The organism is Enterobacter sp. GER_MD16_1505_Eko_090 (assembly GCF_003331015.1).
In the GTDB taxonomy this organism is placed as follows: Bacteria; Pseudomonadota; Gammaproteobacteria; order Enterobacterales; family Enterobacteriaceae; genus Enterobacter; species Enterobacter roggenkampii.
Genome location: NZ_PUQF01000002.1, coordinates 173014 through 230684 on the forward strand (window position 1 = coordinate 173014; position 57671 = coordinate 230684).

The window sequence follows — 57671 nt, forward strand, 5'->3', positions numbered from 1 at the left end:
TACGCCGGAAGATCGCGGTCAGTTAGAGTTGGGCGTCACCGGCAACCTGAACGAAACCACGACGCTCTCCCTGCGCGCCAGCGGCGAGTGGGGTGAGAACAGCTATGCTGCTTATGGCGGTCATATCCTGCTGAACCACCGCTGGTAATCGTTCCTGAAAGACTAAAAGCCGTGGCAAACGCCACGGCTTTTTTTATTAGTTATCCAGCTCGCCCATTGATTTCACCTGATCGCGGTTGATCTGCTCGGTCTGACCCGTTTCCGCATTTTTATACGACACCAGACCGGTATCGTCATCGACCTGTGGTTTTCCGTCGGTGACAATGGTTTTGCCATCGGTGGTTTTCACTGCCTGGTTAGAGGAACAGCCCGCGACGGTAAACGTTGCAGTGGCGGCAAGAAGGGTGGCGATCAGTAATTTATTTTGCATGGTGTTTTCCCCTGCTCTCAGTTGAATTTCGTTATCGACCTAACAATTTTAGGCTAACTGACTGAAAGAGGATGAAAAACCAGAAGGTTCTGAAGATGGGGTGAATGCCCGGCACCCGAACGGCACCGGGCATTTTTACTTACTTGCTAATCTGCGCGTGCATTTCCTGAACCGAAATCACCTTCTCGGTAGCATCCGCATTCAGCGCCATGGCCGTTGCGAAACCGCCGTTCAGGGTGGTGTCGTAGTGCACTTTGTACTGCAGCGCGCTGCGGCGAATCAGCTTGGAGTCTTCAATCGCCTGGCGGCCTGCGGTGGTGTTGATGATGTAGGTGTATTCGCCATTCTTGATACGATCCTGAATGTGCGGACGACCTTCATGCACCTTGTTCACCAGACGCGGGTTGATACCCGCTTCGCCCAGCACAATTGCCGTACCGTGGGTCGCGTCCAGCTCAAAGCCCTGCTTCAGCAGCTTGGCTGCCAGGTCAACCACGCGCTCTTTATCGCCTTCGCGAACGGAGAGCAGCGCACGGCCCGATTTTCTCATGGTAGAGCTGCTGCCCAGCTGCGCCTTGGCAAACGCTTCTGCGAAGGTGCGACCCACGCCCATCACTTCCCCGGTTGAGCGCATTTCTGGCCCTAACAGCGGGTCAACGCCCGGGAATTTGTTGAACGGCAGCACCACTTCTTTCACCGAGTAGTACGGTGGAATGATCTCTTTGGTCACGCCCTGCTGTGCCAGCGTCTGGCCTGCCATCACGCGCGCCGCCACTTTCGCCAGCGGAATACCGGTGGCTTTAGAGACGAACGGTACGGTACGTGCCGCACGCGGGTTGACTTCAATCAGGTAGACTTCGTTATCTTTCACCGCAAACTGGACGTTCATCAGGCCGCGAACCTGCAGCTCGAAGGCCAGCTTCTGTACCTGCTGGCGCATCACGTCCTGAATCTCCTGGCTCAGGGTGTACGCTGGCAGAGAACAGGCGGAGTCGCCGGAGTGTACGCCCGCCTGCTCAATATGTTCCATGATGCCGCCAATCAGCACCATTTCGCCGTCGCAGATGGCGTCAACGTCCACTTCTACCGCATCGTCGAGGAAGCGGTCAAGCAGTACTGGCGCATCGTTGGAGACGCTCACCGCCGTCTGGAAGTAGCGACGCAGGTCGGCTTCGTCGTAGACGATTTCCATCGCGCGGCCGCCCAGCACATAAGAAGGACGCACCACCAGCGGGTAGCCAATCTCTTTCGCCTTCTCTACGGCCTGTTCGATGGCCGTCACCGTGGCGTTCGCCGGCTGTTTCAGCTTCAGACGGTCAACCGCCTGCTGGAAACGCTCGCGGTCTTCCGCGCGGTCAATCGCATCCGGGCTGGTCCCGATAACCGGTACGCCTGCCGCTTCCAGCGCGCGCGCCAGCTTCAGCGGCGTCTGGCCACCGTACTGCACGATAACGCCTTTTGGCTTCTCGATGCGCACGATTTCCAGCACGTCTTCCAGCGTCACCGGCTCGAAGTAGAGGCGGTCAGAGGTGTCGTAGTCGGTGGAGACGGTTTCCGGGTTACAGTTGACCATGATGGTCTCGTAACCGTCTTCACGCAGCGCCAGCGAGGCGTGTACGCAGCAGTAGTCGAACTCGATGCCCTGGCCGATACGGTTTGGACCGCCGCCCAGCACCATAATCTTGTCGCGGCCAACTGACGGATTCGCTTCGCACTCGTCTTCATAGGTGGAGTACATGTACGCGGTGTCGGTAGAAAACTCTGCCGCACAGGTGTCGACGCGCTTGTAAACCGGGTGCAGGTCATACTGGTCGCGCAGCTTGCGGATCTCCGCTTCGCGCACGCCCGCCAGCTTAGCCAGACGCGCGTCGGCGAAGCCTTTACGCTTCAGCATGCGCAGGAAGTCTGCGTCCAGGCCGTTGATGCCCAGCTCAGCCACTTTCTCTTCCAGACGCACCAGCTCTTCAATCTGTACCAGGAACCAGCGGTCGATGTTGGTCAGGTTGAACACGCCGTCGACGGACAGGCCCGCGCGGAAGGCATCGGCGATGTACCAGATGCGCTCCGCACCCGCGTCTTTCAGCTCGCGGCGGATTTTGGTCAGCGCTTCCGGGTCGTCCAGGCTCACTTTCGGGTCAAAGCCGGTCGCGCCCACTTCGAGGCCGCGCAGCGCTTTCTGCAGGGATTCCTGCTGCGTGCGGCCAATCGCCATCACTTCACCGACGGATTTCATCTGGGTGGTCAGACGGTCGTTCGCGCCAGCGAATTTCTCAAAGTTAAAGCGTGGAATTTTGGTCACAACGTAGTCGATGGACGGCTCGAAGGACGCAGGGGTGCGGCCACCGGTGATGTCGTTCATCAGCTCGTCGAGGGTATAACCCACCGCCAGTTTCGCCGCCACTTTCGCAATCGGGAAGCCGGTCGCTTTAGAGGCCAGCGCGGAGGAACGGGACACGCGCGGGTTCATTTCGATAACAATCAGACGGCCGGTTTTCGGATTCACGGAGAACTGCACGTTAGAACCGCCGGTTTCCACGCCGATTTCACGCAGTACCGCCATCGAGGCGTTACGCATGATTTGGTACTCTTTGTCGGTCAGCGTCTGGGCTGGCGCAACGGTGATGGAATCGCCGGTGTGGATACCCATCGCATCGAAGTTTTCGATGGAGCAGACGATGATGCAGTTGTCGTTTTTATCACGCACCACTTCCATCTCGTACTCTTTCCAGCCAATCAGCGATTCATCAATCAGCAGCTCTTTGGTTGGGGAAAGATCCAGACCGCGTTCGCAAATTTCTTCGAACTCTTCGCGGTTGTAGGCAATACCGCCGCCGGTGCCGCCCATGGTGAACGATGGACGGATGATGCACGGATAGCCCACGTCAGCCGCAACGGCCAGCGCTTCTTCCATGTTGTGTGCGATACCGGAGCGCGCGGTGTCGAGGCCGATTTTCTTCATCGCCACGTCGAAGCGGCGACGGTCTTCGGCTTTATCAATCGCGTCGGCGGTCGCGCCAATCATGGTCACGCCGAACTCGGCCAGCACGCCCTGACGCTCCAGCTCCAGCGCGCAGTTCAGCGCCGTCTGGCCGCCCATGGTTGGCAGCACCGCGTCCGGGCGCTCTTTTTCGATGATTTTACGCACCACTTCCCAGTGAATCGGCTCGATGTAGGTTGCATCAGCCATTTCCGGGTCGGTCATGATGGTCGCCGGGTTAGAGTTCACCAGGATGACGCGGTAGCCCTCTTCACGCAGGGCTTTACACGCCTGCGCGCCGGAGTAGTCGAATTCGCAGGCCTGGCCGATGACGATCGGGCCAGCGCCAAGGATCAGGATGCTTTTTATGTCTGTACGTTTTGGCATTGTCTTCTCGGCTCCTGATTATTTAGCGGTCTTACGGTATTGCTCGATAAGTTCGATGAAGTGATCGAACAGCGGCGCGGCGTCGTGTGGGCCCGGGCTCGCTTCCGGGTGGCCCTGGAAGCTGAACGCTGGCTTATCGGTGCGATGAATCCCCTGCAGGGTGCCATCGAACAGCGACTTATGGGTCACGCGCAGGTTAGCCGGCATTGAGGCTTCATCGACGGCAAAGCCGTGGTTCTGCGCGGTGATCATCACCGTGTTGTTATCGATGTCTTTCACCGGGTGGTTACCACCGTGGTGGCCGAACTTCATCTTGACGGTGTTCGCACCGCTCGCCAGCGCCAGCAGCTGATGGCCGAGGCAGATGCCGAATACCGGGATATCGGTTTCCAGGAAGGACTTGATGGCGGCGATGGCGTAATCGCACGGCGCCGGGTCACCAGGACCGTTGGACAGGAAAATACCGTCCGGATTCATCTTCAATACGTCTTCGGCAGACGTTTGTGCAGGCACTACCGTCAGGCGGCAGCCGCGGTCAACCAGCATGCGCAGGATGTTGCGCTTGGCGCCAAAATCGTAGGCCACCACGTGGAACGGCAGCTCGCTCTCTTTTTTCGCTTCCGGCAGGTCGCCTTCCAGCGTCCAGCTACCCTGAGTCCAGCTGTAGGCTTCAGCGGTAGTCACTTCTTTCGCCAGGTCCATGCCGTTCAGGCCCGGGAAAGCTTTCGCTTTTTCCAGCGCCAGCGTCGCATCGAGGTTATCACCTGCGATGATGCAGCCGTTCTGTGCACCCTTCTCGCGCAGCAGACGCGTTAACTTACGGGTATCGATATCGGCAATCGCCACGATGTTATGGCGCTTCAGGTAAGAAGAGAGATCTTCAGTGTTGCGGAAGTTGCTGGCAATCAGCGGCAGGTCACGAATGACAAGGCCTTGCGCATGTACCTGAGAGGATTCTTCGTCAGCCGCATTGGTGCCGACATTGCCGATATGAGGATAAGTAAGAGTAACGATTTGGCGAGAATAGGAAGGATCAGTGAGGATTTCTTGATAACCGGTCATTGAAGTATTGAAAACGACTTCCCCAACCGCCGAACCCGTTGCCCCTATGGCCCGACCGATAAACTGGGTTCCGTCTTCCAGAACCAATAGCGCTGACTTAATCAAAACACCCTCCAGAGAATATTCACTCACTTTATTTGCATATTAATTCATAACCATGTCATGGATCAATGCAAATGTGTTGCCAGCGGATTTTTGGCAAACGGCGGCATTCTGGAGATTTGGTGGGTAAAAGTCAACTTAAAACCGATATTTTGTTTAGTCTTTTGCGTATCTGGCGAGGCGAGTGAAGCTTAAGCGACAAAAAGATCAGGTAAATCACTGCGGAAAACGCTTGCGCGCCGGGTTTAATGAAAAATGAGTGGACGCAGCATCAAAAAGTGGACCAAATGGTCAAAATTTACATTTCCATAACGAGAATCAAGAGGAATAGCTATACTTTCAAGGCTAAATGCACAAAATAATCACGAAACAGATAAAATAAAAGGGCAATAAATTATTGCCCTATGCAATCAAATAATTACGACTGCAATAACCACATCACGATGGGTAATAATGCTTACAAATTGTTGAGATCCAGCACATCTCTCATATCAAAAAGACCATTTTTCTTCTCTTTCAGCCACAAAGCGGATCGAACGGCACCATTGGCAAACGTCATTCGGCTGGACGCTTTATGCGTAATTTCGACGCGCTCGCCAATATCGGCGAACATCGCGGTATGTTCGCCGACGATGTCACCCGCCCGGACGGTTGCAAAACCAATGGTGCCCGGCACGCGTTCCCCGGTGTGGCCTTCGCGGGCATAGACCGCACAGTCTTTTAAATCTTTATCAAGTGCATGAGCAATCGCTTCGCCCATCGCCAGCGCCGTGCCGGATGGCGCATCAACCTTATAGCGGTGGTGAGCTTCAACAATCTCAATATCGGTGTAGTTGCCCATCACCTTCGCGGCCTTCTCCAGCAGCTTCAGCATGACGTTAACGCCCACGCTAAAGTTTGCGGCGAAGACAATCGCAATCTCTTTGGATGCATCCTGGATAGCCTGCTTGCCCGCATCGTCAAAACCGGTGGTGCCGATCACCATCCCCTTGCCGTGCTGGCGGCAAAATGCCAGATGCGCGAGCGTCCCTTCCGGGCGGGTAAAATCGATGAAGACATCGAAGTCCTCTTTAACCGCATCCAGGCTGCTTTGCACGGTGACGCCGGTCTTTCCCGCGCCCGCCAGCTCACCAGCATCGGTCCCCAGAAGTGATGAACCGTCACGCTCCAGCGCCGCGCCAAGTGCTACGCCATCCATCTGAAGTGCCGCCTGAATCAGCTGACGGCCCATACGTCCACCCGCGCCCGCAATGGCGACACGGATCTGTGCATCATGCATAGTTATTCTCTTACGTTAAAATGATGTAAACCGTTTTCAGATTAACCAGCCTTTCTGAGCACTGCCAACTGAAAACACCAATAATTAGAATTTAACGTGAAACCGACTTAAATATCAGTAAAAGACATGATTTTGTCGTCACGATAAAGTAACGGGTAAAAAAAAGGCCAGCACAGGAGGTGCTGGCCTTTCATCAGAAAAGGGACTATTCGACTTCGCGGGCGTCGATTCTCAGTTCTTTCGGCACTTCGAAAACAATGTTCTCTTCACGTCCTTCCAGCGGCACCGCTTCGCCGCCGCCCAGCTCCTGCAGACGGGAAATGACGTTTTGTACCAGAATATCCGGCGCGGACGCCCCGGCCGTCACGCCAACGCAGGCCGCGTCTTTAACCCACGCTTCCTGAATATCCGTGGCATCGTCGATCAGGAACGCCGCTTTGCCCATTCGCTGTGCCAGTTCAGCCAGACGGTTGGAGTTGGAGGAGTTCTTAGAGCCGACCACCAGCACCACGTCCGCCTGTTCAGCCAGTGCGCGCACCGCTTCCTGACGATTGGTGGTGGCGTAGCAGATGTCATCCTTGCGCGGCCCGACGATTTTCGGGAAGCGCTGACGCAGGGCGTCAATCACGTCTGAGGTATCGTCGACGGAGAGCGTCGTCTGGGTCATAAACGACAGACGGGATTCGTTCTTCACGTTCAGCGTCAGGACATCTTCCGGCGACTCCACCAGATACATTCCCCCTTCCGGGTTGCTGTACTGGCCCATAGTGCCCTCGACTTCCGGATGACCGGCATGGCCAATCAGGATCGACTCTTCACCACGACGGCTGGCGCGCGCCACTTCCATATGCACCTTGGTTACCAGCGGACAGGTCGCATCAAAGACGGTCAGATCGCGACTTTTCGCTTCGTTACGGACCGCCTGAGAGACGCCGTGCGCGGAGAAAATCAGGATCGCACCGTCAGGCACTTCGCTGATCTGCTCGATAAAGATGGCACCGCGATCGCGCAGGCTGTCGACCACGTAGCGGTTATGCACCACTTCGTGACGCACATAAATCGGCGCGCCGTAAATCTCCAGCGCGTTTTCAACAATGCTGATAGCGCGGTCTACACCGGCGCAAAAGCCGCGCGGGTTAGCCAACAGGATCTGCATTTCAGGCCTCCAGTACCGGATCGATTTCCAGCACTTCAACATCAAAATGAACGGTACGCCCGGCAAGCGGATGGTTGAAGTCAACGGTAATCGAGTCGCCGTTGATTTCGCGGATCACGCCAGGCATTTCGCTGCCGTCCATAGCGGTAAAGAGCATAATTGCCCCGATCTCCGGTTCACCCGCGTCCATAAACTCACGACGGGAGAAGTACTGGATCAGATCCGGGCTTGGCACGCCAAACGCGGCATCCGGCTCCAGCGAAAAGGCTTTTTTCTCACCCTCTTTCAGACCCAGAAGTTGCTGCTCAAGACCTTCAGACAGGGAGGTATCGCCAAGACGAAACAGGGCCGGTTTGCCGTTGTTGCGGGTGGATTCGGCCGTTGAGCCGTCATCCAGCTTCAGCGTAAAGTGAACGAGAACCGCGCTGTTGCTCTGTACGGATTTAGACATGCAAATTGCTCGCTTGTTTTGGGTCACCTGTTGCCCGGTGGCGCTACGCTTACCGGGCCTACGGGAAGCCACAAATTCTGTAGGCCGGGTAAGCGTAGCGCCACCCGGCATTGATGCTTACGCCTGCTCTTTCGCAGCGGGTTTAGGCAAGAAGCCTTCCAGCACGATTAACGCCGCACCGATGCAAATGGCGCTATCAGCGAGGTTAAAGGTCGCGAAGTGCCAGTCGCCGACGTAGAAGTCGATCATATCGACCACAAAGCCGTGCCACAGGCGATCAAACAGGTTGCCCAGCGCGCCGCCAATGATCAGCGCGTAGGCGATGTTATTCAGCTTTTGCGTTGCCTTCGAGCGGTACATCAGCACCGCCAGGATCACGCAGATACCGAGAGCGATACCCGCAAAGAACCAGCGCTGCCAGCCACCGCTGTCGGCAAGGAAACTGAACGCCGCACCGTAGTTGCGCGCGTAGTGCAGGTTAAGCGACGGGAACAGCGGCACCGTCTCCCCCAGAGCGAAATTCTGGAGGATCAGGAACTTGCTGCCCAGATCGATAATCAGCACCACCACAACCAGCCACAGCCAGCGCAGTCCTGTTGAACAGAGAGTTTTACTCATCAGGCAAACTTACGTTTTTCGCCGTCACCGGCGACGTTGCTTACACAGCGTCCGCAGATGTCTGCGTGTTCCGCCACCTGACCGACATCGGTGGTGTAATGCCAGCAACGCGGGCATTTCTCACCGTCGGCTTTGCTCAGCGCGACTTTCAGTCCTTTGAGCAGTTCGCTCTGCTGAGCATCAGCAGACGCGTCAGCATAATCCGCAACTTTCGCACCGGAGGTCAACAGGACAAATCGTAATTCATCGCCCAGCGCCGTCAGCTTCGCCGCCAGCTCTGGCTCCGCGTACAGGGTCACCGCCGCTTCCAGAGAGCCACCGACTTTCTTGTCAGCACGCGCCTGCTCGATAACCTTGTTCACTTCGCCACGCACTTTCAGCAGCTCGTCCCAGAAGGCATCGTTCATCGCTTCGGTGCTGGAGAGATCGAACAGACCTTCGTACCACTCGCCCGTGAAGACATACTTCTCACGATCGCCCGGCAGGTAACCCCAGATTTCATCCGCGGTGAAGGACATGATCGGCGCCATCCAGCGTACCAGCGCTTCTGCGATATGGAACAGCGCGGTCTGGCAGCTGCGACGCGCCACGCTGTCCGCTTTCGCGGTGTACTGGCGGTCTTTGATGATGTCGAGGTAGAACGAGCCCATCTCGATGGAGCAGAAGCGCATCAGGCGCTGCACCACTTCGTGGAAGTCATAAGACTCATAGGCCTTCAGGATATCTTCCTGCGCCGCTTTCGCGCAGCCTACCGCCCAGCGGTCCAGCACCACCATCTCTTCCGGTTTCACCATGTCTTTTGCCGGATCAAACCCGTTCAGGTTCGCCAGCAGGAAGCGCGCGGTGTTACGGATACGACGATAGCTGTCGGCAGCGCGTTTCAGGATCTCGTCAGACACCGCCATTTCGCCGGTGTAGTCGGTCGAGGCCACCCACAGACGCAGAATGTCTGCGCCCAGCTTGTTCATCACATCCTGCGGAGAAACGGTATTACCGATAGATTTAGACATCTTACGGCCCTGACCATCCACGGTGAAGCCGTGAGTCAGTACCTGACGGTAAGGCGCTTTACCCTTCATGGCGGTAGAGATCATCAGAGATGACATGAACCAGCCGCGGTGTTGGTCAGACCCTTCCAGATACATATCGGCAGCGTGACCGGCAAACTCCGGACGCACGTCAACCACGGAGGAGTGGGTAGACCCGGAATCGAACCATACGTCCAGGGTATCCGGCACTTTCTCGTAGCTGTCCGCATCAGCGCCCAGGATGTCACGGGCGTCGAGATCCCACCACGCCTGGATGCCGTCAACTTCGACGCGCTTCGCCACTTCTTCCATCAGTTCCAGGGTGTTCGGGTGCAGCTCATGCGTCTCTTTATGCACGAACAGCGACATCGGCACGCCCCAGGTACGCTGACGGGAGATACACCAGTCAGGACGGTTAGCCACCATGGATTCGATACGCGCCTGGCCCCAGTCCGGGATCCACTGCACGCCTTTGATCTCTTTCAGAGACTGCTCGCGCAGGCCTTTCTGATCCATGCTAACGAACCACTGCGGGGTCGCACGGAAGATGATTGGCGTCTTGTGACGCCAGCAGCACGGATAGCTGTGCTGCATTTTCTCAACGTGCAGCAGCGCGCCGCTGGTGCGCAGCATGTCAACGATAATGTCGTTCGCTTTGAAGACGTTGATGCCGTCCAGCGCCGGGTAGGTGCCAGGCAGGTAAGAACCGTCCGGGCCAACCGGATTGGCGATTTCAAGACCGTACTTCAGGCTGATGTTGTAGTCGTCAGGACCGTGGCCACCGGCGGTATGTACCGCACCGGTACCCGCGTCCAGCGTTACGTGGTCGCCCAGGATCGCCGGAACGTCGAAGTCCAGGAACGGGTGTTTGAAGCGCATCAGCTCCAGCGCGTCGCCTTTAACTGTGCCCAGCACGGTGTAATCGGCGATGTTCGCGCGCTTCAGCACGCTTTCAACCAGATCTTTCGCCAGGATAACCGCCTGGCCGTCAATCTGCACCAGCGCGTATTCGAATTCACCGGACAGGGAGATCGCGCGGTTGGCTGGCAGGGTCCACGGGGTGGTGGTCCAGATCACCAGCGAGATCGGGCCGTTAACGGACGACACGCCAAATTTGGCTTTCACCGCATCCTGATCGACAGCATGGAAGGCTACGTCGATAGACGGAGAGGTTTTGTCGTAATACTCCACTTCCGCTTCTGCCAGCGCAGAACGGCAGTCCACGCACCAGTGCACCGGCTTCGCGCCTTTGTGCAGGTGGCCGTTACCGATGATTTTGCCCAGCGCACGGATGATGTTGGCTTCGGTTTTGAAGTCCATGGTCAGGTACGGATGCGACCAGTCGCCCAGTACGCCCAGACGGATGAAGTCAGCGCGCTGACCGTCAACCTGGGTGGCTGCGTATTCGCGGCACTTCGCACGGAACTCAGCGGCGGTGAATTTCTCACCAGGCTTGCCAAATTCCTGCTCAACTTTCAGCTCGATTGGCAGGCCGTGGCAGTCCCAGCCCGGAACGTAAGGCGAGTCATATCCCGCGAGTCCTTTGGACTTCACGATAATGTCTTTCAGAATCTTGTTTACAGAGTGACCAATATGAATGCTGCCATTCGCATAGGGAGGGCCATCATGCAGAATGAAGGTTTTTTTGCCTTTTTTGGCTGCACGAATGATGCCGTACAGGTCATCATCGGTCCAACGCGCCAGCATTCCCGGTTCACGCTTGGCGAGATCGCCGCGCATCGGGAACCCTGTTTCCGGCAAATTCAGGGTTGATTTATAGTCACTCATCAGATTCTCGGTTCCGTATTTATCACGTAGGCAGTTAAGCCGGGTTCAAAGCCCAAAAAACTCGCGGGCTGTTAATTCATCTCGCGCAATTTGCGCTTTGAGTTCATCCAGCGAACCAAATCGCTGCTCGTTGCGTATTTTTTTACGCAGTATCACATCTATATGGCGACCATACAGGTCCATTACAACGTCCAGCAGGTGCACTTCTAGCTGTTGACGCACACCGGCAACGGTCGGACGCGTGCCAATATTGGCGACGCCGTAGAACGGCTTATCGCCCAGTCCTGCCACTTCTACCGCATAGACCCCTTTAACCGGGGAAACCTGACGACGCAGCGGTATATTCGCCGTCGGGAAACCTATCGTGCGGCCCAGCGCATCGCCATGGACCACGCGACCAGAGATGGTGAACGGATGTCCCAGCAGGTTTTCTGCCGTATCCAGTTCATCGTTGGCCAGCGCCTGCCGCACTGCCGTGCTGCTGACGCGCACGCCGCCTTCACAGAAGGTCATCGCGCTGGTGACGTCAAAACCGTACTCCAGACCAGCCTTCTGTAATAGCAAGAAATCACCCTGACGACCAGCGCCAAAGCGGAAATCATCGCCCACGGCAAGAAACTGCACGCCAAGACGCTTCACCAGCAGGTCGCTGACGAAATTTTGTGCTGTCAGCGCGGCAAAGCGGCGATCGAAACGTACGCACAATACATAGTCCACACCGGACTCAGCCAGATAGCGCAACTTCTCGCGCAGGCGTGTAAGACGTGCGGGAGATTTGTCGCCCGCGAACAGCTCCAGCGGCTGCGGTTCGAAAATCATCACTACTACGGGCAGGCCGCGAGCCTCCCCTTCTTTACGCAATCCCTGCAACAGCGCCTGATGACCACGATGCACGCCGTCGAAATTACCAATGGTCAGCACGCACCCGTGCGGGGCTCTGCTGAGATTATGTATGCCGCGTATCAGCTTCATGTCTGGCTCAAAACAGTGAAAATCGCCAAAGTATACCTTGTACAGCGGTTAAGGTTAACCGGCGATTGTTCGTGCAAAACAGAAAGCCGTAATGATTTCATCAGGCTGACCTTTCGCAGCGAAAAAATCTGCTCGCGAACTGCGATTTTTATGCCGAAAAGCTGTATTCACGGACAACAAGCTGGTAGAATCCTGCGCCATCACTACGTAACGTAGCGTCGCCACATTAACGGCGCTTATTTGCACAAATCCATTGACAAAAGAAGGTATAGAGGGCATATTCCTCGGCCTTTGAATTGTCCACATAGATCATATTTGGGAGTTGGACCTTGGCTAATATCAAATCAGCTAAGAAACGTGCTATTCAGTCTGAAAAGGCTCGTAAGCACAATGCAAGCCGTCGCTCTATGATGCGTACTTTCATCAAGAAAGTATACGCAGCTATCGAAGCTGGCGACAAAGCTGCTGCGCAGAACGCATTTAACGAAATGCAACCAATCGTGGATCGTCAGGCTGCTAAAGGTCTGATCCACAAAAACAAAGCAGCGCGTCATAAAGCAAACCTGACCGCGCAGATCAACAAACTGGCTTAATCGCCGCTTGTTGTTGCTTGTTTTAAAAGAACCCGCTTAACGCGGGTTTTTTTATATCTTCAGATTGCCGGTGGCGTAAACAGCGCCGAGTAGTCACGGTTACAGATTCGCTGTACCGCCGGATGCTGAATCATCCTTTCAGCAAAGATGGCGTGATACTCCTCCATCACGTTATCCACTCTGCCTATCTCCGTAATCTTGTCGTCCGAATAGAGATCGTGCGCGTAGAGCGTCGGCGCAACGAAGATGGCGTTGTGGGCTTCACCAAAGGCTTTCATCAGCGCCGCATCGTCAAATTCGCCGAGGATTTCCACGTTCAGCCCCTGCGAGTTAAACCAGTTCAGGAGCTTGCGCCCCAGCATGGAGCGTCTTCCCGGCACCAGCAGTCGACGCTCTTCCAGGCAGGCCGGGAAGGGTTTCTCCGGCGGCGGATTAATGCACCAGAAGCTCACGCCGCATTCCCCAATTTTCACCGAGAACAGCCCTTCCTGCTGCGTCGAGTCGATCGGACAATCCGAGATAATCATGTCCAGCTTGTGCTGGCTCAGCTGTTCCAGCAGCATCTCGTGGGTGGATTCAAAGCAGCGAAGATGAATTTGTTCATCTTCAACCACCGCCGCATCCAGCACGCCGCTCACCAGCCGTTTGGACAGCGCATCCGCCACGCCCACGTCAAAGAGCAGGTTCGACTCTTTGCGGTAGTTGACGATATCAAGCATCTCCTGGCTAAGGGTAAACATTTTGTCCGCGTAGCGGAAAACCAACTCACCCAGCTCGCTGGGTTCAATCCCGCGCCCCTTACGCTTGAACAGCTTGCCCTGCAAACGTTCTTCCAGCGCCTTGATTTGCCCGGTGATGGTTTGCGGCGTCAGGTAGAGCGCCTCTGCAGCCCCGACCACCGAGCCCTGTCTATAGACGTGCCAGAAGTAGTAAAGATGGTTGTAATTCAAATGAGACATCGCGTCTTCGCTCCTTGAGTGTGTTTCGGGAGAAGGATCGCCTCCTCCCGGTGTTCCGTTATGCCTGGACGGCCTGTCCGGACAATTTCACCTTCAACAAGGTATAACCAATTACGGCGGCCAGTAATGACCCGATGAGAATGCCGAGTTTCGCCCAGACGATCAGCTCAGGCGCATGCGCGCCAAATGCCAGCGTCGAGATAAAGATCGACATCGTAAACCCTATTCCACACAGCACGCCGACGGCCATAATCTGCTTAAACGTGGTGCCGTGCGGCAATGACGCCAGCTTCAGTTTCGTCGCCAGCCAGCAAAAGAGGCTAATACCCAGCGGCTTACCGATAAACAGACCGGCAATAATGCCCAGCGGCAGCACGGACGTCATCCCGTCCAGCGTCACGCCGCCCAGCGAAACCCCGGCGTTGGCAAACGCAAACAGGGGCAGGATCATAAAGGCGACCCACGGGTGCAGCACATGCTCCAGCTGTTTGGCCGGCGACTTGCCGTCCTGCGGCTTAAGCGGTACGAAGAAGCCGACGATCACCCCAGCCAGCGTGGCGTGCACGCCGGATTTCAGCACCGCCGTCCACAGCACCATCCCCACGAGGATGTAGATACCGATGCGGCGCACATTAAAGATGTTCAGCAGCGCCAGCACCGCAATCGCGCCTGCGGCCACGCTCAGAGACAGGATCGACAGATCGCTGGTGTAGAACAGCGCGATAATCACAATGGCGCCAAGATCATCGATGATCGCCAGCGCCATCAGGAAGATTTTCAGCGCAACCGGCACGCGGCTTCCCAGCAAGGCAAGCACCCCGAGCGCAAAGGCTATATCCGTCGCGGCCGGGATCGCCCAGCCGTGACGTGCAACCGGATCCTGCCAGGTGAACGCCAGGAAGAGCAGCGCCGGCACCACCATCCCACCGAGCGCGGCAATGACCGGGAACGCCGCGCGCTGGCGGCTGGCAAGCGAGCCCAGCGCCAGCTCACGCTTAACTTCAAGCCCCACCAGCAGGAAGAACACCGCCATCAGCGCATCGTTGATCCACAGCAGCATGTTCTTGTTAATTTCCAGCGCCCCGACCTTCATCTCAACGGGCGTTTCCAGAAATGCATGATAGAGATCCCGCGTGATGCCAAGATTAGCCAGCACCATCGCGGCCGCTGCGGCAATAATCAGGAGCACGCCACCGGACGCCTCACTGCTAAAGAAACGGTGTAGTAATTTCATTTAAGTTCTCTCTTTTACAACAATACCTCGATAAAACCATAATACCAAGCCAAATAGCTCGGCAAAAACAGATTAATATTGAGTATAGATTCACTTTTACCGAGCAATACCCGTAAATAAAAAAAGCCCGGAATCGCTTCCGGGCTTTTTGAAGATGGAAACCAGCTAACGGATTAGCGGGTCAAATCATCGAAGAATTTTTTGACGCCATCGAAGAAGCTTTTGGAACGCGGGCTGTTTTTCTCACCCGTCGGACCACCAAAGCTTTCCTGCAACTCTTTCAGCAGCTGTTTCTGCTTATCGTTCAGGCCAACCGGTGTTTCCACGACGACGCGGCACAGCAGGTCGCCCTGCGCACCACCGCGAACGGATTTAACGCCTTTCCCGCGCATGCGGAACAGCTTACCGGTCTGGGTCTCGCCCGGGATCTTCAGATTGACGCGACCATCCAGCGTCGGCACTTCGATTTCGCCGCCGAGAGCCGCCATCGCGAAGTTGATCGGCACTTCACAGTACAGGTTATTCCCTTCGCGCTCGAAGATAGCGTGCTGTTTCACCTGCACCTGAACGTACAGATCGCCTGCCGGTGCGCCGTGTTCGCCAGCTTCACCCTCACCCGCCAGACGGATGCGGTCGCCCGTATCCACGCCAGCCGGGATTTTAACGGACAGGGTCTTGGTTTTCTCAACGCGACCGTGGCCGTGGCATTTGGTGCACGGATCTTTAATCAGCGTACCGCGACCGTGACAGTGAGGACAGGCCTGCTGTACCGCGAAGAAGCCCTGACGCATCTGAACCTGACCGGAGCCGTGACAGGTTGGACAGGTCTGCGGCTGGGTACCCGCTTTCGCGCCGCTGCCGTGGCAGACGTCACACTCTTCCAGCGTCGGAATACGGATCTCTTTGGTAACACCGCGAACGGCCTCTTCCAGCGTCAGATCCATGTTGTAGCGCAGATCCGCGCCGCGCGCCGCGCGCTGACGACCACGCCCGCCGCCGAAGATGTCGCCAAACACATCACCAAAGATATCGCTGAAGTCGGCACCGCCGCCAAAGCCGCCGCCACCGAATCCACCGCCGCCCATGCCGCCCTGTTCAAAGGCGGCGTGACCGTACTGGTCATAGGCTGCACGTTTTTGTGCATCGGTCAGGACTTCGTAGGCTTCTTTGATCTCTTTAAATTTGGCTTCAGCCTCTTTGTCACCCTGATTACGGTCCGGGTGGAATTTCATGGCCAGGCGCTTATACGCCTTTTTGATTTCACGCTCTTCCGCAGTTTTCGGAACGCCTAAAATCTCGTAATAGTCTTGCTTTGCCATTGGTTTTTTTAAGCCCCTTAACATGCGAGCACGGGCGTGGAGAGTTCTCCTACGCCCGTGCCGATTAATTACCCTGCATCAGGGCGATTATTTTTTATCTTTAACTTCTTCGAACTCAGCGTCGACAACGTCGTCGTCTTTCGCGTTGTTCGCCGAAGCGTCAGCGCCCGCCTGCTGTTGAGCGTGCTGCTGCTGAGCGATTTCCATCAGCTTCTGAGAAGCCTGTGCCAGTTCCTGCATCTTCGCTTCGATGTCCGCTTTATCTTCACCTTTCAGTGAGGATTCCAGCGCACTCAGTGCAGCTTCGATAGCAGTCTTGTCTTCCGCTGGCAGTTTATCGCCTGCTTCTTCAACCTGCTTACGGGTGCTGTGCAGCAGATGGTCACCCTGGTTGCGGGTCTGAACCAGCTCTTCGAACTTACGGTCGGATTCCGCGTTAGCTTCGGCATCGCGAACCATTTTTTCGATTTCCGCTTCGTTCAGACCAGAAGATGCCTTGATGGTGATCTTCTGCTCTTTACCGCTGTTTTTGTCTTTCGCAGACACGTGCAGGATACCGTCAGCATCGATGTCGAAGGTGACTTCGATCTGTGGCATGCCGCGCGGTGCCGGGTTAATACCGTCCAGGTTGAACTGACCCAGAGATTTGTTATCCGCCGCACGCTTACGCTCACCCTGCAGCACATGGATGGTTACCGCAGACTGGTTGTCTTCAGCGGTAGAGAACACCTGGCTGTGCTTGGTTGGGATGGTGGTGTTTTTGTTGATGAGCGCAGTCATCACACCGCCCATGGTTTCGATACCCAGAGACAGCGGGGTAACGTCCAGCAGCAGTACGTCTTTCACTTCACCGGTCAGTACGCCACCCTGAACTGCAGCACCGATAGCCACTGCTTCGTCCGGGTTAACGTCTTTACGTGGCTCTTTACCAAAGAACTCAGCCACTTTCTTCTGCACCATTGGCATACGGGTCTGGCCACCAACGAGGATAACGTCGTTGATATCAGACACGGACAGGCCAGCGTCCTGCAGAGCAACTTTCAGCGGCTCGATAGAACGGTTCACCAGGTCTTCTACCAGGCTTTCCAGTTTCGCACGGGTCACTTTGATGTTCATGTGTTTAGGACCGGTCGCGTCTGCAGTGATGTACGGCAGGTTCACGTCGGTCTGCTGAGCGGAAGACAGTTCGATCTTCGCTTTCTCAGCGGCTTCTTTCAGGCGCTGCATAGCCAGCGGGTCATTACGCAGGTCAATGCCCTGATCTTTCTTAAACTCGTCAACGAGGTAGTTGATCAGACGGGTATCGAAGTCTTCACCACCCAGGTGGGTATCACCGTTGGTTGCCAGAACTTCGAAGGTTTTTTCGCCGTCAACTTCGTCGATTTCGATAATAGAGATATCGAAGGTACCACCACCCAGGTCGTAAACCGCGATAGTACGGTTGCCGACTTCTTTATCCAGACCGTAAGCCAGAGCAGCCGCGGTTGGTTCGTTGATGATACGTTTTACTTCCAGACCTGCGATACGGCCAGCATCTTTGGTTGCCTGACGCTGAGCATCGTTGAAGTATGCAGGAACGGTGATAACAGCTTCAGTTACCGGCTCACCCAGGTAATCTTCAGCGGTTTTCTTCATTTTTTTCAGCACTTCAGCAGAAATCTGCGGTGGTGCTGTTTTGGTGCCTTTCACATCAAGCCATGCATCGCCGTTATCTGCCGCGATGATTTTGTAAGGCATGATGGAAACGTCACGCTGAACTTCTTCGTCCTGGAAGCGGCGACCGATCAGGCGTTTAATCGCAAACAGAGTGTTTTGCGGGTTTGTCACTGCCTGACGTTTAGCCGGCTGACCAACCAGAGTTTCACCGTCCTGGGTATAAGCAATGATAGAAGGCGTGGTGCGATCGCCCTCGGCGTTCTCCAGCACGCGTGCAGTAGTGCCATCCATAATCGCTACACAAGAGTTGGTAGTACCCAGGTCGATACCAATAATTTTACCCATCTAAACGTCTCCACTAAAAATTCAGTCAACATGTGGTTGTGTACCTGTAATAAGGGCAGAACGTGCTTTTTCAACTGCCCAGATTTGATTTTTTTCAGGTCCACACACTGCGGTTGACTACAAGATGGGGTCGCGACGGCATCCATCAAGGGGCAAGCATAAAAAAAATTTTAATTTCACCCTGATGAGATCATAGACGCCATCGATTGCGCCCATTATGATGCCGCGCCCCGTCAGGGAGAACTGACGCGGGTTTAACCATTTCACCATATTAATGATGATTTTTTTGAGGACTTATGGGCAACACTAAGTTGGCTAATCCGGCTCCGCTGGGCCTGATGGGTTTTGGCATGACCACTATTCTGCTGAACCTGCACAATATCGGGATGTTCCCGATGGATGGCATCATCCTGGCGATGGGCATTTTTTATGGCGGTATCGCGCAAATCTTTGCGGGCCTGCTGGAATATAAGAAAGGCAATACCTTCGGCTTAACCGCCTTCACCTCTTACGGTTCTTTTTGGCTGACCCTGGTCGCCATTCTGCTGCTGCCTAAAATGGGCATGGCAGACGCGGCAAACGCCCACTTCCTGGGCGTCTACCTGGGCCTGTGGGGCGTCTTCACCCTGTTCATGTTCTTCGGTACCCTGAAAGGCAACCGCATGCTGCAGTTCGTCTTCCTGAGCCTGACCGTGCTGTTTGCCCTGCTGGCAATCGGTCACCTGGTGGATAACGAAGGCATCGTTCACGTTGCCGGCTGGATTGGTCTGGTTTGCGGCGCAAGCGCTATCTACCTGGCAATGGGTGAAGTGCTGAACGAGCAGTTTGACCGCACCGTTCTACCGATTGGTGAAAAACACTGATCCCTCTGTCGTGCCCGCCTCGCGGGCACGACATCCCCCCGCCTGACGAAGCCAAAATCCCAATACCAGCCCCATCACCGACAGCGCCAGCACGTACCAGGCCGGAGCCATGGGAGAGACGCCCATCAGGACCGTCACCGCAATCGGCGTCAGCCCACCGAAAATGGCATACGACACGTTGTAGGAAAATGAGATCCCGGTGAAGCGAACCTCCGGCGGGAACGCGCGCACCATGACATACGGCACCGCGCCGACTACGCCCACGCACAGCCCTACCACGCCGTACAGCAGGAACAGCTGTTCAGGATGGCTGCCTGCCAGATGGTAAAACGCCCAGCTTGATGCGGCCAGTAGCAGGCTGCCGACAATAAAGGTAACGCTGGCCCCGAAACGATCTGCCGCCAGCCCGGCGGCCAGACAGCCAAAGCAGAGCATGATTGTCGCGATACTGTTCGCCTGTAGCGTCACGGCTGGGGCGAAACCGTACTGCTTTTGCAGCCACACCGGAGACATCAATATCACCACCACAATCCCGGCCGAGAGTAGCCAGGTGAGCAGCATCGACACCACCACCGCCTTTTTATGACGTACCACAACCGCCTTCACCGGCAGCTCCTGCGCCAGCGCTTTACGCTGCTGCATCTCGAGGAAAATCGGTGTCTCCTGCAGCCAGCGGCGCAGGTACATCGCCACCAGGCCAAACGCCCCGCCCAGCAGGAACGGAATACGCCAGCCCCAGTCGTGTACGGCCTGCTGCGTCATGCTGGTATTCACAATGGTGGCGACCACCGAGCCGAGCAGGATCCCGATGGTCAGCCCCGCGGTTAAGGTTCCACAGGCGATACCAATGCGGCGCGCCGGAACATGCTCTGCGACAAACACCCACGCGCCCGGCACTTCACCGCCAATCGCCGCGCCCTGAAGCACGCGCATCAGCAACAGCAGCAGCGGCGCGAGAATGCCCATCGAGGCATAGGTGGGCAGCAGACCAATGGCCAGCGTGGGGACCGCCATCAGCAGGATGCTGAGGGTAAACATCTTTTTACGCCCGACCAGATCGCCAAAGTGGGCCATGATAATGCCGCCCAGCGGACGCGCCAGATACCCGGCAGCAAAAATGCCGAAGGTTTGCACCTGACGCAGCCACTCCGGTATATCGGCCGGGAAGAAGAGCTCCCCCACTACGGCAGCGAAGAAGACGAAGATAATGAAGTCGTAAAACTCCAGCGCACCGCCTAAGGCCGCGAGCGTGAGGGTTTTGTAGTCCTGTCGATTCAGAGGTCGGGTGTTATGTGACATAGCGAACCATTATGCGTGTATTGTGGATTTATTTTTACAGCAATCGTAAAGAAAAAATTACTATACCGTAAAACCGTTACCACGCTATCGCCGCTTCAGCTTATGTCACATATTGATTAATTTCAGGAGATTGTTTCGCGACGCGCGTTTTTAGGACGAAAAGCTGCTACCACTTTCTCATCGGTTTCGACATACGGGCCGTCAAGCAGCTGTATACAATACGGTACACTTGCAAAGATGCCGTGAACGATGACGCTGCCGTCTTCCGCTTTTAGCCCTTCCAGCGTCTCTTTGATCGACTTGGGCTGCCCCGGGAGGTTCAGAATCAACGCCTGCTTGCGGATCACCCCTACCTGGCGGGAAAGAATGGCCGTCGGGACAAAGTGTAGACTGATCTGGCGCATCTGTTCGCCGAAGCCCGGCATTTCACGATCGGCAATCGCCAACGTCGCGTCCGGCGTCACATCACGGCGCGCGGGCCCGGTTCCGCCGGTGGTTAACACCAGGTGACAGCTCATCTCATCCACCAGCTCACACAGGGTCTGCTCGATAATCGGCTGTTCGTCGGGAATCAGGCGAGTCTGGATCTCAAACGGGGTAGTCAGTGCACTGGCCAGCCACGCTTCCAGAGCGGGGATGCCTTTATCCTGGTAAACACCGCTGGAGGCGCGGTCAGAAATCGACACTAAGCCGATGCGTAAGGTATTCATATCCATTCCATTCAAAGAGTACTGATTAAAGGGAATGATACACGCAGAGAGGAAATTCAGACAGGGTACGAAAGCAGTCGCGTGACCGGGAGCCCGGTCACGCGGAATGATTACAGCAGGTCGCCGATCATTTTTTCCAGTTTTTCCTGGTCAACAGCAAACTTACGGATACCGTCCGCCAGCTTGTCTACCGCCATTGGATCCTGGTTGTGCTGCCACAGGAACTCGGATTCAGTGATGCGCTCTGGGCGTGCTTTCACTTCACCGGTGTAAGACAGTTTACGCTCCAGGGTGCCTTCGCTTTCTGCCAGCTCTTTCAGCAGCGCTGGCGCGATGGTCAGGCGGTCACAGCCAGCCAGCTCGATGATTTCACCGACGTTACGGAAGCTTGCGCCCATAACCACAGTCTCATAGCCATGCTGTTTGTAGTATTCGTAGATTTCAGTCACAGAAATCACGCCTGGATCTTCAGCCGGTGCGTACTCTTTCTTATCGGTGTTGGCTTTGTACCAGTCCAGAATACGGCCCACGAACGGAGAAATCAGGTATACGCCAGCTTCTGCACATGCACGCGCCTGCGCGAAAGAGAACAGCAGGGTCAGGTTACAGTTGATACCCTCTTTTTCCAGCTGCTCTGCCGCGCGGATACCCTGCCAGGTAGAAGCCAGTTTGATCAGGATACGATCGTTGCTGATGCCCGCATCGTTGTACAGTTTGATCAGACGTTTTGCTTTCGCGATAGACGCTTCGGTGTCGTAGGAGAGACGTGCGTCTACTTCGGTAGAGATACGGCCCGGAACCAGTTTCAGGATCTCGAGACCGATGTTCACGGCCAGTTTATCAGTAGCGTCCACAACCTGCTGCGCGCGGTCGTTGCTCTGCGCTTTCGCCCAGGTCACAGCCTCGTCAATCAGTTTGCGATACTCAGGGATCTGTGCGGCGTTAAGGATCAGAGAAGGGTTAGTTGTGGCATCCTGCGGCTGGTACAGCTTCATTGCCGCGATATCTCCGGTGTCAGCTACGACAGTGGTGAACTGACGAAGGGAGGTCAATTTATCCGTCATGATAGTGTTTCTCTTTTAACGTGCCCTGGATAATTCACGCTACCGACAGCATGCCTGCAGCGGAAAAATGACAGGTTTACTTGTTAGGGGGATGTAACCGGTCTGCCCTGATGATAACACGACGGAGGGGTAGCGCAACCGCAGACAGTGCGCTTAGGCAGAGTATGATAAACTCAGAATATTAACAGGCTGCTAAGCAACAGCATGCCCAATCAGTGGTAGCGCTTACATATTCACGTTGGCATCAACAAGAGGGACGTTAATGCCTGATTTCTTTTTCTTTATTAACGAAGTCCTCTGGGGTTCGATAATGATTTACCTGCTTCTGGGAGCAGGTATTTGGTTTACGCTACGCAGTGGGTTTATCCAGTTTCGCTATATTCGCAAGTTTGGCAGAAGTCTGAAAAACAGCGTCACGCCCCAGCCGGGCGGATTAACGTCGTTTCAGGCGCTCTGTACCAGCCTTGCGGCACGCCTGGGCAGCGGGAATCTGGCGGGGGTAGCACTGGCCATCAGCGCCGGTGGGCCAGGCGCGGTCTTCTGGATGTGGATGACGGCACTTCTCGGTATGGCCACCTCCTTTGCCGAAAGTTCGCTTGCACAACTCTACAAAGAGAAAGATAAGCGCGGCCAGTTTCGCGGTGGTCCAGCCTGGTACATGGCGCGTGGCCTGGGGATGCGCTGGATGGGCGTCCTGTTCTCGCTTTTTTTACTGCTCGCGTACGGTCTTATTTTTAATACCGTCCAGGCGAACTCGGTCGCCCATGCCATGCGCTATGCCTTCTCCTGCCCCGAGTGGCTCGCGGGTCTCGCTTTAGCTTCGATCGTTCTGCTTACCATTTCATTCGGTCTCAAGGGTATCGCTCGCCTGATGCAGTGGCTGGTGCCCATTATGGCGCTGCTCTGGGTTGCCGCGAGCCTGTTCGTCGCCGCACTGCATCTCGACCAGGTGCCGGGCGTGCTTGCCACCATCGTCAAAAGCGCCTTTGGCTGGCGCGAAGTGGCATCCGGCGCGCTGGGCTACACCTTCAGCCAGGCGCTGATGGCGGGTTTTCAGCGGGGCATGTTCTCCAATGAAGCCGGTATGGGGTCAACCCCCAATGCGGCAGCCGCCGCCTCTTCCTGGCCGCCACACCCGGCCGCACAAGGTATTGTGCAGATGATTGGCGTCTTTACCGATACCATTATTATCTGTTCCGCCAGCGCCATGATTTTGCTGCTGGCAGGCCCCGTACCCCACGCGTCGGGAACCGTCGGGATACAGCTTCTTCAGCAGGCGCTGGTGACCCTGACCGGCGGCTGGGGAGCCGGATTTGTCTCGCTCATCCTGATCTTGTTTGCCTTCAGCTCAATCGTGGTGAATTACCTCTACGCCGAAAATAACCTTATTTTCCTGAAACTCGACTCCCGCGCCGCGATCGGAACCCTGCGTCTGGGGGTTATCCTGATGGTGGTAGCAGGCTCCCTGCTCAGTATGCCGCTGGTCTGGCAGCTGGCCGATATCATTATGGCGCTGATGGCAATCACTAACCTCACGGCGATCCTGCTGCTCTCGCCCGTGGTGACCCTGATTGCCAGAGACTATCTGCGCCAGCGCAAACTCGGCGTTCCGCCGGTCTTTGATCCCGCCCGCTATCCCGATATCAAGGCGCAGCTTGCCCCCGGCACGTGGGATGATTTGCCACGGCAATAACAGCTATCGATCAATTCAGGGCGATTTTTTGCTAAAGTCGCTCTAAATTTCCTGCAAGGACTGGATATGCTGATTCTGATTTCACCTGCAAAAACGCTCGACTACCAGAGCCCGCTCGCCACCGAGCGCTATACCCAGCCTGAACTGCTGGACTACTCGCAACAGCTGATCCGCGAAGCGCGTAAGCTCTCAGCACCGCAAATCGCCTCGCTGATGAGCATCAGCGACAAGCTGGCCGATTTGAACGCGACCCGCTTTCACGAGTGGCACCCGGATTTCACCCCGGCTAACGCTCGTCAGGCGATTCTGGCATTTAAAGGCGACGTGTACACCGGCCTGCAGGCGGAAGATTTTAGCGAAGCCGATTTCGATTTTGCCCAGCAGCATCTGCGCATGCTGTCGGGCCTGTACGGCGTACTGCGCCCGCTGGATCTGATGCAGCCTTATCGTCTGGAGATGGGGATTCGCCTGGAGAACGCCAAAGGCAAAGATCTGTACCATTTCTGGGGCGATATCATTACCGATAAGCTGAATGCGGCGCTGCGCGCGCAGGGCGATAACGTGGTGATTAACCTGGCATCCGATGAATACTACAAGTCGGTGAAGCCGAAAAAACTGGATGCCGACATCATCAAGCCGGTATTCCTCGACGAGAAAAACGGCAAGTTCAAAGTGATCAGCTTCTACGCCAAGAAAGCGCGCGGTCTGATGAGCCGCTACATCATTCAGAACCGCCTGACGAAGCCGGAGCAGCTGACCGCCTTCAACAGCGAAGGCTATTTCTTTGACGAAGAAGCGTCGGGGAAAGGCGAGCTGGTATTTAAGCGCCACGAGCAGTAAAAACAAACCCCGCCGGCTGGCGGGGTTTTGCATTAGTGGTGTTTCCAGTCCGGACCTGGACGGCGATCGTCATGGCGACGATCGTCATGATGGTGGTCACGCTCGCGATGCTCATCGTGAGGACGCCAGCGGTTATCGCGCCAGTCATAATGCGCCTTCCACCAGTCATGGTCGCGCCAGCGGCCACCGTCCCAGTAGTGCCCGTTATTATCCCGGTCGCCAATCTGCAGTTTGACCGCAGGTACGAGGGTAACTTCAGATGCCTGAACCGCCATGGGAGCGACCAGCATCAGTGAAAGCGCAATCAGCGCAGGTTTCAGTTTTGACATCGGTGACTCCTTATTATCGTTGCCCAACGTGGGCCGTTGTAAGGAGAGTACGCGAGGGGAACGGGGGATGTTATTCTCTGCAATCCTAAACGCTAAGTGACCGCATTTATTGGGAATTTCTGCTTTTTCCCTGCTATTTTTCTCCTTAATTTCTTCACAAAAAAAGCCGGGTGGCGCTTCGCTTACCCGGCCTACGGTTTGTTCGTCTTTGTAGGCCCGGTAAGGCGAAGCCGCCACCGGGCAACACAATCACGCACGCGTCATCATCAGTTGCAGGTCGGGTAAGGCGTAGCCGCACCCGACAAAAATCACGCGCGGGTCATCATCAGCTTACGCAGCGCCGCAAAGTCCGCCGGCATCTCATGGGACAGCAGCGGCAGGTCGGCACGCTCGGCCAGTTCTTTCGGCAGCGGCAGCGTTTCGCCCAGGATCGCTTCCACGCTCTCTTTGAACTTCGCCGGATGTGCGGTCCCCAGGAACAGGCCGTATTCACCCGGGTTAAGCTGGTCGCGCAGCGCACGATAGGCAATCGCCGCGTGCGGTTCAGAGGTATACCCCACCGCCTTCAGCTCGCGCATGGTGGATTTGGTGGTCTCATCCGTCACCGCAGCATAGCCCAGGTCACCCAGGCGCCAGATCTTACGGCGGAACAGCTCTTCCACGCGCGGCCAGTTGTTCGGCTGAGAGACATCCATCGCATTGGAGAGGGTCGCCTGCGTGGCGTTCGGCGCCCACTTCCCGTCTTTCAGGAAGCGCGGCACGGTGTCATTGGCGTTGGTGGCGGCGATAAAGCGTTTCACCGGCAGACCCAGGGATTTCGCCAGCAGGCCTGCCGTCAAATCGCCGAAGTTACCACTCGGCACGGAGATCACCAGCTGATTGCGCGCGTCCTGCGGCAGCTGCGCCACCGCTTCGAAGTAGTAGCAGATCTGCGCCAGCAGACGGCTGATGTTGATGGAGTTGGCGGAGTTCAGACCCAGCGCCACCTTCAGCTCTTCGTCGTCGAAGGCCTGCTTGACCAGCGCCTGACAGGCATCGAAATCGCCGTCAATTGCCACGGTTTCAATGTTGCCGCCGAGGGTGCAGAACAGTTTCTCCTGCAGCGGGCTGATTTTACCTTTCGGATAGAGGATCACCACGCGGACGTTTTTCAGGCCGTAGAACGCGTGGGCGACCGCCGCGCCGGTATCCCCGGAGGTCGCGGTCAGGATGGTCACCGGCTTGTCACCACTGATGTGGGTCAGCATCTGCGCCATAAAGCGGCCGCCGAAGTCTTTGAACGCCAGCGTCGGACCGTGGAACAGCTCCAGGCAGCCAACATCAGGCTCAACCTGCTGAACCGGCGCCGGGAAGGCGAATGCCGCGCGTACGCGCTCTTCCAGCAGCTCCTGCGGAATTTCATCGCCGATAAACGCGGACAGAATTTTGGTGCTGCGGGTGACAAAATCCTGCTTCAGCAGGTCATCAATCTCGGTCAGCTGGAATTCCGGCAGGTCATGCGGGAAAAACAGCCCCTGATTTTTGCCCAGTCCCTGAGTCACCGCCTGCGCGAAGCTGACCTGCTCGTTATGATCTTTAAGGTTGTAGAGTTTCATTAATTATCCCAGTACTCGTGCGCCAGCCGTGTCCAGACGGCAAATATGAACAAAGCCTTCCTGATTTTGCAGGTAGTGTTTAGAGAGCCAGTCCGCCACGCGCTGCGCAGTGTCAGGCTTGTCGCACAGGGCGAACAGCGTCGGGCCGGAGCCGGAGATGCCACACGCCTGCGCGCCGATATCCATGGACGCCTGTCGCGCCTCGTTAAAGCCGGGCAGCAGCTTCGTGCGGTACGGCTCGGCAATGACGTCCTTCATCAGTTTGGCCGCCAGCTGCGGCTGACGGGTGTAGCAGGCGTGGATAAAGCCCGCCAGATGACGCCCGTGGGCGATACAGTCCTGACGGCGATACTGCGCGGGCAGGATCGCACGCGCTTCCGCGGTTGATACCTTGATACCCGGATAGGCCAGCACCCACAGCCACTCATCAAACCCTGGCACCTGCTGGCTGATGATGCCATTTTCTTCGATCATCAGCTGCATGCCGCCGAGGAAGCATGGCGCAACGTTGTCATAATGAATGCTGCCGGAGATACGCCCTTCCAGCTCGCCCATTAAGGCAAGCAGGCGGTTGTTGTTCAGCGGCTTGCCGCAGTGCTCGTTCATCGCCACCAGCGCGGCGACCACCGAGCAGGCGCTGGAACCCAGCCCGGAGCCAATCGGCATACTTTTTTCCAGCGTCATGGCGACCGGCACGTTTTTACCGATCTCCTGACAGAAACGCTCCCAGCACTGATAGACGATATTCTCGCGTGGCTCAGACGGCAGTTTGCTGGCGAAGCGACCCACGTTATTCAGGCTGAAGCTGTCTGCCGCTTCCACCGTCACCGTATCGCCCAGCAGCGAACCGTCCACCGGCGTTACCGCCGCACCCAGCACGTCAAATCCGACGCTCATATTCGCGCTGGAAGCCGGGGCATAAACTTTGACCATGTTAAACTCCTAACTTCCATGACAGGGTACGCAGCAGATCGGCAAAGACACCCGCCGCCGTAACATCGTTCCCTGCGCCATAGCCGCGAAGCACCAGCGGCAGTGGCTGATAATAGTGGCTGTAAAACGCGAGGGCGTTTTCGCCGTTTTTGACTTTGTACAGCGGGTCGTTGCCATCCACTTCGGCAATCTTCACCCGGCACACGCCATCTTCTTCAATGTTGCCAACATAGCGCAATACCTTACCTTCATCACGGGCTTTCGCCACGCGGGCGGCAAACGCGTCGTCAAGCTGCGGCAGCCTGGCCATAAAGGCGCTGACGTCACCGCTGCTGTCAAATTCTGCCGGCAGGACCGGCTCAATCACGATATCGGAAAGCTCAAGCTCACGGCCCGTTTCGCGCGCGAGGATCAGCAGCTTGCGCGCCACGTCCATACCGGAAAGGTCGTCACGCGGATCCGGCTCGGTATAGCCCAGCTCGCGCGCGGCGCGGGTGGCCTCCGAGAGGCTCATTCCCTCATCCAGCTTGCCGAAGATAAACGACAGCGAGCCGGAGAGAATGCCGGAGAAACGCTGCAGCTCATCGCCCGCGTTAAGCAGGTTCTGCAGGTTCTCGATAACCGGCAGGCCTGCCCCCACGTTGGTGTCGTAGAGGAACTTGCGGCGCGACTTGCTCGCCGCCAGACGCAGCTGGTGATAGTAATCCATCGACGAGGTGTTGGCCTTTTTGTTCGGCGTCACCACGTGGAAACCTTCGCGCAGGAAGTCCGCGTACTGGTCGGCCACCGCCTGGTTCGAGGTGCAGTCGACGATGACCGGGTTAAGCAGATGATACTCTTTTACCAGACGGATCAGGCGCCCCAGGTTGAACGGCTCTTTTGCCTCATTCATCTCGGCCTGCCAGTTTTCCAGGTTCAGGCCGTGGACGTTGGTCAGCAGCGCTCTGGAATTCGCGATCCCGCAGACGCGCAGATCGATGTGTTTCTTCTTAAGCCATTCCTGCTGACGCTTCACCTGCTCCAGCAGCGCGCCGCCGACGCCGCCCACGCCAATCAGGAACAGCTCGATAACCTGATCGGTGTTGAACAGCATCTGGTGAACCACACGAACGCCGGTGGTGGCATCGTCGTTATCCACAACAACAGAAATTGAACGCTCTGACGAGCCCTGGGCAATCGCCACGATATTGATATTGGCGCGCGCCAGCGCGGCAAAGAATTTGGCGGAGATACCGCGCAGGGTGCGCATACCGTCGCCCACCACGGAGATGATCGCCAGACGCTCCTGAATCGCGAGCGGCTCCAGCAATTCTTCTTTCAGCTCCAGATAGAACTCTTCCTCCAGCGCGCGGCGGGCGCGAAGGCAGTCAGCCTGCGGCACGCAGAAGCTGATGCTGTACTCGGAGGATGACTGGGTGATCAGCACCACCGAAATACCGTTGCGGGACATGGCCGCAAACACGCGTGCCGCCATGCCGACCATCCCTTTCATCCCCGGACCCGAGACGCTGAACATCGCCATGTTGTTCAGGTTGGAGATGCCTTTCACCGGCAGTCCGTCCTCATCGGTACTCGCGCCAATCAGCGTACCCGGCGCCTGCGGGTTACCGGTGTTTTTAATCAGGCAAGGGATCTGGAACTGGGCAATCGGGGAGATGGTACGCGGGTGAAGTACTTTGGCGCCGAAGTAGGAAAGCTCCATCGCTTCCTGGTACGACATCGACTTCAGCAGCCTGGCGTCCGGTACCTGGCGCGGATCGCAGGTATACACGCCGTCAACATCAGTCCAGATCTCACAACAGTCCGCGCGTAAACAGGCGGCCAGCACGGCGGCGGAGTAGTCGGAACCGTTACGGCCCAGCACCACCAGCTCGCCCTTCTCGTTACCAGCGGTGAAGCCTGCCATCAGGATCATGTGGTCAGCGGGAATTTTGCTGGCGGCGATACGGCGGGTTGATTCGGCAATATCAACGGTGGATTCGAGGTAGTGGCCCACCGCCAGCAGTTTTTCAACGGGATCGATCACGGTCACGCTATGGCCGCGCGCTTCCAGCACGCCGGCCATGATGGCGATAGAGAGTTTTTCACCGCGACAAATCAGCGCCGCGTTGATGCTGTCCGGGCACTGGCCGAGAAGGCTGATGCCGTGCAGGACATGTTTAATTTGCGCGAATTCTTGTTCAACAAAAGACTTCAGCTGCGCATGCGGGAAGCCAGGCAGCGCTTCTGCCAGGCCTTGCAGTAAGTCAGCGAAGATACGCTCTGCGTCGCTGATGTTCGGAAGTGCATCCTGGCCACCGATGGTTTTTTCAATCATCGCCACCAGATGGTTCGTGATTTTTGCCGGGGCAGAGAGCACGGTCGCAACCTGCCCCTGCCTGGCGTTGCTTTCCAGGATATCGGCAACACGCAGAAAACGTTCTGCATTTGCCACTGATGTACCGCCGAACTTCAACACTCGCATGGTTCTACCTCGTTTCCTTTAGCCGAAAAAAAAGCCCGCACTGTTCAGGTGCGGGCTTTTTTCTGTTTTTCCTGTACGCGTCAGCCCGCATCGTTACCTGTGGTAATGATGATGGTTGTGGTAATGGTGGTGATGCTGATGCGTTTCATGGATGTTGTGTACTCTGTCATTATTATCTGTCTGTGCTGTATTCTTTTAGGGTTAAAGGATCGGGCCCCTTAAGTCAATGGATTTTTAATTTGATCACATTTCGGAAGACTCTCACGTCCCGCTGCGTACCGCTTTATTTTCATCCAATTCCCCCAAACGCAACCCGTTCAGACAGACTTATTCGCCATAATAAAAACTTATGGCAGTATTTTACTCGGTCAATTTTTTTTCAATATCGTGCAGCAAACGGTGCAACATGGCGGTGTCCCGTTGCTCAAGACGACCAAGACGCTGCTGCAGCCAGTCGGCCATTTTCTGATCGTCCGCGACGCCAAGGCTCGATAACAGCCCCTGCACGCGAGTTCGCAGCGCGGCCAGCTGATTTTCATTTGCCGCTTCTGGCTGAGGTTGAGGGATTTGCATTAGGGAGGCTAATTGATAGCAATAGACCATGACCGCCTGGCCCAAATTCAGGGAAGGATAATCGGCCACCATCGGCGCACCGGTAAGAACGTCCGCCAATTCCAGCTCTTCGTTGGTTAATCCGGAATCTTCACGTCCAAATACCAGCGCGGCTTTCTCCAGCCACTGGCTTTTCTCTTCGAGCATGGGTACCAGTTCAGCAGGCGTGGCGTAATAGTGGAACTTCGCCCGGCTGCGCGCGGTGGTTGCAACGGTAAACGAAATGTCATGCAGCGCGTCGGCAAGCGTAGCGTAAGTGGTTATATTATCGAGAATATCTCCCGAACCGTGCGCCACCCACCGGGCGGCTGGCTCCAGATGGGCCGTGCTGTCCACAATACGTAAATCGGTAAAACCCATGGTCTTCATCGCACGCGCCGCTGCGCCTATATTTTCTGCTCTGGCTGGTGCAACCAGTACAATCGACAGATGCATTTATGCTCTCTTTTTAATCAGTTAGCCGGTAAAAATGTGATGCACTTCAACATATTACGCAGCGCGAATTTACAAAATTGCAACACAAATCACCGAAATAGCGTTTCATAACAAATTAAAAACGCTAAACTATTCTGTGTCTGAACAATCAGTTAGAATGTTAACAGAACACTATTATCCCTATGTTTTATAATGATAATAGTAACATGAATACTCTATTCTGATTGGATTCGCTTCGTTTATAAATCAATGTCTGCAACTAGTTGGTTTATTGAAAAATTGTGACAAAGGCTAGCATTCGGCTACGATGATTTCATCAAACTGTTAACGTGCTACAATTGAACTTGATATATGTCAACGAAGCGTAGTTTTATTGGGTGTCTGGTGTCACTTAGCCTGTTATGTTGCTGTTAAAATGGTTAGGATGACAGCCGTTTTTGACACTGTCGGGTCCAAAGGGAAAGTACCCAAGACCAAGCTAATGATGTTGTTGACGTTGATGGAAAGTGCATCAAGAACGCAATTACGTACTTTAGTCACGTTAAGCCGATCATGTTAATTTGCGACATGCATCAGGCAGGTCAGGGACTTTTGTACTTCCTGTTTCGATTTAGTTGGCAATTTAGGTAGCAAACATGCAGACCCCGCACATTCTTATCGTTGAAGACGAGTTGGTAACACGCAACACGTTAAAGAGCATTTTCGAAGCAGAAGGCTACGATGTCTTTGAAGCGACCGATGGCGCAGAGATGCATCAGATCCTTTCTGAAAATGATATCAACCTGGTGATCATGGATATTAACCTGCCGGGCAAAAACGGTCTTCTTCTGGCGCGCGAACTGCGCGAGCAGGCGAACGTCGCGTTAATGTTCCTGACGGGCCGTGACAACGAAGTTGATAAAATTCTTGGCCTGGAAATCGGTGCGGATGATTACATCACCAAGCCGTTCAACCCTCGCGAGTTAACCATTCGTGCACGCAACCTGCTGTCCCGCACCATGAACCTGGGCACGGTCAGCGAAGAGCGTCGTAGCGTCGATAGCTACAAATTCAACGGCTGGGAACTTGATATCAATAGCCGTTCGCTGATTAGCCCGAACGGCGAGCAGTATAAACTGCCGCGCAGTGAATTCCGCGCGATGCTGCACTTCTGCGAAAACCCGGGCAAGATCCAGTCCCGTGCAGAGCTGCTGAAGAAAATGACCGGCCGTGAGCTGAAGCCGCACGACCGTACCGTAGACGTCACCATCCGTCGTATTCGTAAGCACTTCGAATCTACGCCAGATACGCCGGAAATCATCGCCACGATACACGGCGAAGGGTACCGTTTCTGCGGTGACCTGCAGGAGTAATCCCGCAGTTAACGCATTAAAAAACGGCGCATTTGCGCCGTTTTTTTTATTCCCGCCACGGCATAATCGGCACCGCGCTGATCGCGTTTTTCGGTGAACCTTCTACCACTTTATCGGAATAGGCCAGGTAAGCCAGCGTATTGCGTTTGGCATCATAGAAACGCACAACCTGCAGCTTTTTGAACACCAGCGAGGTTCGTTTTTGGAATACCACGTCGCCCTGCGCTTTGCCGTTTTTAATTTTATCGCTCAATTCAACCGGGCCCACCTGCTGACAGGAGATCGCCGCATCGGAGGTGTCTTCAGCCAGCCCCAGACCGCCCTTGATACCGCCCGTTTTCGCACGGCTGACATAGCAGGTGACGTTTTTCACGTCCGGATCGTCAAACGCCTCCACCACGATTTTGTGGTCCGGGCCAAACATTTTGAACACGGTGTCGACAGAACCTATCTGTTCCGCCTGTGCCACGCGCCCGGCCATCAACATCAGCGCGGTGAAGAGCAAAGTCTTGTATTTCATATTGTTACCATTCTTTAAAATTACACTGAGCGATTATTCAACACTTTAGACAAAAATGTAGCAAGATCACAGGATTAGAATATATTTGCCCATAATGCCCTACAAAAAGCATGAATGCGCAAAAAAAACACTGAATGCTAAAACATCAAAAAATGCTATTATCCGCTAACCTGTTATCAGGCACCTGCTGTTTTAAGGATGAGGATAGTATATGGATCAGGCTGGAATTATTCGCGACCTGCTCACCTGGCTGGAAGGTCATCTCGACCAGCCTTTGTCACTGGATAATGTGGCGGCTAAAGCAGGCTATTCCAAGTGGCATCTGCAAAGGATGTTCAAGGATGTCACCGGTCATGCTATCGGGGCCTATATTCGCGCACGTCGTTTATCGAAATCTGCTGTGGCTCTGCGCCTGACCGCGCGCCCGATTCTGGATATTGCCCTGCAATATCGTTTCGATTCGCAGCAGACCTTCACCCGCGCCTTTAAAAAACAGTTCTCGTTGACGCCAGCGCTGTATCGTCGCTCGCCTGACTGGAGCTCGTTTGGCATGCGTCCGCCGCTGCGTCTGGGCGAGTTCGCGATGCCGAAGAATGAAATTATTACCCTGCCGGAAACCCATCTGATCGGCACGACGCAGAGCTACTCCTGTTCGCTGGAGCAGATTTCCGAGTTCCGTCATCAGATGCGCGTCCAGTTCTGGCGCGACTTCCTGAGCCACGCACCGGCGATCCCGCCTATTCTGTATGGTCTCAACGAAACGCACCCAAGCCAGGAAAAGGACGACGAGCAGGAGGTGTTCTACACCACCGCGCTGACGCCAGAGATGGCCAATGGCTACATTCAGGGTTCAAAACCTGTCGTGCTGGAAGGCGGTGAATACGTGATGTTCGCCTATGAAGGGCTGGGAACGGGTGTTCAGGAGTTCATCCTGACCGTTTACGGAACCTGCATGCCGATGCTGAATCTGAATCGCCGTAAAGGTCAGGACATTGAGCGCTACTACCCGGCGCAGGATGCCAAACCGGAAGAAGGCCCAATCAATCTGCGTATGGAATTCTTGATTCCGATACGTCGTTAACGCTGTAGTTCGTCAAGCGCAGGGGCATCGAGATGCGAAATGTCCCCTGCCATCTCCACCACCCAACCTGACGCCAGCCACGCGCTTTCCTGATAATCAATTCGGGAAATAGAGCAGTTGCGCAGACGCAAACGGCGCTCAGCGTAAGCCGGTAGTCCCAGAATGGTGCTCACCAGGCATCCCAACGCAATCCCATGACTCACCAGCAGCGGACGGCTTCCTGCCGGGAGCTTCAGGCATTCCGCCAGGGCGGCATGCATACGTACGCTGAGCTCCTGCATGGATTCGCCCTCAGGAATACGGCCATCTTCGGTACCGTTCACCAGCGTGCGACGCCAGCCCTCTTCCGTTTCCGTCAGCGTATCGATATGGCGTTTTTCCAGCACGCCCATATCCAGCTCGCGCAGGCGCGGCTCAAGCATGACGTCACAGCCGCAGGCGTCCGCGATGATGCGCGCCGTCTGCTGTGTGCGACCTAAATCGCTGGTAATCACGTGGGTAATGCCCAGCGTTCTGGCGCGTTCCGCCACCTGCCACGCTTGCTGCACCCCCTTCTCAGTGAGAGGACTGTCTGACTGGCCTTGAATACGTCGCTCGGCGTTCCACTGCGTTTCACCGTGGCGAACAAGGTATACCTGTAACATGCTTTTTTTCCGTTATACTGCGATGAGTTTTTTTTGAATCGAGCTTAATTATGCACCATGTTGTCTCTGCTACCACTAATCCTGCCAAAATTCAGGCAATTCTAAGGGCATTTGACGAGATCTTCGGCGCAGGATCCTGCCATATTGAGGCCATCGGCGTCGAGAGTGGCGTTCCTGAACAGCCGTTTGGCAGCGAGGAAACGCGCGCTGGCGCACGAAATCGCGTGGCAAATGCCAGAGCTGCGGCCCCGGATGCGGACTTTTGGGTGGCGATTGAAGCCGGTATCGACGAAGGCGCAACCTTTAGCTGGGTGGTGATCGAAAGCCGCGAGCAGCGCGGCGAGGCGCGTTCGGCCACCCTGCCCCTGCCGGAGATCATTCTGGAAAAAGTGCGTGCGGGTGAAGCGCTCGGGCCGGTGATGTCGCAGTACACCGGCATTGATGAGATTGGCCGTAAAGAAGGAGCGATTGGCGTCTTTACCGCCGGTGCGCTGACGCGTTCAGGCGTTTATCACCAGGCGGTGATCCTGGCGTTAAGCCCGTTCCATAACGCGATCTATCGTTAGGCGTTTTTCAACAACACCGCTTCCAGCCACTGGCGCAGCTCAACGGGCGCCGACTTTAGGCTGTTCGATCCGCGGGTAATCGTCGCGATGCCCGCGCCGAGCTCATTTTTCAGCTCGCGCTGGCTCATCTCGCCGCGCAGCAGCTCTTCAATGATCCGCACGCGCGTGCCCAGCGCCTCACGCTCGTCTGGCGTGAGCATTAGCTGCATCAGGGGTAAATGCAAATCCTGCTCGTAAGACTGGCGAAGCAGCTCCACAAAACGAAGCCACTCCAGATGACGTTGTTCGGCCATTGCCGAGGAATACGGGGAATGCTGGGTCATGTTATGCTGCCTCTTGTACTCTTTAGCGAGTACAGCATAACACAACCCACGCCGATCAGTAACGTCTCTGCCACTCGGCATCGCTCATCAGGGTGTCTTTCTGCCCCATGAAGTAGCGATAGTAGGCGTCATAAGCCAGCACGTTCTTCACGTAGCCGCGCGTTTCCGAGAACGGGATGCTCTCGACAAACGCCACGGCGTCGATGCGTCCGGCGCTGTTGCCGAGCCAGGTGCGCACGCGACCCGGCCCCGCGTTATACGCCGCCGACGCGAAGATGCGGTTATTGCCGAACTGCTGATACACATACTGCAGGTAGCTGGTACCGATGTTGATGTTGGTATCCGGATCGAGAAGCTGTGACGGGCTACTGTATCCAGGGATGTTAAACATCTTCACCGTGTGCGTCGCCGTTCCCGGCATGATCTGCATCAGGCCGCTGGCGCCCACCGGGGAACGGACTTTCGGGTTCCAGGCGCTTTCCTGACGGGCAATCGCCATCGCGTAACTTTGCGGGATATCTTTGCCGCTGGTGTAGCGATCGAACAGATCCTTGTAAGCCAGCGGGAAACGCTCTTCGAGATGATCCCACAGCTTACCGGCGATCGTCGCCTGCACGCTCAGATCCCACCAGTGGTTATCAAACGCATAGCGGGCAAGCTGAGCTTTTTCATCGGTGGTGCGGCTGGTCACCAGATTCGCCCACTCGCTGCGCGCGGTGTTGTCCATATTCCAGTACATCAGCTCGCGAACTCGCGCCATTTCTGGCCCCTGGGTCAGCGCCGGATTCGCGTTAGCGGGCGCTTTATCAATGCGGAAGGTGTACTCCTCGCCCAGGCGCTGCGCGGCCGCCATCGGGTAGAACCCGCGCTGCTGCATCAGCGTATGAAGAATTTCTTTGGCCTCATCATCACGACCGCGCTCCAGCAGCAGATCGGCCTGCCAGTAACGCCATTCATCTTTCTCCTTGGCCTCCATAGGCAACCGGGCGAGCCAGGTATTGAGCCCACGACGGTCGCCCGTACCCAGCGCCATTCGCACGCGGCGTTCCACCAGCGACGTGGAGTTCGAACGCATAATCGCATCGTCTCGCCAGCGCGCCTGCTCGTCGGTCACATCGGTGCCCATCAGTCGCCACGCCACGATATCGCGCAGCTCCTGCGTTTGCTCCTCATTAAGCTGCTGCGCCTGCACCAGCTGCGGGATCATCAGCCGCGCGTTTTCTACATCGTCACGCGCCACGCTGGCAAAAGCCACCGCCGCCATCTGGCGGGTAAAATCGGTCGCGCCCGTACTGCGGGCAAAGGTCAGGACGCTGTTGGGATCGTTTGCCAGCGAGATAACTGCCGTGGAGATCGTCTGGTAATCGGACGGCATCTGCCCCGCCAGCGCAGTCACCAGACGCGTATTACCGGCTTTCATCGCCAGACGGATGCGCTCGAGGTAGGACAGCGGATCCTGCTTGCCGGAAGCACGCCACGCGCCAAACAGGGAATCACAGGCGTTCGGCTGGTTTTTCCCGGTCAGCCAGAGCTCTTTCGCCCCGGCCCAGGCCTCTTCCTGCTGGCCGGTCGCCCATTTTGCGTAGTAGTAGTTACACTGCGCTTCGGTGGTATTCGGCTTTTCAGGGCTAAACGCCAGCAGCCCGCGCCAGTCTTCGCGACGCGCCAGTTCGTTCACAAAACGAGACTGAAGATTCCGGGCTGGCGGCAGGGTCGGGTTCGCCTGAATGAAGTTATTCACGGTAACGGTGGGCTGGTTCATGAGATCGTCCGTAATTTGACGATACTCCAGATACGGATACAGCGGATAATCCTTGAGCGTCGGCATCAGCGCCTGCACGGTATCCATCTGCTTGTTGTCCCATGCCTGCTTAATCTGGGCATACCGGTTACGTTGTTCATCCAGTGAATCGGCATGCACCGCCTGGCTTACCGCCATTACGCATACGCTGGCAGCCAGCAGACGCCAGACCACCCGTTTGGCTTTTTCCACAAGCTCTTCCTCATTGTTTTTTCGTCAATTGCAGCGTCTTGCCACGTCAAAGTCTCATTAACTTATGCTAACCAGGCATCCTGCAACGCGCCACGTCATGGACACTTTTTTACCTTTCTTGCGCGTTTTAACACTCCCGACGTTCCTGGCTGGGATTAGGGCAGGAAAAAGGCTACACTTCGAGGCTGAAATTCCTTCTCATTACGATAAAAGAGGCGAAGTCCAACGTGGCTCAATTCGTTTATACCATGCATCGTGTCGGCAAAGTTGTCCCGCCGAAACGTCATATTCTTAAAAATATCTCGCTGAGCTTCTTCCCGGGCGCAAAAATCGGTGTTCTGGGTCTCAACGGTGCCGGTAAGTCCACCCTGCTGCGCATCATGGCCGGCATTGATACAGACATCGAAGGTGAAGCCCGTCCGCAGCCTGGCATCAAAATTGGCTACCTGCCGCAGGAACCTCAGCTGAACCCGGAACACACCGTTCGCGAATCCGTTGAAGAAGCGGTGTCCGAAGTGGTTAACGCCCTGAAAGGTCTGGATGAAGTGTATGCCAAATATGCCGAACCGGATGCGGACTTCGACAAGCTGGCCGCACAGCAGGGCAAGTATGAAGAGATCATCCAGGCGCACGACGGTCACAACCTGAACGTGCAGCTGGAGCGCGCGGCGGATGCCCTGCGTCTGCCGGACTGGGATGCAAAAATCGCGAACCTCTCCGGGGGTGAACGCCGCCGCGTGGCGCTGTGCCGCCTGCTGCTGGAAAAACCAGACATGCTGCTGCTCGACGAACCGACTAACCACCTGGATGCGGAATCCGTGGCGTGGCTGGAGCGCTTCCTGCACGACTTCGAAGGCACCGTTGTGGCGATCACCCACGACCGTTACTTCCTCGACAACGTCGCCGGCTGGATCCTGGAGCTGGACCGCGGTGAAGGTATTCCGTGGGAAGGCAACTACTCCTCCTGGCTGGAGCAGAAAGATCAGCGTCTGGCTCAGGAAGCGTCTCAGGAAGCGGCGCGCCGTAAGTCTATCGAGAAAGAGCTGGAGTGGGTGCGTCAGGGCACGAAAGGCCGTCAGTCTAAGGGCAAAGCCCGTCTGGCACGCTTCGAAGAGCTGAACAACACCGAATACCAGAAACGTAACGAAACCAACGAACTGTTTATTCCACCTGGAGCACGTCTGGGGGATAAAGTGGTTGAAGTGACCAACCTGCGTAAGTCCTACGGCGACCGCGTGCTGATCGACGATCTGACCTTCTCCGTACCGAAAGGCGCTATCGTGGGCATCATCGGTCCGAACGGCGCGGGTAAATCAACCCTGTTCCGCATGATGTCCGGTCAGGAACAGCCAGACAGCGGCTCTATCACCCTGGGTGAGACCGTGAAGCTGGCCTCCGTTGACCAGTTCCGCGACGCGATGGATAACAGCAAAACCGTGTGGGAAGAAGTCTCCGGCGGTCTGGATATCATGCGTATCGGCAACACCGAGATGCCAAGCCGCGCCTACGTTGGCCGCTTTAACTTCAAAGGCACCGACCAGGGCAAACGCGTGGGCGAGCTGTCCGGCGGTGAGCGCGGACGTCTGCACCTGGCGAAGCTGCTGCAGGTGGGCGGTAACGTTCTGCTGCTCGATGAACCGACCAACGACCTGGATATCGAAACCCTGCGCGCGCTGGAAAACGCCCTGCTGGAGTTCCCGGGCTGTGCAATGGTTATCTCGCACGACCGCTGGTTCCTCGACCGTATCGCGACCCACATCCTGGACTACCAGGACGAAGGTAAAGTGGAGTTCTTCGAAGGTAACTTCACCGAATACGAAGAGTACAAGAAACGCACGCTGGGCGCCGACGCGCTGGAGCCGAAGCGTATTAAGTACAAGCGTATTTCTAAGTAAGTGCCCAAAAGCCGGGTGGCGCTCACGCTTACCCGGCCTACGGTTCTGCGCTGTTTGTAGGCCGGGTAAGGCGAAGCCGCCACCCGGCTTTTTTATTTACCCACGTAATACCGCTTCACCTCGTCAAACTGCATTGCAAAGTCGATATAGCTCATCAGCGCGGGTGAGTTGAGCTTACGGCTCGGATAGGCCAGCCACAGGTCGTTTCCTTCAACGTTCCACTCCGGCAGTACCTGCACCAGCGCCCCTTTCTCGACCTTATCTTCCAGCAAAAAAGCCGGAAGGAGCGTAATCCCCGCACCGGCAATCGCACATTCGCGGGCGTATACCAGGTTATCGGTCATGTGCGCGTTATCCGGCAGGTAGCGGTAATCCTCGCTCTCGCTTCGCAGAAGCCACTCCGACCAGGCTCTGTGCGTAATGCTGCGGTGCTCCACCAGCTGACGGGGATGCGTTAGCGGCCCACGGCGCACCAGATAGTCCGGCGAGGCCAGCATATAGCGCGGGCAGTGCCCGATCATGCGGCCAATCAGGGAGGAGTCCTGCGGCTTGCCGGTACGCAGCGCCACGTCAAAGCCGGCCTCAACCAGATCGACCACGTCATCAGAGATCGACACGTCCAGCGAAACCTCAGGATAGCGAAGCTGGAACTCGGCATTCATATGCGCCAGCAGCGTCGCACCAATCCCTGCCGGGCAGGTGATGCGAAGCCGCCCGCTTGGGTTTTCGCGCAGGCGCTGAATGGCGTACTCCGCCCGCTCGCTGGCCGCCAGCATTTCGCGGCAGTGCACCAGATAGTGCTCACCCGCAAACGTCAGGTTCAGCCTGCGCGTGGTGCGGTTAAGCAGGCGAATGCCCACCTGCTGCTCCAGCTGGCTAATCCGCTGGCTCACGCTGGATTTTGGCAGCTCCGCCTTCTGGGCTGCCGCGGTAAAGCTGCCCATCTCGGCCACCAGCGCGAATAGCGCCATATCCTGCAGCTGTTTAAACATGATTGTTCATCCTGTACGAACGCTGAGTTCTTAATTGTCCATCTTATCACGCAGATGGCCACTTAATAGACTAGCCTCAACAAAACGCATGCCATTGAGGAGCACACCATGTCAGTTAAAGCCATCGCCGTTAACCCTGAAAATCCCTCTACTTTCATTGAAATCACTCCACCGATGCCGCAGCCCGGCGAGCACGATCTGCTGGTGGAGGTGAAAGCCGTCTCCGTTAACCCGGTCGATACCAAAGTCCACGCGGGCATTGCTAAGAACGGGCTGAACGAGCCGCGTATTCTCGGATGGGATGCCAGCGGGATCGTCAAAGACGTTGGGGCTGGCGTGAACGGATTCAAACCGGGAGATGAAGTGTGGTACGCAGGCGACATCACCCGTCCGGGCAGCAACACCACACATCAGCTGATCGATGCGCGCATTGTCGGGCACAAACCGTCAAGCCTCGGCTGGGCGGCTGCCGCCGCGCTGCCGTTGACCGCGCTCACCGCGTGGGAAGGCCTGTTTGAACGGCTGAATATTCAGGATGCCGGTACGGACAAAACCCTGCTGATCATCGGCGGTGCGGGCGGGGTGGGATCGCTGGCGATCCCGTTTGCGAAGCACAACAGCAAGGTAAAGGTGATCGCAACCGCGTCCCGTGAAGATTCCGCCCGGTGGTGCCGCGATCGCGGTGCAGATGTGGTGGTGAACTACCGCGATCTGAAAGGCGAACTGGCGAAGCACGGGCTGACCTTTGTGGATTACATTTTCATCCTCAACGACACCGACGGGCACTGGGATGCGGTCAGCGACCTGATTGCACCGCAGGGGCATATCTGTTCTATCGTGGAGAATGAACACCCGCTGAACCAGGACAAGCTGAAGTCCAAATCCGCCGCCCTGCACTGGGAATTTATGTACACCCGCAGCATGTACCAGACCGCTGATATGGCGCGTCAGGGTGAGATCCTCAATGAGGTGGCGAAGCTGGTGGATAACGGCGTGGTGGAAAGCTCACTGAGTGAAACGCTGCACGGGCTGAGCGTGGAAAGCATTACCGAGGCGCACCGCAAGGTGCTGGACGGGCATATGCGTGGGAAAGTGGTGGTGGAGCTCTGAGTGGCTTGATGCCCTCACCCTGGCCCTCTCCCACAGGGAGAGGGCGGTTAACGCTTACCCCTGCTCCCCCATCATCTCCTTCACCAGCTCTACGCAGCGCAGGAAACGGGAGTCGTAGTCTGACTCTTCAACGTGCACAAACTCAACGTTGTTTTCGTTGAGCATCTCCACCAGCATGGACTGGAATTCCCGCCTGTCCACCGAGCTGCCGAGGCTGCGCATGCCGTCGGCCACCCACGGGGTGTTGTTTTCCAGCAGGATCACCAGGTCAAAGCGGTATTCGTCAATCAGCGCCTGCACGAACGGGTGCTCGCGCCCTTCGTACTTTTTGCAGAACGCCTGGGTGGTGACAAAATCGGTATCGATGAACGCCACCTTGTTGGCGTATTTCACCGCGAAATCAATGTACTGGGCATGCCCGAGCGCGATTTTGTCGTAGTCGGAATACTGCAGCGCCATCTCGTCGCCGCCCAGGTGCGAGAAGACATAGTCGCGGCCATACTCCCACGCGCTGGTGGTGTTGAAGATGTTCGCCAGCTTGTTGACCAGCGTTGATTTACCGCTCGACTCGCCGCCCAGGATCGCGACGGTGCGCACAAAGAACGGCTTCACCTCGGTCGGAATGTAATCCCAGTAGCGGAACGGGTTTTCGCGGATCTGCGCCCCGCTGATGTTCATGAAGGTGCGTTGCGGATCGATCAGCACCGTCTCGATGCCCAGATGCTCGCGGAACTGCGGCGCGTCGGACTCTTCAGAGGTGTAGATCCAGTTAGGCGCAATGCCCTTCTCTTCCATAAACGCTTTGATGCCGTTGCTCCACACGTCCCAGCCGTGCGGGTACGGCTCCATACCCTCTTCGTTAAAGGCATGAATGCGAATGTTTTTCTGGTACTTGAAGGTCTGAAGCAGCCAGCGCAGACGGTCCGGCACGGTCGGCTGCTGCGACATGGCGCTGTCTTCAAACAGCTGACGATCGCGGGTTTCGTCGTACCCCATGATGATGTGCAGCTCGTCCACCTGGCTACAGGCGCGCTGGATCAGATAGATATGCCCGGTATGCAGCGGGTAAAACTTGCCAAACACCACGCCGATGTTCTTTTGCATACGCGGGAATTCCAGTCCCAGAAAGCGGTGCAGCGCTTCCAGCTTCTGCGCGCTGGGGCTTTTGATTTTGGCGTTCAGCAGTTGGCTCAGGTAGCCTTTGGTCATGCCGCTGGCGTCTGCCACCTGCTGCAACGTGCAGCCTTTCTGGCGGATAGCGGTCTTGATGTAGTCAAATGATGACATAAATTACGGTGCCTCCTGCAAAATCGAATACGTAATTATAAGTCGTCAAAGACATTTAACGCATCTGCGAGTTTCTTCACGCCAAAGACCTGCATCCCTTCCGGGATTTTTTTCGGCACGTTGGCAGCGGGAACGATAGCCCGACGGAAACCGTGTTTTGCCGCCTCGGAGATACGCTCCTGGCCGCTCGGCACCGGACGGATTTCCCCGGCAAGGCCCACTTCGCCGAAGACGACCAGATCCTGCGGCAGCGGTCTGTCGCGCAGGCTGGAGACCATCGCCAGCAGCAGCGCCAGGTCTGCGCTGGTCTCGGTGACTTTGACGCCGCCGACCACGTTCACGAAGACGTCCTGATCCGCCATCTGCAGCCCGCCGTGACGGTGCAGCACCGCCAGCAGGATTGCCAGGCGGTTCTGTTCCAGACCGACCGCCACGCGCCGCGGGTTGCCCATCATCGAGTGATCCACCAGTGCCTGAATTTCGACGAGCAGCGGGCGCGTCCCTTCCCACAGCACCATCACCGAACTGCCGGAGGTGATCTCATCTCCCCGGCTCAGGAAGATGGCCGACGGGTTGCTGACCTCGCGCAGCCCCTGTTCGGTCATGGCAAACACGCCCAGTTCGTTAACCGCCCCAAAGCGGTTTTTATGGCTGCGCAGGGTACGGAAGCGAGAGTCCGCGTCGCCGTCGAGCATTACCGAGCAGTCGATACAGTGTTCGAGCACCTTCGGTCCCGCCAGCGAGCCGTCTTTGGTCACGTGGCCGACCATCACAATCGCCACGCCGCGCGTTTTGGCAAAGCGCGTCAGGTAGGCCGCCGTTTCACGCACCTGCGCGACGCTGCCCGGCGAGGACTGAATGTCCGCCATGTGCATTACCTGGATGGAGTCGATCACCATCAGCTTCGGCTGCTCTTCTTCGGCGATCATGCAGATCTGCTCGATGCTGGTTTCCGACAGCATATTCAGGTTGCCGGTCGGCAGGCCGAGACGGTGCGCGCGCATTGCCACCTGCTGGAGTGATTCTTCGCCCGTGACGTACAGGGTTTTCATCTGTTCGGCGAGCTTGCAAAGCGTTTGCAGCAGCAGAGTCGATTTACCCGCGCCCGGGTTACCGCCGATCAGGATCGCGCTGCCCGGCACCACGCCGCCGCCGAGCACGCGGTCAAATTCCTTGAAGCCGGTGGAGAAGCGCGGCAGCGCCTCCAGGCTGATGTCTGAAAGTTTTTGTACCTTCGACACGCCCGCATTGCCCGCATAGCCACTCAGGCGTTCATTGCGCGCCACGCTCGGCGAAGCCGCCACACCACGCACTTCGGTGATGGTGTTCCAGGCATGGCAGGCGCTGCATTGCCCCTGCCAGCGCGGATAATCCGCACCACATTCATTACAGACAAATGCGCGTTTTGGAGCTTTCGCCACGGTTTACCTCGTTATTTCTCTGCGGCCTGCATGCCGGGTGGCGCTTACGCTTACCCGGCCTACAAAGCAGACCGTTATTTCTGATTAAGGCTGCCGGAGAGAATGCAGAACACCCCCATCAGGTCAGCGTGACGGATAGTCACTTCCGTCTTTTCATTCACTTTTGGCTTGGCATGGTAGGCAATGCCCAGGCCGGCCGCTTTGATCATCGGCAGGTCGTTCGCGCCGTCACCGATGGCGACGGTCTGGACAACCGGAATTTCATATTTTTCCGCGAGGCGCGTCAGCGTATTGGCTTTGTACTGGGCATCCACAATATCGCCGATCACCTGGCCGGTCAGCTTGCCGTCCATGATCTCCAGCTCGTTGGCCACCACCGTGGTCAGATGCAGTTTTTCCCGCAGATAATCCGCGAAGAAGGTGAAGCCACCGGAGGCGATCGCCACCTTCCAGCCGAGGGACTGCAGCTTCAGCACCAGCTGCGTCAGCCCTGGCATCAGGGGCAGTTCATCGCGCACCTGACGCAGAATGTTGGCATCGGCCCCTTTCAGGGTCGCCACGCGCTGTCGCAGGCTGGCGGTGAAATCCAGCTCGCCGCGCATCGCACGCTCGGTGACTTCAGCCACCAGCTCGCCGCTGCCCGCCAGCTTCGCAATTTCGTCGATACACTCGATCTGAATGGCGGTAGAGTCCATGTCCATGACCAGCAGGCCAGGCGTTTTCAGGTGCGGAATTTTACCCAGCGGTGCGACATCCAGCCCGGCGTCATGCGCCAGGCGCGTGGCGCGCTGGGTCAGAGAGCCCGCCAGGCGAATGACCTGGTAGTCTTCCACGCACCAGGCGGCGACGATGACCATCGCGGCCCCCAGTTTGGTTTGATACTGGGTCAGGCGTTGCTTATCCAGACCGCGTCCGTACAGCAGCCAGCCGCTACGACCGGCGTGGTAATCCAGAGGCATCACCTCATCGCCACTTAAAGAGAGCGGCAATCCTGGCCATAAAGAGACATCCGTTGGCAGGTCACACCAGGTAATGTTCGGCATTAAAGCTCCTGTAATTTCGTTCGCGCCGGAAGGTTGCAGAGGGAAAATAACGCATGAGGCTACCCTGTAACCATCACTTCTGGCAACATTAAGCCGTAAATTTTCAGCAGGTGGAATATGGCTCGCGCAAAACTGAAATTCCGGCTCCATCGCGCCGTGATTGTCCTTTCCTGTCTCGCACTCTTAGTGGTGCTGATGCAAGGGGCATCGTGGTTTAGCCAGAACCATCAACGGCAACGCAACCCGCAGTTTGAAGAGCTGGCCCGCACGCTGGCACGCCAGGTCACGCTCAACGTCGCGCCGTCCATGCGTAACGAAACGCCTGACGAGAAGCGGATAGGCCAGGTTTTACGCCTGCTCACGGAGAACAGTCGCATTCTTGATGCCGGTGTCTATGATGAGCAAGGCAACCTGATTGCCCGCGCGGGTGAGCACGTCGACGTGCGAGACAGGCTGGCGCTGGACGGCAAAAAAGCCGGCGGCTACTTCAACCAACAGCTTGTTGAACCTATTCAGGGGAAGAATGGCCCGCTGGGTTATCTGCGCCTCACCCTTGATACCCACACCCTGCCCACTGAAGCCAAACAGGTCGATAATACCACCAACATTCTGCGCCTGATGCTGCTGCTTTCACTCGCCATCGGCGTTGTGCTGGCACGCACCCTGCTTCGGGGCAAGCGCACGCGCTGGCAGCAATCCCCGTTCCTGCTGACCGCCAGCCGGTCAGTCCCCGAAGACGAAGAGAGCGAGAAGAAAGAATAGTGATAAAGTAGGCGGATGATTCGGAAAAGGAACTCTGCCATGTCGACGTTACGCCTGCTTATCTCTGACTCTTACGATCCCTGGTTTAACCTGGCAGTGGAGGAGTGCATCTTCCGCCAGATGCCTGCCACCCAGCGCGTACTGTTTCTCTGGCGCAATGCCGATACGGTAGTTATTGGTCGTGCGCAAAACCCGTGGAAAGAGTGCAACACCCGCCGTATGGAAGAGGACAACGTCCGTCTGGCGCGCCGCAGCAGCGGCGGCGGCGCGGTATTCCACGATCTGGGCAATACCTGCTTTACCTTTATGGCGGGCAAACCGGAATACGACAAAACCATCTCAACGTCCATCGTCCTCAACGCGCTCAATTCGCTCGGCGTGACGGCTGAAGCCTCCGGACGTAACGATCTGGTGGTCAAAACGCCCGACGGAGATCGCAAAGTGTCCGGCTCCGCCTATCGCGAAACGATGGATCGCGGGTTCCACCACGGCACTCTGCTTCTTAACGCCGATCTGAGCCGCCTGGCGAACTACCTGAATCCCGACAAGAAAAAACTCCAGGCCAAAGGGATTACCTCCGTGCGCGGCCGCGTGGCAAATCTGGTCGAACTGCTGCCGGGCGTTACACACGAGCAAATCTGTGAGGCCGTGCGCGAGGCGTTCTTTGCGCATTACGGCGAGCGCGTGGAAGCAGAAGTGATTTCACCGGACAAAACCCCGGACCTGCCAAACTTCGCGGAAACCTTCGCCCGCCAGAGCAGCTGGGAGTGGAACTTCGGTCAGGCACCTGCATTTTCCCATCTGCTGGATGAGCGTTTTACCTGGGGCGGCGTGGAGCTGCATTTTGACGTCGAGAAAGGTCATATCACCCGCACGCAGGTGTTTACGGACAGTCTGAATCCGGGGCCACTGGAAGCCCTTGCGGCACGCTTGCAGGGCTGTTTGTACCGGGCGGATATGCTGCAGCAGGAATGTGACGCGTTAATTGGGGATTTCCCGGAGCAGGAAAATGAGCTGCGGGAGCTGTCAGCGTGGATTGCGCAGGCCGTGCGCTAGCTGGTGTCCTCACCCCAGCCCTCTCCCACAGGGAGAGGGAGGGAAGAGACAGAATTACTCTTTATCGCCCAGCAGAACGGATTCCAGCGCGATTTTGATCATGTCGTTGAAGGTGGTCTGACGCTCGGCAGCGGTAGTCTGCTCGTGGGTACGGATATGGTCAGATACGGTGCAGATGGTCAGCGCTTTCGCACCGAATTCAGCCGCTACGCCGTAGATACCGGCCGCTTCCATTTCCACGCCCAGGATGCCGTATTTTTCCATCACGTCGAACATGTCGCCTTCTGGCGAGTAGAACAGATCGGCAGAGAACAGGTTGCCCACGCGCGCGTCAACGCCCAGCGCTTTTGCCGCGTCAACCGCGTTACGCACCATGTCAAAGTCAGCGATGGCCGCAAAGTCATGATCCTTAAAGCGGATGCGGTTGACTTTAGAGTCGGTACACGCGCCCATGCCGATCACCACGTCACGCAGCTTAACGTCCATACGCACCGCACCGCAGGAGCCCACGCGGATGATTTTCTTCACACCGAAATCGGTGATCAGCTCTTTGGTGTAGATGGAGCAGGATGGGATACCCATGCCGTGGCCCATAACGGAGATTTTGCGGCCTTTATAAGTACCCGTGAAGCCCAGCATGCCGCGAACGTTGTTCACTTCACGCACGTCTTCCAGGAAGGTTTCTGCAATGTGCTTCGCGCGCAGCGGGTCGCCCGGCATCAATACGACGTCAGCGAAATCACCCATTTCTGCATTAATGTGAGGAGTTGCCATCTTCAGTTCCTTTTAACTTGTTGTTTTTGCCGGGTGGCGGCTACGCCTTACCCGGCCTACAAAACCGTAGGCCCGGTAAGCGAAGCGCCACCGGGCAATGACATCAGAACATGGCCTTGCCATATTCCATGTCAGACGTACCAAAGTATTTCGCCAGGGTCTGGCCAATGTCCGCGAAGGTTTCACGGTGACCCAGCGAACCCGGCTTCACTTTCGGGCCGTACACCAGCACCGGAATGTGCTCACGGGTGTGGTCGGTACCGGTCCAGGTTGGATCGCAGCCGTGGTCCGCGGTCAGGATCAGAATGTCATCTTCACCCACCAGCTCCATCAGCTCCGGCAAGCGGCGGTCGAACAGCTCAAGACCCGCAGCATAACCCGCTACGTCGCGACGGTGACCCCAGGAGGAGTCGAAGTCGACGAAGTTGGTGAAGACAATGGTCTTGTCGCCCGCTTCTTTCATCTCTTTGATGGTGGCATCGAACAGCGCATCGAGTCCGGTCGCTTTGACCTTTTTGGTGATGCCGCAGTTAGCGTAGATATCCGCGATTTTACCCACGGACACCACGTGGCCGTCTTTCTCATCGACCAGCTTCTGCAGCACGGTTGGCGCCGGCGGCTCAACGGCCAGATCGTGACGGTTACCGGTACGCTGGAAGTTACCCGCTTTGTCGCCGATAAACGGACGCGCGATCACGCGGCCAATGTTGTAGCCGCCTTCGGTCAGCTCTTCACGGGCGATTTCGCACAGCTCGTAGAGTTTATCCAGGCCAAAGGTCTCTTCGTGGCAGGCAATCTGGAACACGGAGTCAGCAGAGGTGTAGAAAATCGGCTTGCCGGTTTTCATGTGCTCTTCGCCGAGCTGGTCCAGAATCACGGTACCGGAGGAGTGGCAGTTGCCGAGGTAGCCCGGCAGGTTGGCACGCTTCACCAGCTTATCGAGCAGCTCCTGCGGGAAGCTGTTCTCGTGATCGGAGAAGTAACCCCAGTCGAACAGCACCGGCACACCGGCGATTTCCCAGTGACCGGACGGGGTGTCTTTACCGGAGGAGAGCTCGTGCGCCCAGGCGTAGGCGCCCACGACTTCCGCGTTAGCATCCATACCGGCTGCGATTTTACCGGTAGAACCTTCATGCGCTTTCACCAGCCCAAGGCGGGTCAGGTTGGGTAGAGTCAGAGGGCCTTTACGACCGTTATCCGCTTCGCCTTTCGCACAGGCTTCCGCGATGTGACCCATGGTATCGGAACCCACGTCACCAAAACGTTCCGCATCTTCGGTTGCGCCGATGCCGAATGAGTCCAGCACCATAATAAATGCACGTTTCATAATTGTTCTCCGTACGTAGTGCTTCAAAAATTATCGATCAGATCAGTATACCGCTATTCGGTGATACGGCGATAGACAGTCGGTGTGGTTTCCGGCGCTTTATTGTCAAGCGTAATAGCCGCCTTCACCGCTTTCGCCGCTTCCTGCCAGCTGGCTTCATCTTTGGCGTGGATCACCGCCAGCGGACGTTGCCCGTCAACGCTGTCGCCCAGACGGGCCATATCGGTGAAGCCGACGCTGTAATCAATGGTATCTGACGCCTGACGACGGCCGCCGCCCATAGACACGACCGCCATACCCAGCGCGCGGGTATCCATTGCCGAGACAAACCCTTCGCTGTCGGCATACACCGCTTTGCTGAGCGTCGCGGTCGGCAGGTACTTCGCATAGTTTTCGACGAAGTCGGTTGGGCCTTTCTGCGCCGCAACCATGCGGCCAAAGATCTCCGCCGCTTTGCCGTTGTCCAGTACCGCCTGTAGCTTCGCGCGGGCGTCGGCGTCGTCTTTGGCAAGCTTGCCGGAGATTAACATCTCCACGCACAGCGCCATGGTGACGTCGAACAGACGCGGGTTGCGGTATTCGCCCGTCAGGAACTGGACGGCTTCACGCACTTCGACGGCGTTACCGGCGCTGGAAGCCAGCACCTGGTTCATGTCGGTGAGCAGTGCGGTAGTGCGCACGCCCGCGCCGTTGGAAACGCCAACGATCGCTTCGGCCAGCGCCTCAGAGAGTTCATAGGTTGGCATAAACGCGCCGCTGCCTACCTTCACGTCCATCACCAGCGCGTCCAGCCCTTCTGCCAGCTTCTTCGCCAGGATAGAGGCGGTGATCAGCGGGATGGAGTCAACGGTCGCGGTGATGTCGCGGGTCGCGTAGAAACGCTTGTCTGCCGGAGCAAGAGAGCTGGTCTGGCCGATAATCGCCACACCAACGTCTTTAATAATGTCGCGGAAGCGGTTGTCATCCGGGAAGATATCGAAGCCCGGAATGGCTTCCAGTTTGTCGAGCGTACCGCCGGTGTGGCCCAGGCCGCGCCCGGAGATCATCGGGATATAACCGCCACAGGCTGCCACCATGGGGCCAAGCATCAGGGAGGTCACGTCGCCCACGCCGCCGGTGGAGTGTTTATCCACAATCGGGCCGTTAAGGTTGAGGCTTTTCCAGTCCAGAACGGTTCCTGAATCTCGCATCGCCATGGTCAGCGACACGCGCTCAGGCATCGACATATCGTGGAAGAAAATGGTCATCGCCAGAGCCGCAATCTGCCCTTCAGAGACGGTGTTATCACGAATGCCGTTGATGAAGAAGCGGATCTCTTCGTCGCTTAATGCATGACCATCACGTTTTTTACGAATAATTTCTTGTGCGAGAAACACGGTAACCCCCATGAGGAATCGGGTGAATGGTGGCGGGTACGGTTTACCCGACCACGATCCGGGTAGGCCGGGTAAGCGTAGCGCCACCCGGCAATTCAAACTTAGTAGCTGCTTGCGCTCTTACCGTCGCCGTGACCCAGCGCTTTCAGCAGGCTGGCCAGCAGGCTGGAGGCGCCGAAGCGGTAGTGACGAGAATCGGCCCAGTCGGCGCCAAACAGCTCGTCGGCAATCGCCAGGAACTGCTGCGCGTCTTCCGCGGTACGCACGCCGCCCGCAGGTTTGAAGCCCACGGTTTTGGACACGCCCATGTCGCGGATCACTTCCATCATGATGCGCGCGCTTTCCGGGGTCGCATTTACCGGTACTTTACCGGTAGAGGTTTTAATGAAATCCGCACCGGCTTTGATGGAGATTTCAGAGGCTTTACGAATCAGCGCCTCTTCTTTCAGCTCGCCGGTTTCGATGATCACTTTCAGCAGCACGTTTGCCGCCGCACACGCGTCTTTACAGGCCTTAACCAGGTCAAAACCGACCTGCTCGTTGCCGGCGATCAGCGCGCGGTACGGGAACACCACGTCCACTTCGTCTGCGCCGTAGGCAATCGCCGCGCGGGTTTCTGCCAGCGCAATCTCGATATCATCGTTGCCATGCGGGAAGTTAGTGACGGTTGCAATGCGCACGTCCGGGGTGCCCTGCTCTTTCAGCGTCTTACGGGCAATCGGGATAAAGCGCGGGTAGATACAGACGGCTGCGGTGTTGCCCACCGGCGTTTTCGCCTGATGGCACAGAGCGATGACTTTCTCATTGGTGTCGTCATCGTTCAGGGTAGTCAGGTCCATCAGTTTCAACGCGCGCAGGCTGCTTGCAGTTAAATCGGTCATAACATTCTCCAACGGCAGTGCCGTATAAATTTTACCTTGCGGGTCTGTGAGTATTCTAACATCCACCCGCATCCACACTTCGACATTCATCACAGTTAATGAAAACTGCATGCAAATTTGCATTACTGTAATGAGATCTTCTTCAAACTTTAGCGTGCACATTGCCGACTAAAGCAGCGATACCCCCTGTCGGATCAAAAGTGCCGACAGGCAGGCTTTCTACAATCCGTTCATCATCCGCAGAACACTCAAGGAAGCGAACATGTCCCACTCCAGCCCCGACGCCCTGCAACAACGTTGCCAGCAGATTGTGACAAGCCCGGTGTTAACGCCTGAGCAAAAACGTCATTTCCTGGCGCTGGAAGCGGAAAACGATCTGCCCTATCCCGCCCTGCCGCAGGCAGCACGCGCCGCGCTGGACGAGGGTTTTATCTGCGACATGTTCGAAGGCCATGCGCCTTACAAACCCCGTTACGTTCTGCCGGATTACGCAAAATTTCTGGCTAATGGTTCAGAATGGCTGGAGCTGGAAGGGGCAAAAGATCTCGACGACGCCCTCTCACTGTTAACCATCCTCTACCACCATGTTCCGTCCGTCACATCGATGCCGGTCTATCTCGGTCAGCTTGATGCGTTGCTGCAACCTTATGTTAGAATTCTAACACAAGAAGAAATCAATAGCCGAATAAAACGTTTCTGGCGCTATCTCGACCGTACGCTGCCCGATGCCTTTATGCATGCCAATATCGGGCCGGAAGATACCCCCGTCACGCGCGCCATTCTGCGTGCCGATGCAGAGCTGAAGCAGGTCGCGCCGAACCTGACCTTTATTTATGATCCAGCGATCACCCCGGATGATTTGCTGCTTGAGGTGGCGAAAAACATATGTGAATGCAGCAAACCGCATATTTCTAATGGCCCGGTGAATGATAAAATTTTCACAAAAGGCCATTACGGCGTAGTGAGCTGTTACAACTCCCTGCCTCTGGCAGGCGGTGGCAGCACCCTGGTGCGCCTCAACCTCAAGGCCATCGCCGAACACAGTACGTCAATGGAAGACTACTTCAGCCGCGCCCTCCCGCATTACTGCCAGCAGCAAATGGCCATCATCGATGCCCGCTGCGATTTCCTGTATCAACAATCCGGCTTCTTTGAGAATAGCTTCCTGGTGAAAGAGGGGCTGATTGATGCCGATCGGTTTGTGCCGATGTTTGGCATGTACGGCCTGGCAGAAGCGGTAAACGTGCTCTGTGAGAAAGCCGGGATGACTGGGCGTTACGGCAAAGACGAGCAGGCCAACGCGCTGGGCTATCGCATCAGCGAACAGCTTGCGGCGTTTGTCGAAAACACGCCGGTGAAACACGGCTGGAAGCAGCGCGCGATGCTGCATGCGCAGTCGGGGATCAGCTCTGACTCGGGCACCACGCCGGGCGCGCGCCTGCCCTACGGCGACGAGCCGGATCCCATCAGCCACCTGCTGGCGGTGGCGCCGCACCACAAGCACTACGCTTCCGGGATCAGCGATATTTTGACGCTGGATGAGACGGTAAAACGTAACCCGCAGGCGGTGGTCCAGCTCTGTCTCGGCGCGTTCAGGGCGGGGATGCGCGAGTTTACCGCCAACGTCGCGGGTAACGATCTGGTGCGCGTTACCGGTTATATGGTGCGGTTGTCGGATCTGGAGAAGTACCGGGAAGCCGGATCGCGCACCAATACCACCTGGCTGGGTGAAGAAGCCGCGCGCAATACCCGTATTCTGGAACGTCAGCCGCGCGTGATAAGCCATGAACAGCAGATGCGCTTTAGTTAGTCAGGTCATCCCTTTTTCCTGCGTGGACGGGCCGGGCAGCCGCCTGGCCCTGTTCCTGCAGGGCTGCAACCTGCGCTGTAAAACCTGCCACAACCCGTGGACGATCGGCCGCTGCAACGACTGCGGGGACTGCGTGCCCCACTGCCCGCACGACGCACTGACCATACAGGCGGGACGCGTCTGGTGGCAGGAGAGTGACTGCCAGCAGTGCGACACCTGCCTGCACCTGTGCCAGCAGCAGGCAACGCCTATGGCGCACCGCCTGAGCGTGGAGGAGATCCTTTCACAGATCCGCAAATCCGCACCGTTTATCGAGGGGATCACCGTGAGCGGCGGTGAGGCCACAACGCAATTACCGTTTTTAGTGACGCTATTCTCAGCGATCAAAGCCGATGCCGCCCTGAATCATCTGACCTGCCTGGTCGACAGCAACGGTTTGTTAAGCGAAACCGGCTGGCAAAGGCTGCTGCCGGTACTGGATGGCGCGATGCTGGACCTGAAAGCATGGGGGAACGAACACCACCGCTTCCTGACCGGGCGCGAAAACCCGCAAATCAAGCAGAGTATCCGCTGGCTGGCAGATCGTAATCGTTTAACGGAGCTCCGCCTGCTGGTGATTCCGGAACAGTGTGATTATCTGGAACATCTGAAGCCGCTGACGGCGTTTATCCACGGGCTGGGAAACGTGCCGGTGCGCCTCAACGCGTTTCATGCGCATGGCGTGTACGGCGAGGCGGCGTCATGGCGCAGCGCCACGCCGGAAGACGTTGAACCGCTGGCGCGGGCGCTGGAAAAACAGAAGATAACGGTGATCCGTCCGGCGCTTTATCTATAGCGTGATGCCAAATACCGAACGCGTATTTTCCAGCAGCGCACCGGCTATGGCCTCTTCAGTCTCTTTTCGCAGTTCGCACAGGGTGGCAAACACGCGCGCCGCCTGTTCCGGACGATTCGGCTGGCCCTGAAAACCGTTCAGCGGCATGTCCGGCGCGTCGGTTTCCAGCAGAAGCGCCGACAGCGGCAGCTGTGCCATCACGTCCCGGGTTTTGCTGGCGCGCGGATAGGTGATGGTGCCCCCAACGCCGATTTTGTAGCCCAGCTCGATAAAACGCTGCGCCTGCTGCAGGCTGCCTGAGAAACCGTGCACGACGCCCTTACGCGGCAAATCGATACGCTTCAGGTGCATTGCCAGCTTATCGTGTGTGCGTCTTGAATGAAGGATCACCGGCAGATCGTGACGCTTCGCCAGCCTGAGCTGCGCGTCGAGGATCGTCTGCTGGCGCTCAAAATGCGGATGCTCGCGATAAAGATCGAGGCCGATCTCACCGATGGCGACAAGCTTGTCGCCTGCGGTCTGCACTATCTCATCAAGTCGCTCAATGTCCTCATCCCGATGCCGCTCAATCACGATCGGATGCAGGCCGAGCGCCGCATAGAGCGCAGGGTGACGCGTGGAAAGATCCAGCACGCGGGAAAAGTAAGCCGCTTCCACTGAAGGCACAATAATGGCCTGAACGCCTGCCTCGGCCGCTTTCGCAATGCTTTGCTCTTCATCTCCCGTAAACGGCGGGAAATCAAAGTGGCAATGGGTGTCGACAAAGCGGTGCATCACGCCAGATCCTCGTTATCCAGTAAAGCGTCATTCGCCTGCGGAATGTCAACCAGGGGCACCGTCAGGGCGTCGTTGGCGACAATCGCAGGCGGCGTAATAATGCGTTTATGGCGATGAAGCGGCGGCTGCTCCGCCAGCATTTTCCCCACCGTCGCCAGGAAGTAGCGCCCACACAGCCGCCCCGTTTTGTAATCCATGCGCAGCGCAGGAACGCGGCTGCCCAGCGCCATGCTCAGCAGCGGCTTAGGCGGATAAATTTCAAAAATACGCAGCTTGCCCGGCGGTTTCTCAATGAAGCGCTGCATCGCGCCGTAGGTGGTTTCATGCTGCTTCGCGATGTTCACCAGCGGCTGCAGGCTGCTGTCGCCCAGCCAGCGCTCCATCCGCTTAAACCACTGCGGGGTGTAATACATTTGCGACGGTACGGTACGGATCACCACAATGGTTTTCGCCCCGCGACGGGCGGCTTCCTGCACCGGCACCGCGTCACTGATCCCCCCGTCCAGATAGCTAATACCGTCCAGCAGGGCACCGGTACGATAAAAGCCGGGGATCGCGCTGGAGGCGCGGATGATATCCAGCCAGTTCTCTTTCTGAGGCGAAAAATAGCCCGGGGAATAGTCATCGCCCCGGCTGGCACACATCCAGAATTCTTTACCGCTATCAAACAGACGGGCGGCAGTATCCATGGCCAGCGGCATCTGGCTGGAGGTTGACTCCAGCAGCCAGTCGAGATCGATCAGGTTGCCGCCGCGCACAAACCGCACCGGGTTAAAAAATTCTTTCGCCGTGGTGTAGCGCATGATGACCTTTCGCGCGTAGCCGGGCTGGTTACAGACATAGGCAGAGAGGTTCTGCGCCCCGGCAGAGGTGCCGAAGTAAAGGTCAAAGGGGTTGAACTGCGCGCGCATAAATTCGTCCAGCACGCCAGCGGTGAAAATGCCGCGCTGTCCGCCACCCTCGCAGACCAGCGCGAGTTGACCCGCGCGAAACGGTTTTAACGTCAGCGGCGCAATATTGCCGAGCGTAACGGGAATTCGTTGCCCCACCTCTGCTTTCCTGTTTTGATTATTTTATAACACCACAGTAACGCACCCGACCTGTTACGCAAATAAGAAAAAGCCAGTCACAGTGACTGGCTTTATTTTGTTGAAGGAATATTGCGTTTGCTATGGACGTCGACGCCCTGTAAACAGGCTGACCAGGAACAGAATAATACCCACAACGAAGACAATTTTAGCTGCCCATGCCGCTGTACCTGCCAGTCCACCAAAGCCCAATGCGGCGGCAATTAACGCGATAACCAGAAATATAATGCCCCAACGAAACATAAGCTTCTCCTTTACCATAGTTAATGTCGGCCGCTAAACGTGAGCGCTCAGGTCACTCACCGGCGTTTTTCCAGAGTCGTTCTTATTTCGCCCGCAGGGTTTAGCCAGACGGGCGAATGGTCGAGATTTACTTCGTTTTCAGATCGTTTTTAACGCTTTTCACACCATCAATCGCTTTCGCGATGGACTCGGCACGTTCACTTTGCGCCTGCGAATCTACCGTACCGGAAAGCTGAACCACGCCATCGGTGGTTTCCACTTTCACCTTACGGGACGGCACGATGTCATCTGCTAAAAGTTTAGCTTTGATTTCGCTGGTGGTGGCTGCATCACCGGCATAACCTTTCACCGACGCGTTTTTGCCGTCACGGACGTGCAGCTTATCGCTGACGGAGGCGACGCCTTCGACGCCTTTCGCCACTTTCACCGCCTGTTCAGCCTGAGCCTGGCTTTCAACAAAGCCGCTCAGCGTGACCACTTTCTTGTCGGTCTTAACGGAAATATCGGTGCTCTTGATGGCTTCATCATCCACCAGTGCGGCCTTCACTTTTGCTGTGATAGAGCTGTCATCCATGAAATTGCCGACTTTATTCATAGAGCTATCGATTTTTTGCCCTGCGCTATCGGCCGTGGATTGTGCTTTATCCATGGTGCTGCTTTCCGCCAGGGCGGAGCCGCTCACCAGAGCGCTACCCAGTGTTACAGCCAGCAGAGTTTTAGAAATCTTCAGTCTTGTCATATTCATCGATCTATTCCTGTGTTGACCCGTTATTCGGGCTACATACTTCCTTAGTAGTGATATATATTGCGAATAAACACACGAGCAAAATGGATAACCTAAAGCCATGCATTGAACAGTTAATTTATCCACGCCCGGTGTTAAACACTGAGTTAAATATAGATCACTCTCACAGAGCCGCTTTCAGAATTGGGTAAAAAATGGGCGAATAGCGTGAAATTGCGTTGAATTAAGAACATTCCGCAAGGGATTAATAAGACAGGAAATAAAGAAGAGCACGGCGAATGCCGTGCTCTGAGAGGGGATTAGTGCTCGCGGGTTTTACGGAACTGAACGTCCGGATAACGTTCCTGCGTCAGGTTCAGGTTGACCATCGTTGGCGCGATATAGGTCAGGTTATCGCCGCCATCCAGCGCCAGCTGAACTTCATTCTTACGCTTGAATTCTTCGAATTTCTTCACGTCAGAACACTCAACCCAGCGCGCGGTCGCGACGTTCACCGATTCGTAAATCGCTTCTACGTTGTATTCGCTCTTCAGGCGCGCAACGACCACGTCAAACTGCAGCACGCCGACCGCACCCA

Annotated in this window: 54 protein-coding genes, 1 pseudogene and 1 other annotated feature (2 of these 56 only partly in view); of the genes and pseudogenes, 14 read left to right on the top strand and 41 right to left on the bottom strand. The window is 56.5% G+C overall.

From position 1 onward, the window contains the following. Nucleotides 1–148, top strand: the 3' portion of a protein-coding gene (locus C6A40_RS03180; RefSeq protein WP_193550751.1) for an autotransporter outer membrane beta-barrel domain-containing protein. Its footprint begins 2762 nt before the window's first position; 148 of the gene's 2910 nt are visible here — the last part of the coding sequence; its start codon lies beyond the left edge, outside the window; it ends in the stop codon at nt 146–148. A gap of 48 nt (nt 149–196) precedes the next feature. Here C6A40_RS03180 and C6A40_RS03185 read toward each other — a convergent pair whose 3' ends face one another. The 10 genes and pseudogenes from C6A40_RS03185 to C6A40_RS25195 form a co-directional block, all read right to left on the bottom strand. Next, entirely contained in the window at nt 197–430 is a 234-nt protein-coding gene (locus tag C6A40_RS03185) for a YgdI/YgdR family lipoprotein (RefSeq protein WP_021240552.1), read from the bottom strand. A 139-nt stretch (nt 431–569) separates the two neighbouring features. Then, nucleotides 570–3794 carry a carbamoyl-phosphate synthase large subunit gene (gene carB / locus C6A40_RS03190; RefSeq protein ID WP_045335643.1) on the bottom strand — a complete coding sequence of 1075 codons (3225 nt, stop codon included), beginning with the start codon at nt 3792–3794 and terminating at the stop codon, nt 570–572. A gap of 18 nt (nt 3795–3812) precedes the next feature. Further along, entirely contained in the window at nt 3813–4961 is a 1149-nt protein-coding gene (gene carA, locus C6A40_RS03195; RefSeq protein WP_010427050.1) for a glutamine-hydrolyzing carbamoyl-phosphate synthase small subunit, read from the bottom strand. A gap of 454 nt (nt 4962–5415) precedes the next feature. Continuing rightward, nucleotides 5416–6237: a 4-hydroxy-tetrahydrodipicolinate reductase gene (dapB, locus tag C6A40_RS03200; protein ID WP_008502030.1), complete on the bottom strand. Its 822-nt coding sequence runs from the start codon at nt 6235–6237 to the stop codon at nt 5416–5418. Nucleotides 6238–6442: 205 nt separating this feature from the next. Beyond that, nucleotides 6443–7393: a 4-hydroxy-3-methylbut-2-enyl diphosphate reductase gene (gene ispH, locus C6A40_RS03205; protein ID WP_039023911.1), complete on the bottom strand. Its 951-nt coding sequence runs from the start codon at nt 7391–7393 to the stop codon at nt 6443–6445. Nucleotide 7394: 1 nt separating this feature from the next. After that, a complete protein-coding gene (gene fkpB / locus C6A40_RS03210) occupies nt 7395–7844 on the bottom strand; it encodes an FKBP-type peptidyl-prolyl cis-trans isomerase (protein ID WP_008502033.1) in 450 nt (149 codons plus the stop codon). 117 nt (nt 7845–7961) lie between these two features. After that, the gene (gene lspA / locus C6A40_RS03215) at nt 7962–8462 is read right to left on the bottom strand and encodes a signal peptidase II (protein ID WP_008502034.1); all 501 of its coding nucleotides are present in this window, start codon (nt 8460–8462) and stop codon (nt 7962–7964) included. Beyond that, nucleotides 8462–11278 carry an isoleucine--tRNA ligase gene (ileS, locus tag C6A40_RS03220; protein ID WP_021240556.1) on the bottom strand — a complete coding sequence of 939 codons (2817 nt, stop codon included), beginning with the start codon at nt 11276–11278 and terminating at the stop codon, nt 8462–8464. The genes lspA and ileS overlap by 1 nt, the downstream gene beginning before the upstream one ends. Before the next feature lie 45 nt (nt 11279–11323). Beyond that, nucleotides 11324–12250 carry a bifunctional riboflavin kinase/FAD synthetase gene (gene ribF / locus C6A40_RS03225; protein WP_021240557.1) on the bottom strand — a complete coding sequence of 309 codons (927 nt, stop codon included), beginning with the start codon at nt 12248–12250 and terminating at the stop codon, nt 11324–11326. A gap of 7 nt (nt 12251–12257) precedes the next feature. Beyond that, a pseudogene (locus C6A40_RS25195) lies at nt 12258–12464 on the bottom strand (DUF2575 domain-containing protein); the annotation flags it as partial. Between the two features lie 115 nt (nt 12465–12579). Here C6A40_RS25195 and rpsT point away from each other — a divergent pair. After that, nucleotides 12580–12843, top strand: coding sequence for a 30S ribosomal protein S20 (gene rpsT / locus C6A40_RS03240; protein WP_008502037.1), 264 nt, complete (start codon nt 12580–12582; stop codon nt 12841–12843). A gap of 59 nt (nt 12844–12902) precedes the next feature. Here rpsT and nhaR read toward each other — a convergent pair whose 3' ends face one another. The 4 genes from nhaR to dnaK form a co-directional block, all read right to left on the bottom strand. Beyond that, entirely contained in the window at nt 12903–13802 is a 900-nt protein-coding gene (gene nhaR, locus C6A40_RS03245) for a transcriptional activator NhaR (RefSeq protein ID WP_008502038.1), read from the bottom strand. Nucleotides 13803–13860: 58 nt separating this feature from the next. Then, nucleotides 13861–15036, bottom strand: coding sequence for a Na+/H+ antiporter NhaA (gene nhaA / locus C6A40_RS03250; RefSeq protein ID WP_045335640.1), 1176 nt, complete (start codon nt 15034–15036; stop codon nt 13861–13863). Between the two features lie 173 nt (nt 15037–15209). Beyond that, nucleotides 15210–16355, bottom strand: a complete 1146-nt coding sequence (gene dnaJ / locus C6A40_RS03255; protein WP_008502040.1) for a molecular chaperone DnaJ — start codon at nt 16353–16355, stop codon at nt 15210–15212. Nucleotides 16356–16442: 87 nt separating this feature from the next. After that, on the bottom strand, nt 16443–18356 hold the full coding sequence (dnaK, locus tag C6A40_RS03260; protein WP_008502041.1) for a molecular chaperone DnaK: 1914 nt from the start codon (nt 18354–18356) through the stop codon (nt 16443–16445). Between the two features lie 296 nt (nt 18357–18652). Between dnaK and satP the strand changes: the two genes are divergently transcribed. Further along, on the top strand, nt 18653–19219 hold the full coding sequence (gene satP / locus C6A40_RS03265; RefSeq protein ID WP_008502042.1) for an acetate uptake transporter: 567 nt from the start codon (nt 18653–18655) through the stop codon (nt 19217–19219). Here the strand turns inward: satP and C6A40_RS03270 are convergent. The 3 genes from C6A40_RS03270 to tal form a co-directional block, all read right to left on the bottom strand. Continuing rightward, nucleotides 19196–20518 (bottom strand): MFS transporter, encoded by a 1323-nt coding sequence (locus tag C6A40_RS03270; RefSeq protein ID WP_045335638.1) that lies wholly within the window; start codon nt 20516–20518, stop codon nt 19196–19198. The genes satP and C6A40_RS03270 overlap by 24 nt on opposite strands. A 122-nt stretch (nt 20519–20640) precedes the next feature. Then, nucleotides 20641–21228, bottom strand: a complete 588-nt coding sequence (gene mog / locus C6A40_RS03275) for a molybdopterin adenylyltransferase (protein WP_008502044.1) — start codon at nt 21226–21228, stop codon at nt 20641–20643. A 110-nt stretch (nt 21229–21338) separates the two neighbouring features. Next, nucleotides 21339–22292: a transaldolase gene (gene tal / locus C6A40_RS03280; RefSeq protein WP_008502045.1), complete on the bottom strand. Its 954-nt coding sequence runs from the start codon at nt 22290–22292 to the stop codon at nt 21339–21341. 262 nt (nt 22293–22554) lie between these two features. Here tal and C6A40_RS03285 point away from each other — a divergent pair, with 262 nt between their 5' ends. Then, the gene (locus C6A40_RS03285; RefSeq protein ID WP_021240561.1) at nt 22555–23985 is read left to right on the top strand and encodes an alanine/glycine:cation symporter family protein; all 1431 of its coding nucleotides are present in this window, start codon (nt 22555–22557) and stop codon (nt 23983–23985) included. A gap of 66 nt (nt 23986–24051) precedes the next feature. Continuing rightward, a complete protein-coding gene (yaaA, locus tag C6A40_RS03290) occupies nt 24052–24825 on the top strand; it encodes a peroxide stress protein YaaA (protein ID WP_021240562.1) in 774 nt (257 codons plus the stop codon). Nucleotides 24826–24857: 32 nt separating this feature from the next. Here the strand turns inward: yaaA and C6A40_RS03295 are convergent, their stop codons facing one another. From C6A40_RS03295 to yjjY, 7 genes are all read right to left on the bottom strand, one after another. Then, entirely contained in the window at nt 24858–25154 is a 297-nt protein-coding gene (locus C6A40_RS03295; RefSeq protein WP_021240563.1) for a DUF2502 domain-containing protein, read from the bottom strand. Nucleotides 25155–25462: 308 nt separating this feature from the next. Beyond that, nucleotides 25463–26749 (bottom strand): threonine synthase, encoded by a 1287-nt coding sequence (thrC, locus tag C6A40_RS03305; protein ID WP_045335635.1) that lies wholly within the window; start codon nt 26747–26749, stop codon nt 25463–25465. 3 nt (nt 26750–26752) lie between these two features. Then, nucleotides 26753–27682 (bottom strand): homoserine kinase, encoded by a 930-nt coding sequence (gene thrB / locus C6A40_RS03310; RefSeq protein ID WP_021240567.1) that lies wholly within the window; start codon nt 27680–27682, stop codon nt 26753–26755. A gap of 1 nt (nt 27683) precedes the next feature. Then, on the bottom strand, nt 27684–30146 hold the full coding sequence (gene thrA, locus C6A40_RS03315; RefSeq protein ID WP_008502052.1) for a bifunctional aspartate kinase/homoserine dehydrogenase I: 2463 nt from the start codon (nt 30144–30146) through the stop codon (nt 27684–27686). 24 nt (nt 30147–30170) lie between these two features. Beyond that, nucleotides 30171–30288 (bottom strand) — a sequence feature (Thr leader region). Next, nucleotides 30227–30295 carry a thr operon leader peptide gene (gene thrL, locus C6A40_RS03320; RefSeq protein ID WP_015572623.1) on the bottom strand — a complete coding sequence of 23 codons (69 nt, stop codon included), beginning with the start codon at nt 30293–30295 and terminating at the stop codon, nt 30227–30229. Its footprint overlaps the feature before it by 62 nt. A gap of 211 nt (nt 30296–30506) precedes the next feature. Continuing rightward, complete coding sequence (locus tag C6A40_RS03325) at nt 30507–31193, bottom strand: tRNA/rRNA methyltransferase (protein WP_045335631.1); 687 nt, start codon at nt 31191–31193, stop codon at nt 30507–30509. A 399-nt stretch (nt 31194–31592) separates the two neighbouring features. Beyond that, nucleotides 31593–31733 carry a YjjY family protein gene (yjjY, locus tag C6A40_RS03330; RefSeq protein ID WP_085928893.1) on the bottom strand — a complete coding sequence of 47 codons (141 nt, stop codon included), beginning with the start codon at nt 31731–31733 and terminating at the stop codon, nt 31593–31595. A 95-nt stretch (nt 31734–31828) separates the two neighbouring features. Here yjjY and arcA point away from each other — a divergent pair, with 95 nt between their 5' ends. Next, a complete protein-coding gene (gene arcA, locus C6A40_RS03335; protein WP_003856501.1) occupies nt 31829–32545 on the top strand; it encodes a two-component system response regulator ArcA in 717 nt (238 codons plus the stop codon). A gap of 46 nt (nt 32546–32591) precedes the next feature. On the opposite strand, the gene creA is transcribed toward arcA, so the two are convergent. Beyond that, the gene (gene creA, locus C6A40_RS03340) at nt 32592–33065 is read right to left on the bottom strand and encodes a protein CreA (RefSeq protein WP_023293322.1); all 474 of its coding nucleotides are present in this window, start codon (nt 33063–33065) and stop codon (nt 32592–32594) included. A 211-nt stretch (nt 33066–33276) separates the two neighbouring features. Between creA and robA the strand changes: the two genes are divergently transcribed. Continuing rightward, the gene (gene robA, locus C6A40_RS03345) at nt 33277–34146 is read left to right on the top strand and encodes an MDR efflux pump AcrAB transcriptional activator RobA (protein ID WP_114191235.1); all 870 of its coding nucleotides are present in this window, start codon (nt 33277–33279) and stop codon (nt 34144–34146) included. Here the strand turns inward: robA and gpmB are convergent. Continuing rightward, nucleotides 34143–34790 (bottom strand): 2,3-diphosphoglycerate-dependent phosphoglycerate mutase GpmB, encoded by a 648-nt coding sequence (gene gpmB / locus C6A40_RS03350; RefSeq protein ID WP_008502057.1) that lies wholly within the window; start codon nt 34788–34790, stop codon nt 34143–34145. The two genes, robA and gpmB, sit on opposite strands and share 4 nt — an antisense overlap. A 50-nt stretch (nt 34791–34840) precedes the next feature. Here gpmB and yjjX point away from each other — a divergent pair, with 50 nt between their 5' ends. Beyond that, nucleotides 34841–35356: an inosine/xanthosine triphosphatase gene (gene yjjX, locus C6A40_RS03355; protein WP_008502058.1), complete on the top strand. Its 516-nt coding sequence runs from the start codon at nt 34841–34843 to the stop codon at nt 35354–35356. On the opposite strand, the gene trpR is transcribed toward yjjX, so the two are convergent. Both trpR and sltY read right to left on the bottom strand, forming a co-directional pair. Continuing rightward, nucleotides 35353–35679: a trp operon repressor gene (gene trpR, locus C6A40_RS03360; protein ID WP_008502059.1), complete on the bottom strand. Its 327-nt coding sequence runs from the start codon at nt 35677–35679 to the stop codon at nt 35353–35355. The genes yjjX and trpR overlap by 4 nt on opposite strands. Nucleotides 35680–35734: 55 nt before the next feature. Continuing rightward, nucleotides 35735–37672, bottom strand: coding sequence for a murein transglycosylase (sltY, locus tag C6A40_RS03365; protein ID WP_058657703.1), 1938 nt, complete (start codon nt 37670–37672; stop codon nt 35735–35737). 227 nt (nt 37673–37899) lie between these two features. Here sltY and ettA point away from each other — a divergent pair, with 227 nt between their 5' ends. After that, complete coding sequence (gene ettA / locus C6A40_RS03375) at nt 37900–39567, top strand: energy-dependent translational throttle protein EttA (RefSeq protein ID WP_021240576.1); 1668 nt, start codon at nt 37900–37902, stop codon at nt 39565–39567. 92 nt (nt 39568–39659) lie between these two features. Here ettA and C6A40_RS03380 read toward each other — a convergent pair whose 3' ends face one another. Beyond that, on the bottom strand, nt 39660–40559 hold the full coding sequence (locus C6A40_RS03380; RefSeq protein ID WP_045335628.1) for a LysR family transcriptional regulator: 900 nt from the start codon (nt 40557–40559) through the stop codon (nt 39660–39662). Nucleotides 40560–40667: 108 nt separating this feature from the next. Here C6A40_RS03380 and C6A40_RS03385 point away from each other — a divergent pair, with 108 nt between their 5' ends. Beyond that, nucleotides 40668–41669: a zinc-binding alcohol dehydrogenase family protein gene (locus C6A40_RS03385; protein WP_045335626.1), complete on the top strand. Its 1002-nt coding sequence runs from the start codon at nt 40668–40670 to the stop codon at nt 41667–41669. A 54-nt stretch (nt 41670–41723) separates the two neighbouring features. Here the strand turns inward: C6A40_RS03385 and nadR are convergent, their stop codons facing one another. The 3 genes from nadR to serB form a co-directional block, all read right to left on the bottom strand. After that, nucleotides 41724–42956: a multifunctional transcriptional regulator/nicotinamide-nucleotide adenylyltransferase/ribosylnicotinamide kinase NadR gene (gene nadR / locus C6A40_RS03390; protein WP_045335624.1), complete on the bottom strand. Its 1233-nt coding sequence runs from the start codon at nt 42954–42956 to the stop codon at nt 41724–41726. 35 nt (nt 42957–42991) lie between these two features. Further along, nucleotides 42992–44377 carry a DNA repair protein RadA gene (gene radA, locus C6A40_RS03395; protein WP_003856523.1) on the bottom strand — a complete coding sequence of 462 codons (1386 nt, stop codon included), beginning with the start codon at nt 44375–44377 and terminating at the stop codon, nt 42992–42994. 74 nt (nt 44378–44451) lie between these two features. Continuing rightward, nucleotides 44452–45420, bottom strand: coding sequence for a phosphoserine phosphatase (serB, locus tag C6A40_RS03400; RefSeq protein WP_021240580.1), 969 nt, complete (start codon nt 45418–45420; stop codon nt 44452–44454). Between the two features lie 117 nt (nt 45421–45537). Here serB and C6A40_RS03405 point away from each other — a divergent pair, with 117 nt between their 5' ends. Both C6A40_RS03405 and lplA read left to right on the top strand, forming a co-directional pair. After that, entirely contained in the window at nt 45538–46182 is a 645-nt protein-coding gene (locus tag C6A40_RS03405) for a YtjB family periplasmic protein (RefSeq protein ID WP_008502067.1), read from the top strand. A gap of 39 nt (nt 46183–46221) precedes the next feature. Continuing rightward, nucleotides 46222–47238: a lipoate--protein ligase LplA gene (gene lplA, locus C6A40_RS03410; protein ID WP_023293326.1), complete on the top strand. Its 1017-nt coding sequence runs from the start codon at nt 46222–46224 to the stop codon at nt 47236–47238. 54 nt (nt 47239–47292) lie between these two features. Here the strand turns inward: lplA and deoD are convergent, their stop codons facing one another. The 4 genes from deoD to deoC all read right to left on the bottom strand — a co-directional run bounded on the left by deoD (nt 47293) and on the right by deoC (nt 51596). After that, nucleotides 47293–48012 carry a purine-nucleoside phosphorylase gene (gene deoD, locus C6A40_RS03415; RefSeq protein ID WP_003856538.1) on the bottom strand — a complete coding sequence of 240 codons (720 nt, stop codon included), beginning with the start codon at nt 48010–48012 and terminating at the stop codon, nt 47293–47295. 103 nt (nt 48013–48115) lie between these two features. After that, nucleotides 48116–49339 (bottom strand): phosphopentomutase, encoded by a 1224-nt coding sequence (gene deoB, locus C6A40_RS03420; RefSeq protein ID WP_023326663.1) that lies wholly within the window; start codon nt 49337–49339, stop codon nt 48116–48118. A 53-nt stretch (nt 49340–49392) separates the two neighbouring features. Then, nucleotides 49393–50715 carry a thymidine phosphorylase gene (gene deoA / locus C6A40_RS03425; RefSeq protein ID WP_021240582.1) on the bottom strand — a complete coding sequence of 441 codons (1323 nt, stop codon included), beginning with the start codon at nt 50713–50715 and terminating at the stop codon, nt 49393–49395. Nucleotides 50716–50816: 101 nt separating this feature from the next. Next, complete coding sequence (gene deoC, locus C6A40_RS03430) at nt 50817–51596, bottom strand: deoxyribose-phosphate aldolase (RefSeq protein WP_003856543.1); 780 nt, start codon at nt 51594–51596, stop codon at nt 50817–50819. A 262-nt stretch (nt 51597–51858) separates the two neighbouring features. On the opposite strand from deoC, the gene C6A40_RS03435 reads away from it, so the two are divergent. Continuing rightward, the gene (locus C6A40_RS03435) at nt 51859–53406 is read left to right on the top strand and encodes a YjjI family glycine radical enzyme (RefSeq protein ID WP_045335623.1); all 1548 of its coding nucleotides are present in this window, start codon (nt 51859–51861) and stop codon (nt 53404–53406) included. Beyond that, nucleotides 53381–54241 (top strand): YjjW family glycine radical enzyme activase, encoded by an 861-nt coding sequence (locus tag C6A40_RS03440; RefSeq protein WP_023293330.1) that lies wholly within the window; start codon nt 53381–53383, stop codon nt 54239–54241. Before C6A40_RS03435 ends, C6A40_RS03440 begins: the two co-directional genes overlap by 26 nt. On the opposite strand, the gene C6A40_RS03445 is transcribed toward C6A40_RS03440, so the two are convergent. From C6A40_RS03445 to prfC, 5 genes are all read right to left on the bottom strand, one after another. Then, nucleotides 54236–55018 carry a TatD family hydrolase gene (locus C6A40_RS03445; RefSeq protein ID WP_072205866.1) on the bottom strand — a complete coding sequence of 261 codons (783 nt, stop codon included), beginning with the start codon at nt 55016–55018 and terminating at the stop codon, nt 54236–54238. The genes C6A40_RS03440 and C6A40_RS03445 overlap by 6 nt on opposite strands. Further along, nucleotides 55015–56067 (bottom strand): patatin-like phospholipase family protein, encoded by a 1053-nt coding sequence (locus tag C6A40_RS03450; RefSeq protein WP_008502074.1) that lies wholly within the window; start codon nt 56065–56067, stop codon nt 55015–55017. The genes C6A40_RS03445 and C6A40_RS03450 overlap by 4 nt, the downstream gene beginning before the upstream one ends. A gap of 120 nt (nt 56068–56187) precedes the next feature. Continuing rightward, nucleotides 56188–56349, bottom strand: a complete 162-nt coding sequence (locus tag C6A40_RS03455; protein ID WP_003856556.1) for a DUF1328 domain-containing protein — start codon at nt 56347–56349, stop codon at nt 56188–56190. A gap of 127 nt (nt 56350–56476) precedes the next feature. Then, nucleotides 56477–57094 carry a molecular chaperone OsmY gene (osmY, locus tag C6A40_RS03460; protein WP_045335622.1) on the bottom strand — a complete coding sequence of 206 codons (618 nt, stop codon included), beginning with the start codon at nt 57092–57094 and terminating at the stop codon, nt 56477–56479. A 299-nt stretch (nt 57095–57393) separates the two neighbouring features. Further along, nucleotides 57394–57671 carry the end of a peptide chain release factor 3 gene (gene prfC, locus C6A40_RS03465; RefSeq protein WP_008502076.1) on the bottom strand. Its footprint extends 1312 nt past the window's final position, so the window shows 278 of its 1590 coding nt (coding positions 1313–1590); its start codon lies off the right edge, out of view; it ends in the stop codon at nt 57394–57396.

Excerpts from the sequence above, each read along its gene's own strand:
- C6A40_RS03185 (WP_021240552.1), bottom strand. The coding sequence starts at position 430 with ATGCAAAATAAATTACTGATCGCCACCCTTCTTGCCGCCACTGCAACG.
- carB (WP_045335643.1), bottom strand. The coding sequence starts at position 3,794 with ATGCCAAAACGTACAGACATAAAAAGCATCCTGATCCTTGGCGCTGGC.
- dapB (WP_008502030.1), bottom strand. The coding sequence starts at position 6,237 with ATGCATGATGCACAGATCCGTGTCGCCATTGCGGGCGCGGGTGGACGT.
- ispH (WP_039023911.1), bottom strand. The coding sequence starts at position 7,393 with ATGCAGATCCTGTTGGCTAACCCGCGCGGCTTTTGCGCCGGTGTAGAC.
- fkpB (WP_008502033.1), bottom strand. The coding sequence starts at position 7,844 with ATGTCTAAATCCGTACAGAGCAACAGCGCGGTTCTCGTTCACTTTACG.
- lspA (WP_008502034.1), bottom strand. The coding sequence starts at position 8,462 with ATGAGTAAAACTCTCTGTTCAACAGGACTGCGCTGGCTGTGGCTGGTT.
- ileS (WP_021240556.1), bottom strand. The coding sequence starts at position 11,278 with ATGAGTGACTATAAATCAACCCTGAATTTGCCGGAAACAGGGTTCCCG.
- ribF (WP_021240557.1), bottom strand. The coding sequence starts at position 12,250 with ATGAAGCTGATACGCGGCATACATAATCTCAGCAGAGCCCCGCACGGG.
- nhaR (WP_008502038.1), bottom strand. The coding sequence starts at position 13,802 with ATGTCTCATTTGAATTACAACCATCTTTACTACTTCTGGCACGTCTAT.
- nhaA (WP_045335640.1), bottom strand. The coding sequence starts at position 15,036 with ATGAAATTACTACACCGTTTCTTTAGCAGTGAGGCGTCCGGTGGCGTG.
- dnaJ (WP_008502040.1), bottom strand. The coding sequence starts at position 16,355 with ATGGCAAAGCAAGACTATTACGAGATTTTAGGCGTTCCGAAAACTGCG.
- dnaK (WP_008502041.1), bottom strand. The coding sequence starts at position 18,356 with ATGGGTAAAATTATTGGTATCGACCTGGGTACTACCAACTCTTGTGTA.
- satP (WP_008502042.1), top strand. The coding sequence starts at position 18,653 with ATGGGCAACACTAAGTTGGCTAATCCGGCTCCGCTGGGCCTGATGGGT.
- C6A40_RS03270 (WP_045335638.1), bottom strand. The coding sequence starts at position 20,518 with ATGTCACATAACACCCGACCTCTGAATCGACAGGACTACAAAACCCTC.
- mog (WP_008502044.1), bottom strand. The coding sequence starts at position 21,228 with ATGAATACCTTACGCATCGGCTTAGTGTCGATTTCTGACCGCGCCTCC.
- tal (WP_008502045.1), bottom strand. The coding sequence starts at position 22,292 with ATGACGGATAAATTGACCTCCCTTCGTCAGTTCACCACTGTCGTAGCT.
- C6A40_RS03285 (WP_021240561.1), top strand. The coding sequence starts at position 22,555 with ATGCCTGATTTCTTTTTCTTTATTAACGAAGTCCTCTGGGGTTCGATA.
- yaaA (WP_021240562.1), top strand. The coding sequence starts at position 24,052 with ATGCTGATTCTGATTTCACCTGCAAAAACGCTCGACTACCAGAGCCCG.
- C6A40_RS03295 (WP_021240563.1), bottom strand. The coding sequence starts at position 25,154 with ATGTCAAAACTGAAACCTGCGCTGATTGCGCTTTCACTGATGCTGGTC.
- thrC (WP_045335635.1), bottom strand. The coding sequence starts at position 26,749 with ATGAAACTCTACAACCTTAAAGATCATAACGAGCAGGTCAGCTTCGCG.
- thrB (WP_021240567.1), bottom strand. The coding sequence starts at position 27,682 with ATGGTCAAAGTTTATGCCCCGGCTTCCAGCGCGAATATGAGCGTCGGA.
- thrA (WP_008502052.1), bottom strand. The coding sequence starts at position 30,146 with ATGCGAGTGTTGAAGTTCGGCGGTACATCAGTGGCAAATGCAGAACGT.
- C6A40_RS03325 (WP_045335631.1), bottom strand. The coding sequence starts at position 31,193 with ATGCATCTGTCGATTGTACTGGTTGCACCAGCCAGAGCAGAAAATATA.
- arcA (WP_003856501.1), top strand. The coding sequence starts at position 31,829 with ATGCAGACCCCGCACATTCTTATCGTTGAAGACGAGTTGGTAACACGC.
- creA (WP_023293322.1), bottom strand. The coding sequence starts at position 33,065 with ATGAAATACAAGACTTTGCTCTTCACCGCGCTGATGTTGATGGCCGGG.
- robA (WP_114191235.1), top strand. The coding sequence starts at position 33,277 with ATGGATCAGGCTGGAATTATTCGCGACCTGCTCACCTGGCTGGAAGGT.
- gpmB (WP_008502057.1), bottom strand. The coding sequence starts at position 34,790 with ATGTTACAGGTATACCTTGTTCGCCACGGTGAAACGCAGTGGAACGCC.
- yjjX (WP_008502058.1), top strand. The coding sequence starts at position 34,841 with ATGCACCATGTTGTCTCTGCTACCACTAATCCTGCCAAAATTCAGGCA.
- trpR (WP_008502059.1), bottom strand. The coding sequence starts at position 35,679 with ATGACCCAGCATTCCCCGTATTCCTCGGCAATGGCCGAACAACGTCAT.
- C6A40_RS03380 (WP_045335628.1), bottom strand. The coding sequence starts at position 40,559 with ATGTTTAAACAGCTGCAGGATATGGCGCTATTCGCGCTGGTGGCCGAG.
- C6A40_RS03385 (WP_045335626.1), top strand. The coding sequence starts at position 40,668 with ATGTCAGTTAAAGCCATCGCCGTTAACCCTGAAAATCCCTCTACTTTC.
- nadR (WP_045335624.1), bottom strand. The coding sequence starts at position 42,956 with ATGTCATCATTTGACTACATCAAGACCGCTATCCGCCAGAAAGGCTGC.
- serB (WP_021240580.1), bottom strand. The coding sequence starts at position 45,420 with ATGCCGAACATTACCTGGTGTGACCTGCCAACGGATGTCTCTTTATGG.
- C6A40_RS03405 (WP_008502067.1), top strand. The coding sequence starts at position 45,538 with ATGGCTCGCGCAAAACTGAAATTCCGGCTCCATCGCGCCGTGATTGTC.
- lplA (WP_023293326.1), top strand. The coding sequence starts at position 46,222 with ATGTCGACGTTACGCCTGCTTATCTCTGACTCTTACGATCCCTGGTTT.
- deoD (WP_003856538.1), bottom strand. The coding sequence starts at position 48,012 with ATGGCAACTCCTCACATTAATGCAGAAATGGGTGATTTCGCTGACGTC.
- deoB (WP_023326663.1), bottom strand. The coding sequence starts at position 49,339 with ATGAAACGTGCATTTATTATGGTGCTGGACTCATTCGGCATCGGCGCA.
- deoC (WP_003856543.1), bottom strand. The coding sequence starts at position 51,596 with ATGACCGATTTAACTGCAAGCAGCCTGCGCGCGTTGAAACTGATGGAC.
- C6A40_RS03435 (WP_045335623.1), top strand. The coding sequence starts at position 51,859 with ATGTCCCACTCCAGCCCCGACGCCCTGCAACAACGTTGCCAGCAGATT.
- C6A40_RS03440 (WP_023293330.1), top strand. The coding sequence starts at position 53,381 with ATGAACAGCAGATGCGCTTTAGTTAGTCAGGTCATCCCTTTTTCCTGC.
- C6A40_RS03455 (WP_003856556.1), bottom strand. The coding sequence starts at position 56,349 with ATGTTTCGTTGGGGCATTATATTTCTGGTTATCGCGTTAATTGCCGCC.
- osmY (WP_045335622.1), bottom strand. The coding sequence starts at position 57,094 with ATGAATATGACAAGACTGAAGATTTCTAAAACTCTGCTGGCTGTAACA.